Here is a 55,589-nt window from a genome sequence, read left to right as displayed (position 1 = left end):
AACGCCGTCGACTACGCCACCAAGAACCAAAAGGCCTGATCGGCCAAGCTGAGTCTCCGTTTCTTCGGCCCCGCAGTTTCCATGCTCGCGCGTGCCATGCAGCGGTCTCAGTGCTCCCAGAAAGGTTTGCCGGCATGACCAAACGCCGCGTCGTCGTGACCGGGCTCGGTTGCCTCGCTCCTGTCGGAAACACCGTCACCGAATCCTGGGCCAATCTCTTGGCCGGGAAGTCGGGCATCGAGACCATTACCAAGTTCGATGTGAGCGCTTTTTCCTGCAGGTTTGCAGGCGAAGTGAAGGGTTTCGACATCAAGCAGTACATCCCGGAGAAGGAAGCGCGCCACATGGACCGCTTCATCCATTTGGGGCTCGCCGCAGCAATGCAGGCAGTGCAGGATAGCGGCTTGCCAACCGGTGATGCATTGCCGGAAGAGCAGGCGGTGCGCATCGGATGCAACATCGGCTCCGGCATCGGCGGGCTCCCGTTGATTGAAGACACCCACGCCGAACTGGTGAACCGCGGCCCACGCCGTGTGTCTCCATTCTTCGTGCCGGCGTCCATCATCAACATGATCTCCGGCCACGTCTCCATTCAATATGGATTCAAGGGTCCCAACATCGCTGTCGTTACTGCCTGCACGACGGGCTTGCATGCAATCGGAACGTCCGCTCGCATGATCGAGTACGGCGACGCCGATGTGATGATTGCCGGCGGCTCCGAATCTACGGTTTCCCCCTTGGGATTGGGGGGATTTGCAGCGGCAAGAGCCCTGTCCACCCGGAATGACGATCCGTCCACCGCGTCTCGGCCGTGGGACAAGGACCGCGATGGCTTTGTACTCGGCGAAGGTGCTGGCGTTCTCGTGCTCGAAGAGTATGAGCGCGCAAAGGCACGAGGCGCCAAGATCTACGCTGAAGTCTCAGGTTTCGGAATGAGCGGAGACGCCTTTCACATGACTGCGCCGAACGTCGACGGTCCGCGGCGGTCCATGGAAATGGCGCTGGCCAATGCTGGCGTAAACCCTGATCAGGTGCAGTACATCAACGCCCATGGAACGTCGACCCCGTTGGGCGACTTGAACGAAACCAACGCCATCAAGAATGCGTTTGGTGATCACGCCAAAAAGCTCGTCGTCAATTCGACCAAGTCGATGACCGGCCACTTGCTAGGCGGTGCCGGCGGCATCGAATCGGTGTTCACGGTTCTTGCGCTACATCATCAAAAGAGCCCGCCGACGATCAACATCTTCAATCAAGACCCGGAGTGCGATCTCGACTACTGCGCGAATGTAGCGCGTGATCTCAAGATCGATGTCGCGGTCAAGAACAATTTCGGATTTGGCGGCACCAACGGCACGCTGGTGTTCAAGCGCGTTTGATTCTGTTCGACTCATGCACAGCGCCCCCTCGGTGAGCTATCCGGTGGGGCGCTCGCGCAATGCGGAGCGCATTCTGCTGATCTCGTGGGGACTTGGCGTCTGCGCTGTCTCGATTGCCTGCGTGCGGACGCCGAGCACCGGGTGGCGAGAGGGCCTTCTGCTGTTGACCGCCATTGGCGCGGGAATGATGGCATGGGTTGGCGCCATCCGTCACTCGGCATCGGCTGATCTGATCTTTGACGGGCAGCATTGGACAGCGTCAGGAGAAGCTCCGATTCAAACGGCTCGGGCAAGCGTGGCGTTGGATCTCCAGTTCCTGCTGCTGGTCTGCTTGTCTCAATCTGGTCGTAGGCGGCGCTGGATCTGGCTCGACCGCAATGCCATGCCTGCTCGATGGACAGATCTGCGCCGTGCGCTATATTCGCGCGCTGCTCCGACCGATCCATCAAGTCGCGCGCCGAGTTCGACTGGGCCGAACGCCCTCAAATCCTCATCATGACAGCTTCGCCACCCCCAGTGCCACCCGGCGCCGGTCTTGCCGATGGGCCGGCCGAAGCTGCCAAACCTGGGGAGGTCGATTTTCAGCTCGTTCAGCGAACAGTCGCCGGAGACCAGAAGGCGTTCGAGCTGCTCGTCATCAAGTACCAGCGGCGGATCGAGCGCTTGATTGGACGGATGGTTCGGGACGTCAATCTGGTCGAAGACATCGCCCAGGAGACTTTTATCCGAGCCTATCGCGCGCTCCATCAGTTTCGCGGCGAAGCTCAGTTCTACACCTGGCTCTATCGGATCGCAGTCAACACGGCAAAAAAGGCGCTGGTAGACATGAAGCGCGACCCGACGGTATCGGAGAGTGCCTTGCGTTCGTCTTCCGAAGACGACGATGAAACTTACCGACCCGGAAACGAACCAATCAGCGACGAGACCCCCGAATCCGTTTTGGCTGCCAATGAAATTGCGGCGGCCGTTGAAGCGGCGATGGAAGCACTGCCCGCCGAGCTCCGGCAGGCAGTGACGCTGCGCGAGATCGAGGGGATGAGCTATGAAGAGATTGCCGAAGTCATGAGCTGTCCGATCGGCACGGTGCGGTCGCGCATCTTTCGGGCACGTGAAGCGATTTCGGCCAGGGTCAAACCCTTGCTGGACAACCAGTCCGGCAAGCGCTGGTGAGCAGGTGAATAAGATGAACACAAACTTGGTTCGTGAGCAGGTGTCCGCGCTTGCCGATGGCCATCTGCGCGATGATGAATTCGCACAGATCATCGGCCGAATTTGCGTGGACGAAGAATTGCGTTCTGTATGGCAAACCTACCATCTGGTTGGTGATGTGCTTCGGTCGGGCGCGCATGCGGCATGCAGCGATAGTTCGACGTTCCTGTCCCGGCTGCAGGGCCGATTGGCGTCCGAGCCCGCAGCCCCGCCTCTCATTGCTGCACCGGTGGATGCAAGTCCGGTACAGAGTGTGCATGGCGAAGCCGCCAACGAACCTGCGTTTCGCTGGAAGCTGGTCGCGGGCGCCGCGTCTCTGGCAGCGGCGGCGGCGATAGGCTGGAACTGGGTGGGCGTGGGTGGTGGGCGTTCCGCGGATGCGCAACTGGCGCAGCAACAAGCTCCTTCAGCGGTCGTCGCAACGGCGAACACCCCCAGGCCGCCGCAGACATTGGTTCCTGCGCGCGTGCTCGTCGGGTCCGGAGATCCTCAGGTCATGATTCGTGACCCGAGGCTGGACCAATTGCTCGAGGCCCATCAGCAGGTTGGCGGCGCGTCCCAGTTGCCGTCGGGCTTCCTGCGCAATGCCACCTTCGAAAGACCTTCGCGCTAATTGCGTGCCTGCTCCTCATGCAATGACTGTCTCGATGCAAATACCCGCGCGCAGGTCCGCGATCCTCATGGCCGCACTGTGCATGGCGCAGTTTGCTGTCGGGCAGACGCGGATGCCCTCACCGCCAGCGAAAGGCGCCAGTAGTGCGGGCGACGCTCCGGCTCTGGGTGTCGTGGAGTGGCTCCAGCGCATGCATGCCGCTTCTCGGCAGCGTAGCTATGCGGGCACGTTCGTTGTTTCCGCCGAAGCCGGTAATCTCTCGAGCGCCCGGATCTGGCACGTGTGCGAAGGCGATCTGCAGATGGAGCGGATCGAAGCCTTGTCGGGGCCGCCCCGGTCCACTTTCCGGCGCAACGACCATGTCGTGACCTTTCTGCCGGAATCAAAAATCGTCAAAAGCGAAAAGCGGGAAAACCTTGAACTGTTCCCGAGTTTGTCGGGTTCTCCGGATTCCTCGATCGCCAATTTCTATGATGTTCGCGTGATCGGCAAGGACCGTGTGGCTGGCTTCGATACCGACGTGGTGCAACTCGAACCGCGGGATAGACTTCGGTTCGGCTATCGCGTGTGGAGCGAGCGGCGGTCAGGGCTGGTCTTGAAGCTGCAGACGGTAGACGGCGACAAAAAGGTGATCGAGCAGTCGGCTTTTTCCGAGCTTCAGCTCGATGCACCGATCAAGGTTCACGCGCTGACGCAGATGATGAGCAGCACCGCGGGTTACCGGGTCGAGAAGTCCGAGCTCGAGCGCACGACGGCGCAGCGCGAAGGGTGGACGCTGAAGAAAGACGTTGCCGGCTTCAGGCCGGTGAATTGCTATCGACGACCTACCGCCGGCGAAGGTCAGGGGCACACGATGCAATGGACTTTCTCGGATGGCCTTGCCTCTGTCTCGTTGTTCCTGGAGCCTTACGATGCCGAGCGCAAACCGCAGGAAGTGCTCCTTGCGCTCGGAGCCACTTTCACGCTCACGCGCCGCTTGGTCGACAAGGATGGCGAATGGTGGCTGACTGCCGTGGGTGAGGTGCCGCCGCAGGCGCTGGACGCTTTTGCACAAAACCTCGCGCGCTTGCATTGAGTGTTGGCGCGCATAGATGGTGTTTTCAGTCTAAGTCTCTCAAACGAAAGAAGCTGATGATGTTCAAAGTCGAGGGGAACACATTCCGCTCATGCTTGCTGGCCTGCGCTGTCGCTGTCGTATCGACAACTGCATTGCTGCCATCAACTCCGGCATCCGCCCAAACGCGCGTGCTTCCGGACTTCACCGATCTGGTCGATCAGGTCGGTCCCGCCGTGGTCAACATTCGTACGGTCGAAAAGGTGACGCAGGGCGGCAACCCCGAAATGGACGAGGAGATGCAGGAGTTCTTCCGGCGCTTCTTCGGCCAGCCCATGCCAGGGGTGCCGCGGCAGGGTCCCCGGCCGAATCGGCCTCAAGCGCCGCAGGAAGAGGAGCGGCCCCGCGGCGTGGGGTCGGGCTTCATCCTTTCGTCGGATGGCTTCGTCATGACCAATGCCCACGTCGTCGATGGCGCGTCCGAGGTGCTCGTGACCTTGCCGGACAAGCGTGAGTTCAAGGCCAAGATCATCGGCGCAGATAAGCGGACAGACGTGGCGGTCGTGAAGATCGATGCGACAGGTCTTCCTGCGGTCAAGGTCGGAGACATTTCGAAGCTGCGGGTCGGCGAATGGGTGATGGCGATCGGGTCTCCGTTCGGCCTCGAGAACACGGTCACCGCTGGCATCGTGAGCGCCAAGCAACGGGATACCGGCGACTACTTGCCCTTCATCCAGACTGACGTGGCGATCAATCCCGGAAATTCGGGCGGCCCGTTGATCAACATGCGCGGCGAAGTCGTTGGCATCAACAGCCAGATCTATTCACGGTCCGGCGGGTTCATGGGTATCTCCTTCTCCATCCCGATCGATGAAGCCATTCGCGTGAGCGATCAGTTGCGTGCGTTCGGCCGTGTTTCGCGTGGGCGAATCGGCGTGCAAATCGATCAGGTGACCAAGGATGTCGCCGAATCGATTGGCCTCGGCAAGGCACAAGGCGCGCTCGTGCGCGGAGTGGAGTCAGGGTCTCCGGGCGAGAAAGCCGGGATCGAGCCGGGCGACATCATCACCAAGTTCGACGGTAAAGCCATCGATAAGCCAAGCGATCTGCCGCGCCTGGTCGGAAACACGAAGCCCGGGACCAAGAGTTCGGTGACTGTGTTCCGCCGCGGCAATTTGCGGGACTTGAACGTGACAGTCGCTGAGATCGAACCTGACAAGCCAATCAAGCCAACCTCTGATCGGGAAGACTCGTCCAGCAAAACGCCAGCATCAGCCGCTGCCAAGTCGATGGGCCTGACGTTGAGCGATCTCACTGAAGCGCAGAAGAAAGAGCTGAAGCTGAAAGGTGGCGTGAAGGTCGATGCAGCCTCGGGTGCCGCGGCTCGGGCTGGATTGCGCGAGGGGGACGTGGTCCTCGCGATCAGCAACGTGGAAGTGGCCAATGTGAAGGACTTCGAGGCGGCCCTTGCGAAGTCGGACAAGAACAAGCCTGTGAGCCTGCTTTTCCGTCGAGGCGACTGGGCGCAATATGCGCTGCTCCGGCCCGCACGCTGAACTCTTCTCGTGCGTCAAGTGGCCCCACCGCGCGGTCGGGTTTGGGTTCGATTTTTTTCCGGGTTGTCGCGCGGAGACAGCGTCTCGATCAAAAAAAATCGACTCACCAAGCGTTGTTTCGTAGTTGGCACTCGCTAACTACAGGATCGGCTAACGACGAAAATCAGTAGAATATAGGAGCCGTGGCGGTTCAACTTTGCATAAGGAACCCGATCTTCTTCACGATGCGAGATGCCCAATAGCCGTCCACCGGTGGTCCACAGTTCGCCCACAAGTTGTTAAGCATTCGGTCCACCGATCCTGTTGATAAGCTGTTCATAAGAGCCATGTTGCTGGCCTGCAACGACCAATCCCGGACCTCGGTCCCGCTGTACGCGCACCCCTTTTTGCCTACAATGAAGTTCCAACTACTGCAGTTGCCATTGCTTGTTGGTTCAGGGCGCGTCTCTTGTAGACGCGCCCTTTTTTCTTGCCTGCTTCCGACTTCGCGCAAGCCAATTCAAGTACTTAAGCGTTCCCGTTGATGAATCACATCAGAAATTTTTCGATCATTGCGCACATTGATCATGGCAAGTCGACGCTTGCGGATCGATTGATCCAACGCTGCGGTGGACTCGCTGAGCGCGAGATGGAAGCGCAAGTCCTCGACTCGATGGATATCGAGAAAGAGCGTGGGATAACCATCAAGGCGCAGACAGCCGCGCTGCACTACAAGGCGCTCGATGGGCAGGTCTACAACCTCAATCTGATCGACACGCCGGGCCACGTCGACTTCTCTTATGAGGTGAGCCGCTCGCTCTCCGCATGCGAAGGTGCGCTGCTCGTCGTCGATGCAAGCCAAGGTGTTGAAGCACAGACAGTGGCCAACTGCTACACCGCATTGGACCTCGGCGTCGAGGTTGTGCCGGTGCTCAACAAGATGGATTTGCCTCAGGCCGATCCCGATAACGCGAAGGCTGAAATCGAAGACGTGATCGGCATCGACGCAACCGACGCGATTCCATGTTCGGCCAAGACGGGCATGGGCATCGATGAAATTCTCGAGGCGATCGTCGCGAAAGTGCCGTCGCCGCGTGGCAATCCAAACGGCGCACTGCGCGCGATGATCATCGACAGCTGGTTCGATGCCTACGTTGGTGTCGTGATGCTGGTGCGCGTTGTCGATGGCCGTCTCGCCAAAGGCGATCGAATCAAGATGATGGCCTCGGGCGCCACCTACAACGCCGACAACCTGGGTGTGTTTACTCCCGCAACTGAAGTGCGCCAGTCTCTTGAAGCCGGGGAGGTGGGTTTCATCATCGCCGGGATTAAGGAACTTCAGGCTGCCAAGGTGGGCGACACAGTCACGCTGATCAAGCCGGGCACGGGTGGTGCTGCCGCCACAGCGACCGAGGCATTGCCGGGTTTCAAGGAGATCCAGCCCCAGGTCTTCGCCGGGCTCTATCCCACCGAGGCGAGCGAGTACGACTCTCTTCGCGACGCCCTCGAGAAGCTCAAGCTCAACGATTCGTCGCTGCACTACGAGCCCGAGGTTTCGCAGGCACTGGGCTTCGGATTCAGATGCGGCTTTCTCGGCCTGCTGCACATGGAAATCGTGCAGGAGCGTCTGGAGCGTGAATTCGATCAGGACCTGATCACGACCGCGCCCAGCGTGGTCTACCAAGTCGTCAAGAACGATGGCGAAGTCATCATGGTCGAGAACCCCTCCAAGATGCCCGACGTCGGCCGGATGTCCGAGATTCGCGAGCCGATCGTCACGGTTCATCTCTATATGCCGCAGGAGTACGTCGGTTCGGTCATGACGCTTGCCAACCAGAAGCGCGGCGTCCAGATGAACATGGCGTACCACGGGCGGCAAGTGATGTTGACCTACGAAATGCCGTTGGGCGAGATCGTGCTCGATTTCTTCGACAAGCTCAAATCGGTGAGCCGGGGCTATGCATCCATGGACTACGAGTTCAAGGAATATCGCGCGTCGGACGTCGTCAAGGTCGACATCCTGCTCAACGGAGAAAAGGTCGACGCGCTGTCGATCATCGTGCACCGGAGCCAGAGCCAGTTCCGTGGCAGGGCCGTCGTTTCGAAGATGCGCGAAATCATTTCGCGGCAGATGTACGACGTTGCGATCCAGGCAGCTATCGGGGCCAACATCATTGCACGTGAGACAATCAAGGCTCTGCGCAAGAACGTGCTCGCCAAGTGCTATGGCGGCGACATTACCCGCAAGAAGAAGCTGCTTGAAAAGCAGAAGGCGGGCAAAAAAAGAATGAAGCAGATCGGCTCGGTCGAGGTCCCGCAAGAGGCCTTCCTCGCCATCCTTCAAGTCGAAGACTAAAGATGGCATTTCTCACTTCCCTGATTCTCGCGGCCTTCGTCGGCTATGTAGGCGCCTGGTATTTCGGCGCAGTCGAAGGCAACTTTGCGCTGCTGCTCTTCCTGGCAACAGTTGTCACCGGCGCCTATTGGCTCGCCGAGCGCTTCTATTTCCTGCCCAGACGCCGACGCGCGGCCGAAGCGCTCGACGCCTCGCTCGCGAGACGGCGTGAGGAGCTGAGTCGCCAAGGCATCACGCAGGTCGACACAGTCGACGCGAAGGCCAGCGAACGCCTGATCATGCAGCCATGGTGGCTGGATTGGACCGCCGGGCTGTTCCCGGTGATCCTCGTCGTGTTCCTGCTGCGGTCGTTCCTCTTCGAACCCTTCAAGATCCCGTCGGGTTCCATGATGCCGACGCTTCTCACGGGCGACCTGATCCTGGTCAACAAATTCGTCTATGGCCTGCGCCTGCCTGTGATCAACACCAAAATCACCGATGGTCGACCGCCAGCGCGGGGGGACGTTATGGTATTCCGCTACCCGCCCAAGCCGAGCATGGATTACATCAAACGCGTGGTGGGAGTCCCGGGGGACGAGGTGGCATACCTCAACAAGAAGCTCACGATCAACGGCCAGCCCGTGAGCAAGGACGCGGTGCCGGATTTCTTCGACGAAGAGACGATGCGCTACCTCAAGCAATACACCGAAAAGCTGGGGGACACGCAGCACAAGCTGCTCAACGACGATACGCGCCGAGCCGGGCTTTCCGAAGTTGAGATCATGCCGTTCCCTAATCAGGAAAATTGCCGCTACAGTGTTGAAGGTGTCGTGTGCAAGGTGCCGCCTGGCTATTACTTCATGATGGGCGACAACCGTGACAATTCGCTCGATTCGCGCTATTGGGGGTTTGTTCCAGACGCGAACATCGTCGGCAAGGCGTTTTTGATCTGGATGAATTTTGGTGACCTGAGGCGGATCGGCACATTCAAATAAGTATTCGGCAATTCATCGAGGGGAAAGAGGGCATGAGGACTCAGCAGGCAAAGCAGAAGCAGCGCGGCATCTCGTTCTTGGGACTTTTGTTCGTGGCCATTGTGGTCGCGTGCGTGGGCGTCGTGGTGGCCCAGGTCATTCCGACGCTGATTGAATATCAGGCGATCACCAAGGCCGCCAACAAGGCCAAGGAAGGCACGACCGTGCCTGAAGTCCGCGCCATCTTCGATCGCGCGCAGGCCATCGACGACTTCAAGTCCGTCAGCGGACGGGATCTCGACGTGAAGAAGGACGGCGACAAGGTGGTGGTGTCCTTTGCCTACGATCGTGAAATTCACCTTTTTGGACCCGCCTTTTTGGTGCTCAAGTACCGAGGCCAATCGAGCTAGATGAAACGCACGTCCAGGTTTGCCGGTGGCCGGCCCGCAGCGCCGATCGTGTCGTGACCGGCAATGGCCTGGCTGCGCTTCAGGCGCGCCTTCAGCATTCGTTCGCGGACCTGCGACTCCTGCAGCAGGCATTGACGCATCGCAGTTTCTCCTCTGATCACAACGAGCGGCTCGAATTTCTCGGCGACTCCGTCCTGAATTTGGCCGTCTCGCATCTGCTTTTCACCCGCCTTTCGGAAATGCCGGAGGGCGACCTGTCCAGGGTTCGGGCCAATCTGGTCAAACAGGAAACCCTGCATCAACTCGCGGTCAAGCTGGCGTTGTCGCCGCTCTTGCGATTGGGGGAAGGCGAGGCACGTTCAGGAGGGCCCAACCGGCCATCGATCCTGGCTGACGCTTTAGAAGCCGTCATCGGCGCGGTCTACCTCGACGCCGGATTCGTCGCTGCTCAAGCGCTCGTGCAACGCCTGTACGAGCCTGTCGAGATCAATCCGCGCATGGAAGCTGTGGCCAAGGACCCAAAGACTGAATTGCAGGAATGGCTTCAGGGCCACAAAATGAAGTTGCCGGTTTATCGCGTAGTCGGAACCCTCGGCGCGGCGCACAAGCAGACTTTCGAGGTTGAGTGCGAAGCGCCTGATCTGGGTCTGCGTGAGCACGGCATTGGCGGCTCGCGCCGTGCCGGCGAGCAGGCTGCCGCGGCGGCGATGTTGATCCGGCTCAAGGCGCGCGGCGCGAAAGCATCCCCATGAACGACCCCAAAGACTCCGCTCCCCAATTGCCAGAAGGTGGTGCGGAAGCCGCGCACACGGCCACAGCAGCCAATCCCGTTTCCCAGCGATGCGGCCTCGTCGCCATCGTCGGAAAGCCCAATGTCGGCAAGTCGACGTTGCTCAACGCTCTCGTCGGCCAGAAGATCAGCATCACTTCGCGCAAGGCACAAACTACGCGCCACCGCATCACGGGCATGCGCACGCTCAGAGCCACGCAGTTCGTGTTCGTCGACACGCCCGGCTTTCAGACACTCCACGCCAACGCGTTGAACCGATCTCTTAACAAGACGGTGGTCGGGGCGGTTTCGGACGTCGATCTGATCCTGTTTGTGGTCGAAGCCGGTAGTTTCACGCCGGCAGACGAGCGCGTGCTCAAGCTTCTCGGCACAGGTATTCCCACGGTATTGATCGCCAACAAGTTGGACAACGTGCATCGCCGCGCCGACGTCGCACCGTGGCTGCAGACGATGCAGCAGAAGCATGCCTTTGCGGAGTTCGTGCCCATGTCGGCAAAGAATTCGAAAGACATCGAGCGCCTCTTCGGCATCTGCGAAAAATACCTGCCCGAACAGGCTTGGTGGTACGCCGAAGACGAACTCACTGATCGCAGCGAGCAGTTCCTGGCGAGCGAGATGGTGCGCGAGAAGCTGTTTCGCCTCACGGGCGACGAGCTCCCTTACACATCCACCGTCATCATCGACAAGTTCGAGGAAGAGCCGCCTGCGCGCAAGGGCCAGAAGCGCCTGCTCAAGATCGCCGCGACGATCGTGGTGGAGCGGGACGGCCACAAGGCGATGGTCATCGGCGACAAGGGCGAGCGCATCAAGCGCATCGGTACCGAGACGCGCCAGGAGCTCGAAAAGTTGATGGACGCCAAGGTGTTCATCGAGCTTTGGGTCAAGGTGCGCTCCGGCTGGGCCGACGATGAAGCCCGTGTGCGATCTTTCGGCTATGAATGAGCAAAAAGGGTGACGGCCACCCGAGATGAGCAAGTCTGCGGGTATGCGAGCCACTCATGAGCCGGCCTATGTGCTGCATCGCTACGACTGGAGCGAATCGAGCCTGATCCTCGAGACCTTCACGCGGCACCACGGCCGCATTGCGCTGGTTGCAAAGGGGGCGAAGCGTCCGAGCTCGAATTTCCGGCCCGTCTTGCTGCCGCTGCAGCCGCTGCAGTTGAACTTCAGCGGCGATGCTGAAATCCGCACCCTCAAGGGCGCCGAGTGGATGGGTGGGCACGTGATGCCTACCGGCGAGGCGCTGCTGTCGGGCTACTACGTCAACGAACTCTTGCTGCGCCTGCTAGCTCGCGACGACCCGCACGAGGCGCTTTTCGATGCCTATGCGGCGGTTGTCCAGGTTTTGGCAGGTGACCACGCGGCCGCTCAGGCCGCGACGCAAGCCGCTGCACTGCGCGCGTTCGAACTGCTTCTGTTGCGCGAAGTCGGCTTGCTTCCAGCACTCGATGCGCAGACGCTGACCTTGGCGCCGCTGGCGCCCGCCGCGCGCTATGCGCTCGTGCCGGAGGCGGGCTTGCGGGAAGCATTCGACGACGAGGCTGCGCTCCAGGGCGCCGATTGGTTGCTATTGCAGACAGCGCTCGATGATCGCGCGCCATTTGCCTCGACTCTGCGAGTGTGTGCTGGTGTGAACGGCGCGCTTCGTACCCAATTGCGCACCTTGCTCAACTACCATTGCGGCGTTGCAACGCTGCGTACGCGACAGATGATGCGGGACCTGCAAGCCCTATGAGCACTTCCAACTCCACCGCCCTTTCGGTCAATCTCAACAAGGTCGCCCTGGTGCGCAATACGCGCCAGCTCGGCATCCCCAGCGTCGTGTTCGCGGCCGCCCTGTGCCTCGACGCCGGGGCGCATGGGATCACGGTGCATCCGCGCCCGGACGAGCGGCACATTCGCCCGCAGGATGTGCATGATCTGTCCGCGCTGCTGCACAAGGACTGGCCCGACGCGGAGTTCAACATCGAGGGCAATCCTTTTCACAACCTGATGGAGTTCGTCCGCGAACTGCGTCCGCACCAGGCGACCTTCGTTCCAGACAGCGAGTCACAGTCGACCAGCGACCATGGGTGGAGCTTTCCCGAAGATGCCGAACGCCTCAGGCCGGTGATTGCCGAAGCGCGCGCGCTAGGTGTGCGCGTGAGCCTGTTCATGGATCCGGATCCCGAAATGATGGCGGCTGCCAAAGCCGTCGGGGCCGATCGCGTCGAGCTTTACACGGAAGGCTATGCGGCCTCCCGTGATACCTCGAAGGCAGATGCCGTTTTGCAGCTTTACGTCGAAGCCGCACGGGCGGCGCAGGCGGCCGGTCTCGAGGTCAATGCCGGCCACGATCTGAGCCGCGAGAACCTCACGGAGTTTTTGCGCGCCGTGCCCGATGTCCGCGAGGTCTCCATCGGCCATGCCTTTGTCTCCGACGCGCTCGAACTCGGATACGCCGCCGCGACGCGCGAGTATCTGCGCCGAATCGACGAGGCCCAGTGATCTACGGCATCGGTACCGACATCTGCGACGTCCGGCGCATCGCCGCCACGTTGCAGCGACAGGGCGACCGGTTCGCCCGAAAAGTCTTGACTGACGCCGAGTACGCGACTTGGCAGGCCCGCAGCGCTCGCTGGCCCCACCGCGGCCTGCGCTATCTAGCAACTCGGTTTTCGGCCAAGGAGGCCTTCAGCAAGGCAGTCGGAATGGGCATGCGGATGCCGATGACCTGGCGGAACTGCGAGATCGCGAACCTGAAGAGCGGCAAGCCCGTGATCGTGCTGCACGGCGCCCTGAAGGAATGGTTCGAAGGAGAGGGCCTGATTGCCCACGTGACTGTGACTGACGAAACCGACTATGCGGCGAGCTTCGTGGTCGTCGAGCGAAAGCAATGACCGACGAAGCACCACACGCCCCGCTGATCATCGACGTCGCTGGGACCGAACTCAACGCTGCTGACCGCCGTCGGCTCGCTGATCCATGGGTCGGGGGAGTGATTCACTTCGCCCGCAACTGGCGAGATCGTGCGCAGATGTGTGCCCTGAATGCCGAGATCAGGGCACTGCGCCCGGACGTTCTCATCTGCGTCGATCACGAGGGTGGTCGCGTCCAGCGTTTTCGCACCGATGGGTTTACGCGTTTGCCGTCCATGCGCAAGCTTGGCGAGATGTGGATGAACGACCCGCTCCGGGCAGCGCAGGTCGCCGTGGCCTGCGGCTACGTCATGGCGGCCGAACTCCGGGCGTGCGGGGTGGACTTCACTTTCGCACCGGTGCTGGACCTGGACTACGGCGAAAGCAGCGTCATCGGGGACCGCAGCTTTCATCGCGACCCGCGCGTTGTCGCGATGCTGGCCAGGAGCCTCATGCATGGATTGCTTCAAGCGGGCATGGTCAATTGCGGCAAGCATTTTCCCGGGCACGGCTTCGTCAAGGCCGATTCGCACGTCGCGATGCCGGTCGATCGGCGCAGCCTCAAGGCAATCCTCGCGGGTGACGCTCGCCCCTACGACTGGCTTGTCGGCTCGCTCGCAGCGGTCATGCCGGCACACGTGATTTACCCCAAGGTCGATGGGCGACCGGCAGGGTTTTCCTCGAAGTGGCTGAAGGAGATCCTGCGCGGCAAGTTGCGCTTCGAAGGCGCGGTATTCAGCGACGACCTCAGCATGGAAGCTGCGCGCCGGGTACAGGGCAGACTGCTGAGCTATACGGACGCCGCCATGGCTGCTCTCCACGCCGGCTGCGACTTGGCGCTGCTCTGCAACCAGAGCCTGGGCGGCGGCGCTGTGCTCGACGAATTGCTGGATGGCTTCGCCGCGGCCGTCCGGGATGGCGGATGGGCGCCGAACCCCGCGAGCGAGACACGCCGCCTGAGCCTGCTTCCCAAGGTGCCGTCAGTGGAGTGGACGACACTCATGCAATCGACCGCCTATCGCCAAGCCATCGAGATGATGCAGCGGCTTGATTGAACGATGACCTACGCGGCGGTCACCGACCAGAGCCGTTCGCCGCCCAGGTCGAGATGCGTCAAATACAGACGCAGGTCGAACTCGAACTGGTGATATTGCGGCTCCATGTGCGTGCACAGTTGGTAGAACGCCTTGTCGTGCTCGCGCTCCTTCGTGTGGGCCAGTTCGTGCACCACGATCATCCGCAACCACTCTTCCGGCACTTCCTTGAACAGGCTCGCCACCCGGATCTCGCGCTTTGCCTTCAGGCGGCTTCCTTGCACGCGCGAAACCGTTGTATGCGTGCCGAGGGCGTTCCGGATCACATGGAGCTTGTTGTCGAACATGACCTTGGACACCGGGTCTGCATTGCGCAGGAACTGGCTCTTGATGTCGCCCACATAGTCGTACAGCGCGCGGTCGGTGCGGATGTCGTGCGTGCTGCCGTAGCGCTTTTGCAGCCACTCGCCAAGGCCGTTGCGCTCGATGAGTTGCTCGATCTGGGTGCGAAGCGCCGCAGGATATGCGGCCAGATACTTCATGCGGTTTCCGCGACGCGTTTCGAGGCCGCCGCATAAGCTAGCCCAGCAGCCACACCGCCGAAAAGATCGCCTTCGATCATCTCGACGTCGGGAAATGCCTTGCGCAGTCCGCTCTGGAATGGGCGCAGCGCCGACGAGCCGCCTGTCAGGTAGATCGCATCAAGCTTGTTGCCGCCCAACATCGCTCCCTGAACGCATTCCCGCGCGCACCTGATCACGTTCTCGAGCGCCGTGGCCAGGTGTAGTGCCATGGCGTCGGGCGCGAACTGCGCCGACAAGCCGGCCTCCGCACAAGACAGGTCGATGGCCACGCTGTCTTCGGCCATGGACGCTCGAATTTTGGCCGCTTCAACTTCGCTCGCGATGCGGTGGCCTTCGCGATTCACAAGCACGTTCATCAGGCGGTCGTGCAAACGCAGTTCGACGTAGTTGGTGCGCAGATCCTGAACCTGCCGGATCGCCTTCGGCGCGTAGAGCCAGTTGATCAGATGCCACGACGAGAGGTCGAAAAAGGTGCGGCTCGGCACCTCGCGGCCTTGTGGCCCGATATGGCGAAAGCCGAGCTGCGGCATCGCGCATTCAAGGCTCAGTCGCTGGTCGAAGTCGGTGCCGCCGATGTGGACACCCGTGGTGGACAACACGTCCACAGCGCGATCGCTGGCGGCCATGCGATCAGGCCCGAGGCGCACCACCGTGAAGTCGGAAGTGCCGCCACCGATGTCGACGACCAGGACCAGCGCTTCGCGCTTGATGCGCCGCTCGTAATCGAATGCCGCCGCGATCGGCTCATATTGAAAAGACACTTCGCCCAGTCCGGCGTTCTTCACCGCCCGCCGAAGGGTCTCCTCCGCGAGTTTGTCGCGGTCGATGTCGTCATCGACGAAACGAACCGGGCGACCCACCACCACGCGGCTCGGCTTCTTGCCGAGTTGCTTTCCGGCACGGTTTCCGAGCTCCGAAAGGAAGAGGGTGATGATGTCCTCGAAGCGCACCGGCTCGTTGAAGATCTCTGTCTGCTCCTGCACCAGAGAGCTGCCCAGCAGGCTCTTGAGCGATCGCATCAGCCGGCCTTCGGTGCCCGCCAGGTAGAGCGCGATTGCTTCGCGGCCGAAGTGCGTGGTGCGCTCCTCGGCGTTGAAGAAGACGGCGGTCGGGATCGTCGTCGCGGCGCCTTCGAGGGCCAGCGGACGCGCCTTCCCGTCCTCCGCGACGAAGGCGACGGCGGAATTCGACGTGCCGAAGTCGATTCCGATCGCCGATCCGCGGGTGTTCAAGATTCCCGACGCAAGGCAGGAAACAGGATCACGTCACGAATGCTCGGCGAATCTGTCAGCAGCATCATCAAGCGATCGATGCCGATGCCGCAGCCGCCTGTGGGTGGCATGCCGTATTCGAGTGCGCGCACGAAATCGTGGTCAAAGTACATCGCCTCATCGTCGCCGCTGTCCTTGGCTGCGACCTGCGCATTCAATCGCGCCGCCTGGTCTTCGGCGTCGTTGAGCTCGCTGAAACCATTGCCGAACTCGCGGCCCGTGATGTAGAGCTCAAAGCGCTCCGTTACTTCGGGACGATCGTCGTTGGCGCGCGCCAACGGCGAAATTTCAGTCGGATGTTCCATGATGAAGGTCGGCTGCCAGAGCTTCTCTTCCACTGTCTCCTCGAAGTACATCACCTGCAGGCTGGCGAGACTGCGTTGCGAGAGCTTGTCCTTCTCTTCGGTCAGGCCGAGCTTGCGCAGGGCGTTGACCAGCCAACTCGCGTCGTCGACGTTCGTTCCTGCATCGGTGTACTTGAGGATCGCCTCGCGGATCGTCAGCCGCTCGAAAGGCTTCGCGAGGTCCACTTCCTTGCCCTGGTAGCTCAGTTGTTGGCTGCCGACCGTCTTGTCGGCGATCGTGCGGATCAGCGTTTCGGTGAAGTCCATCAGGTCGCGGTAATTCCAGTAGGCCGCGTAGAACTCCATCATCGTGAATTCGGGGTTGTGCCGCACCGAAATGCCTTCGTTGCGATAGCTCCGGTTGATTTCGAACACGCGCTCGAAGCCGCCCACGATCAGCCGCTTCAGATAGAGCTCCGGCGCGATGCGCAGGAACATCTCCTGGTCGAGCGCGTTGTGGTGCGTCACGAAAGGCTTGGCGTTGGCGCCGCCCGGAATGGGGTGCAGCATCGGCGTCTCGACTTCGAGGAAGTCGTTTGCCACCATGAATTCGCGCAGGGCGCTCACGGCGCGGCTGCGTGCGGTGAAGCGTTCGCGCGCGGCCGCATCGGTGATGAGGTCGACGTAGCGTTGGCGGTACTTCTGTTCCTGGTCAGCCATCCCGTGGAACTTGTCGGGCAGTGGCCGCAGGCTCTTTGTCAGGAGGCGCAGCTTGGTGACCTTGACCGACAGCTCGCCGGTCTTGGTCTTGAAGGCGGTGCCTTCGGCGCCGACGATGTCACCCAGGTCCCAGCGCTTGAACTCGGCGTAGGCTTCTTCGCCGACGGCATCGCGCGTAACGTAGAGCTGGATGCGTTCGGTGGAATCCTGCACCGTCGCGAAACTCGCCTTGCCCATCACGCGCTTGAGCATCATCCGGCCGGCGACGCTGACCGGCACGGGCTTCGCGTCCAGCACTTCAGGCGGCGTCTCGCCGTGGGTGGCGATCAGCGCGGCTGCGCGGTCGGCTGGCTTGAAGTCATTCGGAAAAGCGACCCCTTTGCCTTCTGACTGTGCTTGACGCAGCGCCTTCAGTTTTTCGCGCCGTTCGGCAATCAGTTGGTTGTCGTCGATGGGCGCGGCCGGCGTTGCGGCAGGAGCGGGAACAGAGGGGATCAGGTGGTCGGACATGAGGCAGGATGGTGGCGCACGCGACAGGCGCGCGCAACCGGCCATTTTATCTCTGGCGGGCATGCCGCAGGCCGATGTCGACGGGGCGCCGACATTGGCGCCATCGCTATGGAACTTGTAGCAGGCTACCCGATGATCCCGGTGCGCGTCAGGACGTCGCTGACCAGTTCGAGCCGCATCAACGGACTGTCCAATTCCATCAGGCGCTGCTTGAGTTCGGTTTGCGCCGGCAGCAGTTCGCACCAGCGATTGGCAACCCATCCGCAGTCTTCGAACTTGTAGGGTTCCGGAATCGGCAATCGAACTGTGGCGTCACCTTCGTTGCGCCTGCGCTCTTCCAGCGTGTCGATCAGCCGGCGCAACGCGTCGGCAGCTGGCCGCAAGTCGCCAGGGACTTCGAGAGGCAGATCGTCGGCAATGGATTCGACATTGGCCGTCCACAACCCGTGCTTTTGCATTTCGCTCGAACGGATGCGAAAGCGCTGCGTGCCGAGGCATTCGATCTGCATGAGGCCGGCCTGCGGTGACGCGAATTCGCAGATCGCCGCGAAGGTGCCGACAGCGGCAAAGCTCTCGGCTTCGGCCCCGGCCCTGCGAACCTCCGAGCCTTGCGTGAGGCTGACCACGCCGAAGGGCGACCCATTCTTGTGGCATCTGCCGATCATGTCCAGGTAACGCACCTCGAAGATTCGCAAGGGCAGCAGTCCGCCGGGAAACAGCACGATGCCTAGCGGAAACAGGGGGAGGGAATGCAGAACGAGAGGTGTCGTCATCGGTGAACCTTGGCGTGGCTATCATCGCATTCCGCTCACGACTTCGCGCCATGCTCTATCAGATTCCATCGTTCCTGCTCGACGTGATCGTCGGCCTTCTGGGCGGCGCTTGCCTGCTGCGTCTGTACATGCAATATCACCGGGTGCCTTTCGGCAATCCGCTGGGGCGCTTCGTGTTCGCGATCACCGATTGGATCGTGCTGCCGCTGCGCCGCATCGTGCCGCCGATCAAGCGCTGGGACTTGGCCAGCCTGATCGCCGCCTGGCTGCTGGTCATGGCGAAGTTCGTTCTTCTCTGGTTGCTGATGGGCGGCCTGGGGCGCTGGGCGATCCTGCCGCTGGTGTCGCTCGTCGGGCTGCTGCAACTCGCAGTCTCGGGACTCACTGCGCTACTGATCGTCTATGCGGTGCTGTCCTGGGTGCCCAACGCGTCTTCCATGCTTCAGGACTTGATCGCGCGCCTCGCCAATCCGCTGGTGCGGCCGCTGCGTCGGTTCGTTCCGCTCATCGGCGGCGTCGACTTGTCGCCCATGGTCGCGATCGTGCTGTTGCAGGTCGGCGCCATCGTGCTGGGCAGCGTGATGGCGTCGGTCTTCACCCTCGGAGGGTGAGCCCGGTCTTTCCGGCGTCTGTCAAATGACCGCGTCTGCAGGCTGACGCAGCAGCATCGCCAAGGTGCTGGCGACGGTCTTGCGCAGTTCGCGCCGGTCGCAGATCAAATCGATCGCGCCCTTGGTCTGCAGGAATTCGGCCCGCTGAAAGCCTTCCGGCAAGGTCACGCGCACGGTGGATTCGATCACGCGCGGGCCGGCAAAGCCGATCAGCGCCTTTGGCTCCGCAATCACCACGTCACCCACGAACGCAAAACCTGCACTCACGCCGCCCATGGTCGGATCGGTCAGCACGCTGATATAGGGCAGGCCCTTCTTCGCCAGGTGGGTCAGCGCCGCGTTGGTCTTTGCCATCTGCATCAGCGAGAGCAGGCCTTCCTGCATGCGCGCGCCGCCGGTCGCGGTGAAGCAGATGAAGGGCACCTTCTGCTCGATTGCCGTCTGGACGCCGCGTACGAAACGCTCGCCCACGACGCTGCCCATGCTGCCGCCCATGAAGTCGAACTCGAAGCAGGCAACCACTACGTTGATGCTGTGCACCGAGCCGCCCATGACGACGAGCGCGTCGGTTTCGCCGGTGTTTTCCAGCGCTTCCTTGAGACGCTCGGGGTACTTGCGGCTGTCCTTGAACTTGAGGGCGTCGACCGGCAGGACTTCCTGCCCCACTTCGTAACGGCCTTCGGAGTCGAGGAAGGCGTCGAGACGCGCGCGCGCGCCGATGCGGTGATGATGGCCGCAGCTCGGGCAGACGTTCTGGTTGTGTTCCAGGTCGGTCTTGTACAGCACGGTTTCGCAACTCGGGCACTTGATCCAGAGCCCTTCGGGCATCTGGCGACGCTCGCTCGGGTCCGACGGCGCGATTTTTGGCGGTAGCAGTTTTTCAAGCCAGCTCATGGGGGCTCCTTGTGTTGGCGGCGATTATCGGCCAGCCGCGTTCTTGGGGATTGCAGCGGGCAGGGCGTCGAGTGCTTGCCGGATTCCGGTCAGGAATTCCCGCACCAGGGGCACGACAGCGTCGCGCGGCTGGCCGTCGATCAATTGAATGATCCGGCTTCCGATGACGACAGCGTCTGCCGCCGAGCCGACGGCTTGCGCGGTGCGTGCGTCGCGGATGCCGAAGCCCACGCCAACTGGCACTTTGACGTGCTGGCGGATGCGGGGAATCATCTGGCCGACGGCTTCGGTGTCGAGGTTGCCGGCGCCAGTCACCCCTTTGAGCGACACGTAGTAGACGTAGCCAGAGGCGATGCGTCCGACTTGCGCCATGCGTTCATCCGTGCTTGTGGGCGCGAGGAGGAAGATCAGGTCGATGTTGTGCGCCTTGAGGTCGGCGGCGAATTGCTCGCACTCCTCGGGCGGATAGTCGACAACCAGAAGGCCGTCCACGCCGGCCGCGGCGGCATCGCTGATGAAACTGCCCTTGCCATGCACGCCGTCATAGCGCTCGACCGGATTGGCATACCCCATCAGCACCACCGGCGTAGCGCCATCCATTTGGCGGAAGGCGGCGACCATGGCGAGGACCTGCTTCATGCCGATGCCCAAGGCAAGGGCGGCCTCGCCGGCCTGCTGGATCACGGGACCGTCGGCCATCGGGTCGGAAAACGGGACGCCGAGTTCGATTACATCGGCGCCCGCCTCGACCATGCCATGCATGAGTTCGGGCGTGACGTCGGCGTACGGGAAGCCTGCCGTCACATACGGAATCAGCGCCCTGCGACCGAGGGTCCGCAGGGCTTCGAAGGTGGCTGCAATGCGGCTCATGCCTTGCCTCCCTTCACATGGAGGCCGCGCATCGAAGGGCGGTCATAGAAGTCGACACCTGATAGGTCGGCGACGGTGCCGATGTCCTTGTCGCCCCGGCCGGAGAGATTGACCAGGATCGATTGGTCCGGGCGCATTGTCTTTGCCAGCTTCATGGCATAGGCCACTGCATGGCTCGATTCCAGCGCGGGGATGATGCCTTCGGTGCGGCACAGATAGTGAAACGCCTCCAAAGCCTCGGTATCCGTGATGCCGACGTACTCGGCGCGGCCGATGTCCGCAAGATAGGCGTGCTCAGGTCCTACGCCGGGATAGTCCAGACCGGCGCTGATGCTGTGGGTTTCCGTCACCTGGCCGTCTTCGTTTTGCAGGAGATAGGTGCGATTGCCGTGCAGCACGCCGGGGCTGCCGCGCAGGATCGAAGCCGAATGCTTGCCGCTGTCCAGGCCTTCGCCGGCCGCTTCGACACCGATCAGCCGCGTGCCTTCGAACGGTATGTAGGGATGAAAGATGCCCATCGCGTTGCTGCCGCCGCCGACGCACGCGACCACCACATCGGGCTGCCTGCCTTCAACTGCGTGGCCGGTGCCCTGCGCTGCGAGCATCGCTGGCATCTGCTCGATGCATTCGTTGCCGATCACGCTCTGGAAGTCGCGCACCATGGTGGGGTAGGGGTGCGGACCGGCGACCGTGCCGATGATGTAGAACGTGTTCTCCACGTTTGTGACCCAGTCGCGCATGGCCTCGTTGAGGGCGTCCTTCAAGGTCTTGCTGCCGGACTCCACCGGCACGACGGTCGCGCCCAGCAGGTTCATCCGGTAGACATTGGGGCTCTGGCGCTTGACATCCTGGCTGCCCATGTAGACCACGCATTCGAGCCCGTAGCGCGCGCAAATGGTGGCGGTTGCCACCCCGTGCTGGCCCGCCCCGGTTTCGGCGATCACCCTGGGCTTGCCCATTCGCTTGGCCAGCATGGCCTGGCCTATGGTGTTGTTCACCTTGTGGGCGCCGGTGTGGTTGAGGTCTTCGCGCTTCAGGTAGATCTGTGCGCCGCCCATTTCTCGGCTGGTGCGCGCTGCGTGGTAGATCGGCGAGGGCCGGCCGACGAAGTGCGCGAGCTCGTATCGAAACTCGGCAAGGAACTCCGGATCGTCCTTGTACTTCGCGTAGGCATCGCGCAATTCGTTGATGGCGTGGGTCAGCGTTTCGCTGGCGAAGGTGCCGCCGTAGATGCCGAAGTGGCCGCTGGCGTCGGGTTGCTGGTAGGTTTTCATGGTCTCGATCAGTGGGCCGGCACCCGACGGTCGAGACGGGCTGCCGACTGCAAACTAGGAGGAGGCGTCGGCCGCACGAACTGCGGCGACGAATTCGCGAATCCTTGCGGCGTCCTTGATGCCCTTGGAGGCTTCGACACCGGAACTCACATCAACGGACAGCGACTTGCAGCGAGTCCGTAGCTGGCGAATGCCATCGCCCACGTTTGCAGGTGTGAGCCCACCACTCAAGACGAGGTGAGCGTCGACGGCGGGTGGAAGAAGTGACCAATCGAATGCCTTGCCGCCGCCGCCATAGGCTTCGACATGGGCGTCGAGCAGGATGGCTTGGGCGTGGGAGTAATCGGACGCGTATTTTACGAGGTCGAAGGCTGCGCCGGCAGCCCCCAGGGGAATGCGGGCTGCCCGCATGTAACGGTGCGTGCCCTGGCCGCAACCTTGCCAACATTGCTCAGGTGATTCGTCACCGTGAAACTGGGCCGTGGCGCCGGCTACGGAGGAGAGGGCATGCATGCTTCTGGCGGGCGCCTCGTTCACGAAAAGCAGGACGGGCGTCACGAAGGGCGGAAGGCGTGCGGCCAATTCGGCAGCTCGCTCCGTCGTCACCGCGCGCGGGCTGGCCGCATAGAGGACAAAGCCGACCGCGTCCGCGCCGGCTTCCACTGCGGCCTCAACATCCTGTTCGCGCGTCAGCCCGCAGATCTTGACTCGGGTGCGAGCGAGTGGGGCGGCGACATTCATGGCGGGCCATCATACGCAGCGCCACCACGGTCGATCGTGGCCTCCGCAGGTAGACCCCATTCCGCGGCGTACAACGGTCCAAGGAAGTAGAGGCCGTTGGGCGAGAAGGTCGGCGCCGCAACCACGCGGCTGCGGGCTTCGAGCACTTCGAGCATCCATTCGGGCCGCTCGTCGCCCCGGCCGATGCGCACCAGACAGCCCATGATGTTGCGGATCATGTGATGAAGGAATGCGTCGGCCTCGAACTCAAAGTGCCAACGGCAACGGTCGGTGTCCCCATGCCGGGTGACGACTATTCGGCGCAGGTCCTTGACCGGCGAACGAGCCTGGCAGGCGGAAGCGCGAAACGAACTGAAATCGTGCTGGCCCACGAGCATCCCGGCAGCGGCACGCATTGCGTCTCCGTCCAGTGGATGCATCGACCAGCCTACGCGTCCAGCATCAAGGCTGGGGCGAACGGGCGATTGGGAAAGGATGTAGACGTAGCGGCGAGTCAACGCGCTCGCGCGACAGTGAAACTGAGCAGGGACGGGCTGTGCCCATTGCACGGCAATGTCGTCGGGCAGATAGCGGTTGGTGCCGCGCATCCACGAGAAGGGCGCTCGTTCAACAGAGGTGTCGAAATGCACCACCTGCATCAGCGCGTGGACGCCTGTGTCAGTGCGGCCTGCGCAGAGCGTGGAGATCGGCTGCGCTGCGAATTTGGCCAGCGCCGCTTCGAGCTTGTCCTGGACGGTACGGCCCGAAAGCTGGCTTTGCCAGCCTTCGTAGGCCTGGCCGTTGTAGCGGATGCCCAGAGCCAGTCTCACGACGGGAGCGGCGGCCGCACGGCCGCTCAGCGCAGCTGACCGAGCAACTGCTTGGCCTCGGCCTTGACGTCGCCGGAGCTTTCGGCGGCAACTTCCTCCACCAGCGAGCGAGCGCCTTCGACGTCGCCGAGGGCCTTGAGCTCGCGCGCCAGGGAGAGCTTGATCGCGTGCGGACCTTCGCCGTTTTCCTCCACGGTTTCGAGGCGACCGCGTTCGGTGTCGCCGGTCGTCCGGCTGGAAAGGCCCGCCAGCGAACTCATGTCGAATTCGATGAAACCGGAGTCGGCGGGTAAACCGGCGCGCAGCGGCGCCGGCAGCGTGCGCTCGTCATCGGACGATGAAGGTGCGCGCGTGATCGGCTCCAGTGCACCGGGAGCGGTATCGAAGTCGTTCTCGAGATCGAGCTTCGGTGCCTGCGTTGGAGCGGCATGCCCGTTCATGCCGCCGTTGGTCGGGACCGCACGAGGGATCTCGCGGATGGGCTGGGGCGGCACGGGCGGAAGCGTGGCGCTGATGGGCGCCGGCGCCGTTGCGGCGGGTGCCGGCGGCTTGCTCAAGTCGAGGTCGAAGTCCAGCGGTGCGACGGAGGGAACGAAGGCAGGTGGGGGCGCTGCCGCCGGTTCTGCGGTGCTTGCGGCCAAGGGGGCCGGCGCCGTCGAGGCCGCTGCAAGCGTTCCAGCGAAGGCTGCCGCTTCCGCTGCGGAGACGCCGCGGCTGCCCGACTCGTACAACGGGTTGCCAGGATCCAGCTCTTTGCCGAGTTCGACCACGCGGTTCCATTCGGTGCCGGCTCCGCCGGTCAACTTGTGGACGTCTGCGGCGAGCGCTTCGTAGGCGCGCAGGTCACGGCGCTTGGCGTGGATCTCGAGCAACTTGAGGTGAATCGCGGTGCGCTCGGGATTGGCACGCAGTGCCTCGCGCAGGATTTCCTCGGCTTGCAGATCGCGACCGTAGGCCAGGTAGACATCGGCTTCCGCGACAGGATCGACATCGCCGGCATCGAGTTGGCTCGGCGAGTAAGACAGCGACGAAACGACCGAATTCCCACGATTCTTCGTGTCGACCGATTCGCCTCCGCTGGCGCCGAAGAAGGAGTCCTTGGGAATCCGGCTTTCGATGAACACGCTGTCGCCAGCGTCGCGGCGCTTGCGGCCAAGCACTCGGTAGAGCAGGAATCCGATCAGCAAGGCGATCAGCGCCGCCGCTCCAACCATGAGAGGGTTGTCGAGCAACTCCGTCATGAAACTTGGCTCGGCAGGTGGGGGCGCAGCCGGCTTTGCCGCCTTCGGCGCCGGTATGGCCGCGGCGGCCGGTGCAGGTGCCGGTGCGGGAGCATCTGCGCCCGGCGTTGCGCCTGCCGCAGGCGCAGGAGCGGTTGCTGCGGAAGTGCTGGCTACGGCGGCCGCGGGAGAGGTCGGTGCGACGAGTGGTGGAACTGCGGGAGATGCGGGCGTGGCTGTAGCGCTTGGCGCCGCAGTGGCGGCGGGAGCAGAGGCAGGAGCAGGAGCAGGAGCAGGAGCAGGAGCAGGAGCAGGAGCAGGAGCAGTGGCCGCGGCTGGAACGCCAGACGCAGAACTCGCGGCAGCGGCAGGCGAAGCATTGGTGCCGGCAGCTTGCAGCTTGTTCAGATCGCTGATGTTCTTCGACAACTCGGCAACGCGGGCGTTGCTTTCCTGTGCCTGTCGGGCTTGGGCAATCTGCTCGTCGCTGGCGTGGCCCGCCGCGATGCCCTGCGAAATCTTCAGCTTGTCGCTGGAGGCGTTCGCTGCATTGCGATCTTCGACATTGGCTTGCAGCTTGCCGGTCGCCTGGCGGCTGGCATCGGCCACCTGGGACGCCGGTGCGTTTTCCGCAAGACGTCGGCGGTAATCGCCGAAATCACGGCTCTGTGCGACGACAGTGCGCTTGGCGTCACCCGGCGGAATCGCTTCGGCTTGTGAAGCACCTGGCACTTCCAGCACCGCGCCCGCCTTGATCCGATTGACGTTCCCACCGATGAAGGCATTGGGATTGGCGCGTAGAAGCGCCACCAGCATCTGGTCGAGCGATACGTCGGCGGGCTTGTACGCGCCGGCAATCTTGCTCGCGGTGTCGCCTGCTTTCACGGTGACCTGCTGGTCTCCCGATCCGGATCCCGAGCCTGTTCCCGTGCGAACCGCATCGGGCGCCGGAGGTGCTACCGGCGCCGCAGCGGGCCGCTGCGAGCGAACCGGCGGTGCCTGAACCGCGACGGGTGCCGCGGATTGCGGTCGCGCGCTGATCTGTGGCGCCGTTGGCGCAACGGGCGCGGCTGCCTGGCGGCTGGTAGGAGGATCGAGCAGTACCGTGTAGTCGCGGACGATTCGTCCGGAACTCCAGTTGGCTTCCAGCAGCAGATCGATGAATGGTTCGCTGACCAGCCGGTTGCTGGTGAGTCGCACCACGTAGCGCCCATCAGTCCGCCGCTGGACGCCGACACGGACGTCGGAAAGCGCTGAGTTATAGGGCACTCCCGCTGCCTTGAAGGCTTCCGACGAAGCGATGCTGACTTTGAGGCCGTCCGCTTCGGCTGGAGTGATGTCCGCAACTTCGACTTCAGCGCGAAGTGGTTCGCCGAGGGCTGATTGGATGTTGAGGCGCCCCAGCGTGACGGCGCTCGTGTCGGCGCTGAACGCCCCCAAGGCCACCGCGACAGCTGCACTTAGTACTGAAAGCTGCCCACGACCGATGGTCGTCGGAGCGGGACGTGTGGCCGAGAGGCGGGCCGCGGTCAACGGTTGTCGTGTCATGCTGTAAGGGGCAGCTCGGCCCAAAGTGTAAGGGGACGTTAACATCAACACCCCCCAGTGACAAGGCAACAGGCCTTATCTACCCAGTGCGTGCAAACTTCGTCATGCATCGCCCGTTGCGGCGCAGCAACGGCGCGCGTCCCGGAGGACGCGCTGGCGCCGGCTCAGGCTTCCAGAAGGATGCGCAGCATGCGGCGCAGCGGTTCGGCCGCGCCCCAAAGCAGTTGATCTCCGATGGTGAATGCGCCGAGATATTCGGGGCCCATCGCCAGCTTGCGAAGGCGCCCAACCGGGATCGACATCGTTCCGGTGACTGCAACCGGCGTCAGGTCCTTGACCGTGGCTTCGCGATTGTTCGGAACGACCTTGACCCACGGGTTGTCGGCAGCAATCAATGCCTCGACGTCGGCCACGGACACGTTCTTCTTGAGCTTGAAGGTGAGCGCCTGGCTGTGGCAGCGCATCGCACCGATCCGAACGCAAAAGCCGTCTACGGGGGTCTCGGCCGTTCCGAAGCCCGCGCCTTGGCCCAGGATCTTGTTGGTCTCTGCGCCGCCCTTCCATTCTTCCTTGCTCATGCCGTCGCCCAGATCCTTGTCGATCCAAGGGATGAGGCTGCCGCCGAGAGGCGCACCGAAGTTCGCCGTTTCAGCCGCGGAGAGGGATTGTTGCTTGGCGAGTACCTTGCGGTCGATTTCGAGGATGGCAGACTTCGGATCGTCGAGGAGCGCGCGGACTTCGGCGTTGATCGTGCCGAACTGGGTGAGCAACTCGCGCATGTGCTGCGCGCCACCGCCGGAAGCTGCCTGGTAGGTCATGCTGGTCATCCACTCGACCAAGCCTGCCTTGTAGAGCGCACCGACGCCCATGAGCATGCAACTGACGGTGCAATTGCCGCCGATCCAGTTCTTGCCGCCCTTGGCCAGAGCGTTTTCGATGACGGGCAGATTGACCGGATCGAGCACGATGATTGCGTCATCGTTCATGCGCAGCGTGGACGCCGCATCGATCCAATGCCCCTTCCATCCAGCCGCGCGCAGCTTCGGGAAAACTTCGGTGGTGTAGTCGCCGCCCTGGGCCGTGATGACGATGTCGCACTTCTTGAGTGCATCGATGTCATGGGCATCCTTCAGCGTAGTCTCGTTCTTCGCCATTGCCGGGGCCTTGCCGCCTGCATTGGAAGTCGAGAAGAAAACCGGCTCGATCAGTCCGAAGTCGCCTTCGGCCTGCATGCGATCCATCAGGACCGAGCCGACCATGCCGCGCCAGCCTACGAGGCCGACAAGAGGTTGATTTGCGTTCGCCATTTCAGTTTGCCCTTGTGAAAAAAGAAAGTTGTCTTCTCTTTGCGCCCGGCTCGTCAGAGCCGGGGAGGGGCGTGACGAATCGGGCTGCGGTTAGCCGGTAATCGTCTTTTTGGTGATGGCAGCCACCACAGCATCGCCCATTTCGCGGGTTCCGACCTTGGTGGTACCAGCGGACCATATGTCTGCCGTACGCAAACCCTGAGCCAGCACGTACTTGACCGCCGACTCGATTCGGTCGGCAGCTTCGGGTTGGTTCAGGGAAAAGCGGAGCATCATGGCAGCGGACAAGATTGTAGCCAAAGGGTTGGCAACCCCTTTGCCCGCGATGTCTGGCGCACTTCCGTGGCTGGGCTCGTAAAGGCCCTGATTGCTCGAGTTGAGCGACGCCGAGGGCAGCATGCCGATCGAGCCGGTGAGCATCGCGGCTTCGTCGGAAAGAATGTCGCCGAACATGTTGCCGGTGACCACCACGTCGAACTTCTTGGGCGCCTTGACCAATTGCATGGCCGCGTTGTCGACGTACATGTGGTCGAGCTCGACGTCCGGATATTCTTTGCCGACCTCGGTCACGATGTCCTTCCAGAACTGGAAAGTCTCCAGCACATTGGCCTTGTCCACGCTGGTCACGCGCTTGCTGCGCTTGCGCGCCGCCTGGAATGCCACGTGGGCGATCCGCTCGACTTCCGGGCGCGAGTAGCGCATGGTGTCGAAGGCTTCTTCGGTGCCGGGGAAGTGGCCGTCGGTTGCGGTGCGGCGGCCGCGCGGCTGGCCGAAATAGATGTCGCCAGTGAGTTCCCGGATGATGAGGATGTCGAGCCCCGCGATCAGTTCGGGCTTGAGGCTGGACGCATCCACTAGCTGCTCATAGCAAATCGCCGGTCGAAAATTCGCGAACAGGCCAAGGTTCTTGCGCAAGCCAAGAATGGCCTGCTCCGGCCGCAGGGAGCGCTCGAGTTTGTCGTATTTCCAATCGCCCACGGCCCCGAAGAGAACCGCGTCGGCTTCTTTGGCAAGCTTGAGCGTGGATTCGGGCAGCGGGTGTCCATGCGCCTCGTAGGCTGCGCCACCAACAAGCGCCGATTCGGTCTCAAATGAGAGGTCAAGCGCTTCGAGGACGCGGAGTGCCTCGGCCACGATCTCGGTGCCGATGCCGTCGCCGGGGAGTACTGCGATTTTCATGAAGGTCTGTCTTCCGGAGGTTGTGTTTTGGGGCGGTGAGGGGTCAGGCGATCAGCTGATGAGTCAGCCAAGGCTTCGTAGTCAGGCGTTCTGTTTCGAAAGCCTTGATCTTGTCCTTGTGGCGCAAGGTGAGGCCGATGTCGTCCAGACCATTGATCAGGCAGTACTTGCGGAAAGCCTGGACTTCGAACGGAATCTCGGCGCCGTCCGGCTTGACCACGACCTGGCGTTCAAGGTCGATCGTCAGGCTGTAGCCTGGAAACGCGAAGGTCTCGTCAAAGAGCTGCGCGACCTGCGATTCGCTCAGCACGATCGGCAGCAGGCCATTCTTGAAGCTGTTGTTGAAGAAGATGTCGGCATAGCTCGGCGCGATGATGGCGCGAAAGCCGTATTGATCGAGCGCCCACGGCGCGTGCTCGCGGGACGACCCACAGCCGAAGTTCTTGCGCGCAAGCAGCACCGAAGCGCCCGCGTAGCGCGGCTGGTTCAGCACGAAAGCCGGATTCGGCTTGCGGGACTTCGGGTCCTGGCCCGGCTCGCCCGGGTCCAGGTAGCGCCAGGCATCGAACAGGTTGGGGCCGAAGCCGGTCTTGCGGATCGACTTCAGGAATTGCTTGGGAATGATGGCGTCAGTGTCGACGTTCTCGCGGTCCATCGGCGCCACGAGGCCCTTGTGCACGGTGAATTTCTGCATGGTGTGTGCTCCTGGTTCAGGCGAATTGACGCACGTCGACAAAATGGCCGTGCACGGCAGCGGCCGCGGCCATGGCCGGGCTGACAAGATGGGTGCGACCACCCGCGCCTTGGCGTCCTTCGAAATTGCGGTTGCTGGTCGACGCGCAGCGCTCGCCCGGCTCCAGGCGGTCGGCATTCATCGCGAGGCACATCGAACAGCCCGGTTCGCGCCACTCGAAACCTGCGGCCTTGAAGATCTGGTCGAGGCCTTCTCGCTCGGCCTGCTCCTTCACGAGGCCGGACCCGGGAACCACCATCGCGAGCTTGACGTTCTTCGCGACCTTCTGCCCCAGCTTCTTGACCATGGCGGCGGCTTCGCGCATGTCCTCGATGCGGCTGTTGGTGCAGGAGCCGATGAACACCTTGTCGATAAGGATGTCGTTCATGGGCTTGTTCGGTTCCAACCCCATGTAGGTGAGGGCGCGTTCGATCGCGCCGCGCTTGTTCGCGTCCTTTTCCTTGTCCGGATCGGGCACGCGGCCGTCGACCGGCACAACCATCTCGGGCGAAGTACCCCACGTCACCTGCGGCTTGATCTGCGTTGCGTCGAGTTCGACCACGGTGTCGAAATGCGCGCCGGCATCGGAGTGCAGCGTGCTCCAGTAGGCCACGGCCTGGTCCCACTCGACGCCGTTGGGCGAGAGCGGACGTCCCTTGACGTAGTCGATCGTCTTTTGGTCCACGGCGACCAGCCCGGCGCGCGCGCCGGCTTCGATCGCCATGTTGCACACCGTCATGCGGCCTTCCATGCTCAGGTCGCGAATCGCGGACCCGGCAAATTCGATGGTGTAGCCCGTGCCGCCCGCGGTGCCGATCTTGCCGATGATCGCGAGCACGATGTCCTTGGCCGTGCAGCCCAGCGGCAGTTTGCCCTCGACCTTCACGAGCATGTTCTTCGCCTTCTTGGCGAGCAGCGTCTGAGTGGCCATGACGTGCTCGACTTCGCTCGTGCCAATGCCATGCGCGAGCGCGCCGAACGCGCCGTGCGTGGAGGTGTGCGAGTCGCCGCATACGACCGTCATGCCCGGCAGCGTGGCACCGGATTCGGGGCCGATCACGTGCACGATGCCCTGGCGCTTGCTCAGGAACGGAAAGAACGCGGCCGCGCCGAATTCCTTGATGTTGGTGTCGAGCGTGGTGATCTGCTCCTTGCTGATCGGATCGGCGATGCCGTCATAGCCGCGCTCCCAATGAGTGGTCGGCGTGTTGTGATCGGCCGTGGCCACGACAGAGCTGATGCGCCACAGCTTTCGCCCGGCTTCGCGCAGTCCTTCGAACGCCTGGGGGCTGGTCACTTCATGGACGAGGTGACGGTCGATGTAGAGGATCGCGGTGCCGTCTTCTTCCGTATGGACGACGTGTTCGTCCCAAAGCTTGTCGTAGAGCGTGCGTGCCATGGTGGTCTCTTTCGTGGGTGATGATTGTGTCGTGCGGAGGTGCCTACGCGGTGAGTTGGTCAGAGGCCCCGGAAGGCGCATGCAGATGTTTGACGAGCGTCCGGGCCGCTACGGGCAAGGTGGAGAAATCGCGCGCGATCAGGCGGATTTCGCGTGCAGCCCATCCGTCGTTGAGCGCGATGCTTTTCAAGCCACCGGCGATGCCGCCCTGCATGAGTTCGAAAGCGCGAAACGGCATGACCCCAATGCCCAACCCGTTGTCGATCATTCGGCACATGGCATCGAGTCCTGTGACGTGAATGCGCAGCTTGATGGTGCGATTTTCGGCAAGCGCGGCCTGGTGCATGGCAACGTAGATGGAACTGTTGGTGTGCAGCCCGACGTGGTCGAAATCCAGGGAGTCCGCGAAATCAACGGCTTGATTCACGCCAAGCGGATGCCCCGCCGGGACGACCAAGACCAGCGAGTCCTTGCGATAGAGCAGACTCTGCAGTTCGCCCGTGCCCTCTGGCAGATGGCAAACGCCCACGTCGGCGGCGCCTTCGTGCACGGCCCGGACCACCTCGCTGCTGAGATGCTCTTCAAGGTCGATCTTGATGGCGTCGTGCTCGCGCGCGAAGGCCCCGAGGTCTTCCGGCAAAAACTGGACGATTGCGGAAATATTGGCGTGAACCCGCACGTGGCCGCGCACGCCATCCGCGTATTCGCTCAGTTCGCCCTGCATCTTCTCAAGGCTGTAGAGGACCGATCTGGCGTGATGGAGCAGGCTTTCGCCCGCGGGAGTCAGGTCGACGCCGCGCGCATGCCGATAGAGGAGAGGAGTGCCGAGGGTGGCCTCGAGGTCCGACAGGCGCTTGCTGATGGCGGAGGCCGCGATGAACTCGCGCTCTGCCGCCCGTCCGATGCTGCCCAATTCGCAGACGGCCACGAACAATTGCAGCGACGTCAGGTCGATGCGGCGGGCGAAGCTGCGTTCGGAGGAGTTCATGGGGCTGTGGCATCTCGTTCAGAGATGGTGAGCCCTATTTTCTCTCTGTTTTCAATGCGTGGTCATCGTGATCTGCGATGACTTTATTGCCGCGGCGCGATGAGCGCCGCAGCATCTGTTTGCATTGCCTTCGCGTTTGCTTTTGCGCTATTGCTTCTTCTGCGCCGCGTCTTCCATCTTTTGCCCACCCTTCTGTATATCTTGGCCCGCGCCCTTCATGGTGTTGCAGCCGGCGAGCGGAAAGACGAAGGCGAAGGTGACGGCGACCAGTGCAGCGATCTTTTTCATGATGAACTCCTTAGGATTCGAATTGACGGATGAAGGAGTGACCCTCCGATCGCGAAGCTACCGATCCGGTGAATTCGATCCTGTAAGCCGAAACGCAAAAAAGCTGCCCGAAGGCAGCTTTCCTGGCTGAGGGCCAACCGGAATCAGCGTTGGGTGATCGGCTTGACGTCGCGCTTGGGCGAGCCTTCGAACAACTGGCGCGGACGGCCAATCTTGTAGTCCGGGTCACCGATCATTTCGTTCAGCTGGGCAATCCAACCGACCGTGCGTGCCAGCGCAAAGACGGCGGTGAAGAGCGGCACCGGAATGCCGATGGCGCGCTGCACGATGCCCGAGTAGAAGTCCACGTTCGGGTAGAGCTTGCGCGACACGAAGTATTCGTCTTCCAAAGCGATCTTTTCAAGCGCCATGGCCAGTTTGAACAATGGGTCGTTCTCAAGGCCCAACTCGCCGAGGACTTCCTTGCAGGTTTCCTGCATCAGCTTGGCGCGCGGATCGTAGTTCTTGTAGACACGATGCCCGAAGCCCATCAGCTTGACGTTGGAGTTCTTGTCCTTGACCTGCTTGATGAACTCGCCGATCTTTTCGACGCCGCCAGCCTTCTGGATGTCGTAGAGCATATTGAGTGCCGCTTCATTCGCGCCACCATGCGCCGGGCCCCAGAGGCAGGCGACGCCCGCTGCGATGGCCGCGAACGGGTTGGTGCCCGACGAGCCGCACAGGCGCACCGTCGAGGTCGAGGCGTTCTGCTCGTGGTCTGCATGCAGGATGAAGATGCGGTCGAGCGCGCGCTCGAGCACGGGGCTGACCTTGTACTCTTCGCAGGGGGTCGCGAACATCATGTGCAGGAAGTTGCCCGCGTAGCTGAGTTCGTTCTTCGGGTACATGTAGGGCTGGCCCACGGTGTACTTGTAAGCCATGGCGACCAGGGTCGGCATCTTGGCGATCAGGCGGATCGCGGCGATTTCGCGATGCTTCGGATTGTTGATGTCCGTGCTGTCGTGATAGAAGGCCGACAACGCGCCCACCAGGCCCGTCATGATCGCCATTGGGTGCGCATCACGGCGGAAGCCTCGCAGGAAGAACTGCATCTGCTCGTTGACCATCGTGTGGTTGGTCACGAGTTTCGTGAAGCCCACCTTTTGATCGGCGTTGGGCAGCTCACCGTACAGCAGCAGGTGGCAGGTTTCGAGGAAGTCGCAGTTGGTCGCGAGTTGCTCGATGGGATAGCCGCGATAGAGCAGTTCGCCCTTGTCGCCGTCGATGTAGGTGATGGCGGATTCGCACGAGGCCGTCGACATGAAGCCCGGGTCGTAGGTGAACATGCCCGTCTGCGCGTACAGCTTGCGGATGTCAATCACGTCGGGGCCCATCGTTCCCTTGTAGATGGGTAGATCGACGTTTTGGCCGCCGTTGCTGAATGACAGTGTGGCCTTGGTCTCGGATGCTTTCATTTCGGGTCTTTCAATGGATATGTTCAGGAAGATAGGAATTGCGCGCCATCAGTGCGCATCAACTGCAGCAGTTCGATCACTCCGGCCCCGGCCCGTTCGGGCTCAGGCTCCTTTCGGCGAAGCAAAAGGTCGAGCAGATCGTTGTCTGACAGGTCCATCAATGTCTCCAGTGCCTGCGCCTGCCCAACGGTCAGGCTTGCCTCGTGCCGCTCGAAAAAGCGGGCAATGAACAGGTCGTTTTCGAGCAAGCCGCGCCGACAACGCCATTTCAGCTTGCTCAGCGCTCGCTCGCTGATCGGCTGGTTGAGGTCGTCCGTGGCTTGCATGATGTCCAGGCTTGGCTTAGATGGCGCGGCGCACCATCAATTCCTTGATCTTGCCGATGGCCTTCGTGGGGTTCAGGCCCTTCGGGCACACGTCCACGCAATTCATGATCGTGTGGCAACGGAACAGGCGGTACGGGTCTTCGAGGTTGTCGAGGCGCTCGCCAGTGGCTTCGTCTCGGCTGTCCGCGATGAAGCGGTAGGCCTGAAGCAGTCCCGCCGGGCCGACGAATTTGTCTGGATTCCACCAGAAGCTGGGGCAACTGGTCGAGCAACTCGCGCAGAGGATGCACTCATAGAGCCCGTTGAGCTCGTCGCGCTCTTCCGGCGACTGGAGGCGTTCCTTTTCGGGCGGAACCGTGTCGTTCTGAAGATACGGTTTGATCGAGTTGTACTGCTTGAAGAACTGCGTCATGTCGACGATCAGATCGCGGATGACGGGCAGGCCGGGCAGAGGCTTCAGCACGATCGTGCCCTTGAGCGTCAGCATGTTGGTGAGACAGGCCAAGCCGTTCTTGCCATTGATGTTCATGGCGTCCGAGCCGCAAACGCCCTCGCGGCATGAGCGCCGGAATGACAGGCTCGGGTCCTGCGCCTTGAGCTTCATCAGCGCATCGAGCAGCATGCGTTCGTGACCGTCGAGTTCGATCTCGACGGTTTGCATGTAGGGCTTGGCGTCCTTGTCCGGGTCGTAGCGATAAATTTGAAATGTGCGCTTCATCGTGGGCCTTGTGATCTTGTGACGTGGAAAGGCTGATCGTCGAATATCAGAACGTGCGGACCTTGGGCGGCACGGAGTCGACAGTCAGTGGCTGCAGCTTGACGGGCTTGTACGAGAGGCGGTTGTCCTGGCTGTACCAAAGCGTGTGCTTCATCCAGTTGACGTCGTCCCGGCCGAGCGGCGCGACGGGATCGTCCGCCGGGCGCTCGTAGTCTTCGACCGTATGAGCGCCGCGGCATTCCTTGCGTGCGGCGGCCGAAACCATTGTTGCCTGCGCGACTTCGATCAGGTTGTCGACTTCCAGTGCCTCGATGCGTGCCGTGTTGAAAACCCGCGACTTGTCCTTGAGGGTGACGGCGGCAACGCGTTCGCGCACCGCGGCGATCTTCTGGACGCCTTCATCCATGGACGCCTGCTTGCGAAACACCGCAGCGTGCTGCTGCATGACCGCGCGGATCTCGTTGGCCACGTCCTGCGCGTATTCGCCGCTGGTGGATTGTTCGAGTTGGTTGAGGCGCTCCAAGGTGCGGTCGGCGGCGTCGGCCGGCAGCGGCTTGTGTTCCTTCAGCTTGTCGTTGAATTCGACAATGTGGTTGCCGGCCGCGCGGCCGAAAACCAGCAGGTCGAGCAGCGAATTCGTGCCCAGGCGGTTGGCACCGTGCACGCTCACGCATGAGCATTCGCCGACGGCATAGAGCCCATTGACCACGGCACTGTTGTCCTCGCCTTGCTGGACGACGACCTGGCCGTTGATGTTGGTGGGAATGCCGCCCATCTGATAGTGAATCGTCGGCACGACCGGGATCGGCTCCTTGGTGATGTCGACGTTGGCGAAATTGACGCCGATCTCATACACCGAGGGCAGGCGCTTGTGGATCGTTTCTGCGCCGAGGTGATCGAGCTTCAGCAGCACGTAGTCCTTGTTGGGACCGCAGCCTCGGCCTTCCTTGATCTCCTGGTCCATCGAACGCGAGACGAAGTCACGGGGTGCGAGGTCCTTCAGGGTTGGCGCGTAGCGCTCCATGAAGCGCTCACCGTTGCTGTTCAGCAGGATCGCGCCCTCGCCGCGGCAGCCTTCGGTCAGCAGCACGCCGGCGCCGGCCACACCGGTCGGGTGGAACTGCCAGAACTCCATGTCCTGCAAGGGAATGCCAGCGCGTGCGGCCATGCCCAGTCCGTCGCCGGTGTTGATGAATGCGTTGGTCGATGCCGCGAAGATGCGTCCCGCGCCGCCGGTGGCCAGCAGCACCGTCTTGGCCTGCAGGATGTGCAGGTCGCCGGTTTCCATTTCGAGGGCGGTGACGCCGACCACGTCGCCGTCGGCGTCACGGATCAGGTCCAGCGCCATCCATTCGACGAAGAACTGGGTGCGAGCTTCGACGTTCTTTTGATAGAGCGTATGCAGCATCGCATGGCCGGTGCGGTCAGCCGCCGCGCAGGCACGCTGCACAGGTTTCTCGCCGTAGTTGGCCGTGTGCCCGCCGAAGGGGCGCTGGTAGATCGTGCCGTCCGGATTGCGGTCGAACGGCATGCCGAAGTGTTCGAGTTCGTAGACGACCTTCGGAGCTTCACGGCACATGAATTCGATCGCGTCCTGGTCGCCGAGCCAGTCGGAACCCTTGATCGTGTCGTAGAAGTGATAGTGCCAGTTGTCTTCGCTCATGTTGCCGAGCGAGGCGCCGACCCCGCCCTGCGCGGCGACGGTGTGCGAGCGCGTCGGAAATACCTTGGACAGCACGGCCACGTTGAGGCCGGCACGCGCCAATTGCAGCGAGGCGCGCATGCCGGAACCGCCGGCGCCGATGATGACGACGTCGAACCTGCGCTTCGTGATTTGTTCTTTTGTATAGGTCATGGGGTCAGGACTCCTGCCGGGCCGTCCGAAGGGAGGCCTCGCCCTCTCGGGGGACAACGGTTACGTGAAACGAAAAGCTTGGAGGCATCACAGCCTCCAAAGCACTTGAATGGCCCAGCCCGCGCAGGCCAGAAGCCAGACCATCGTGAAGACTTGCAGCAAGAGGCGAATGCCGACAGGTCGGACGTAGTCCATCCAGACGTCGCGCATGCCGACCCACACGTGATAGAGCAGCGATGCAATCACGACGAAGGTAAGCACCTTCATCCATTGCGCGGCAAAGATGCCAGCCCAAAGGTCGTAGCCGATCGGGCCTCGCGAGAAGATCACCTGCGCCAGCAGGATGATGGTGAAGATCGCCATCAGCGCGCCCGTGATGCGCTGGCTGAGCCAATCGAACAAACCGTAATGCGCACCGACAACAGTGCGCTTGGAGCCGTAGTTCACAGACATCGAATGTTCCTTGTCAGTAGAGGCCGAACAGCTTGGCGCCGAGGACGATGGTCAGCAGAATGCTGATCGCCAGCGTGGCGACGGCAGAGCTCTTGCCGAAATCCTTGTTCACGGCCTTGTGGCTCACATCCATCCACAGATGGCGCAGGCCGGCGGTGAAGTGATGCAGGTAAGCCCAGATCATCGCGAGCACAACGAGCTTGATGAACCAGCCCGGCACGAAACCAAGGCCGCTGCTGAAGGCGGCTTTGAAGCGGGCGAACGAGATCTCGGAAGACACGGAGGTGTCGAACATCCAGATGATGAAAGGCATCAGCAGGAACAACAGCACGCCGCTCACGCGGTGAAGGATCGACACCACGCCGGCCGGAGGGAGCCGGTAGGTGGTCAAGTCGGTGATGGCGTTGATGTTGCGGAATTCACGTCGCGGTCGGGGTGGTGTGGCCAGCTCTGTCATGGGGACTTTCGGAATTTTTCGAGGGGCGGCTTGCTCTGTAGCAGAAATGCAAACAACTCAAAATTCTATTGCAATGCAACAAGCGTGTTGCTCGCGGCTTGCGAGAGGGTAGGACGGTACATCACCCGAGCTGGTTGCGGTAATGATGGGAGTCGGTCCTGTAGAGGCCGCGGCGCAATTCCATCGGGGTGTCGTGGTAAGTGTGGGCGACCCGTTCGACGCTGAGCAGCGGGGTCGCAGCCGGCACCGCGAGTAGCGCGGCCTGCGCGGCGTCGGGCAACACTGCGCGAATCTTTTCTTCGGCGCGGACCATGCGAACGCCGAACTCGGTCTCGAACAATGAATACATCGGTCCGTGCCATGCAGCGAGGCGCTCTGCCGTGAGTCCCTTGAAAGGCGCGCCGGGTAGCCAGAGGTCTTCGAGGATGGTGGGCGTACCGCGGTAGGCCAGCACGCGCCGCACTTGCAGCACGGCATCGCCGGTGCGAAGCGCCAGCAGGCGTGCAACGTCGGCGGTGGCGCGCTGACGCCGGCAGTCGACGATTTCGCGCTGGGCGGGGCCTTCGCTGTCGACGTCGCCGCTGTCGGGCACCAGCTTCAGGAAGCGGTATTGGACATGTTGTTCGGCATGGGTCGCGACGAAGGTGCCCTTGCCCTGGCGACGCACAACGAGGTTTTCGGCAGCCAACTCGTCGATCGCCTTGCGCACCGTGCCTTGGCTGACGCGGAAGCGCGCGGCAAGGTCGATTTCGCTCGGGATCGGCTCCCCCGGTTTCCACTCGCCGGCGTGCAGGCTCTGCAGGATCAAGGATTTGATCTGCTGATAGAGCGGGCTGAACGACGGTGCCGAGAGATCCGCGATGGCAGTGGGGGTGGTGGTCATGAGAGTCGATCGCAGGGCTGGGGCGCCGCGCGGTCGACATCTTATATAAGACATAAGACAGGCGCCATCGCTACTTCAAATCGGCATAAAATCGCAGACGGCCTGAAGCCAGGGCGCCATCGTCCGGGCCGACCTCGCGGCCGCACTCCGCGGCCATGCACCGTTTTCACCATTTCCTGGAGTTTTCCCATGAGCAAAAAGCCTGTTCGCGTTGCCGTCACCGGCGCCGCTGGCCAAATCGGTTACGCCCTGCTGTTCCGCATCGCCTCCGGCGAAATGCTCGGCAAGGACCAGCCGGTCATCCTGCAACTGCTCGAGATCCCCGACGAGAAGGCCCAGAAGGCGCTCAAGGGCGTCATCATGGAACTGGAAGATTGCGCGTTTCCGCTGCTCGCGGGCGTGGTCCCTACGGGTGACCCGCTGGTCGCCTTCAAGGACGCCGACTACGCGTTGCTGGTAGGCGCTCGCCCACGCGGACCCGGCATGGAGCGCGCCGACCTGCTGGCCGCCAACGCCCAGATCTTTACCGCCCAGGGCAAGGCGCTCGACCAGGTCGCGAGCCGCAACGTCAAGGTGCTCGTGGTCGGCAACCCTGCCAACACCAATGCGTACATCGCCATGAAGAGCGCACCGAGCCTGCCGCGCAAGAATTTCACCGCCATGCTGCGCCTCGACCACAACCGCGCAGCCAGCCAGATCGCCGCCAAGACCGGCACGGCCGTGGGCGACATCGAGAAGCTCACAGTCTGGGGCAACCACTCGCCCACGATGTACGCCGACTACCGCTTTGCCACCGTCGGCGGCAAGAGCGTCAAGGACCTGATCAACGACCAGGTCTGGAACGCCGACGTGTTCCTGCCGACCGTCGGCAAGCGCGGCGCCGCGATCATCGAAGCGCGCGGCCTGTCGTCGGCTGCGTCGGCGGCCAATGCCGCCATCGACCACATGCGCGACTGGGCTTTGGGCTCGAAGGGCAAGTGGGTCACGATGGGCATCCCGTCCGACGGCCAATACGGCATCCCCAAGGACGTGATCTTCGGTTTCCCGGTCACCACCGAGAACGGCGAATACAAGCTGGTCGAAGGACTCGAGATCGACGCTTTCAGCCAGGAGCGCATCAACAAGACGCTCAAGGAACTGCAAGACGAACAGGCTGGCGTCGCCCATCTGCTCTGAGTACGCACGCCAGCCATGCTCGACTGGAACCCCGCGCTCTATCGTCGATACGAGGATGAGCGCACGCGCCCCGCGCAGGAACTGCTTGCGCGGGTGCCTCTGACAGAGGCCGCTCGCATATACGACCTCGGCTGCGGCCCGGGCAATTCCACCGAGCTGCTGGTGCATCGGTTTCCGGCGGCGCAAGTCGTTGGGACCGACAACTCCGAAGCCATGCTGAAGAGTGCGCGCGAGCGTCTGCCGCAGGCGCGCTTCGAGCTCAGCGACATCTCCGCGTGGCAGCCGGAGTCGCCACCCGACCTCATCTACGCGAACGCGGCTCTTCAATGGGTGCCTGATCACGGGACGCTCATTCCGAGGCTCTTCGCTGCGTTGGCGCCAGGCGGCGTTCTGGCGATCCAGATGCCCGACAACCGGCAGGAGCCTACGCATCGCGTGATGCGCGAGGTCGCGGGCGAAGCGCCGTGGGCGCAGGCCATCGGCGATGCGGACAGGGTGCGCACGGAACTGCTGGGCATTGAGGGCTACTACGACCTCCTCGCCGCAGACGCGGAAAACGTGGATGTCTGGCGTACCGCCTATCAACATCCGATGGCTTCCGCGGCGTCCATCGTCGAATGGGTTCGCGGCACCGGCCTCAAGCCTTTCGTCGACCGCCTGACCCCGGAGCTGCAGGCCAGTTACCTGGCTGAATACGAGCGCCGGATTGCGACTTCATACCCACCGCGAGCCGACGGCCGCTTGCTGCTTGCATTCCCGCGCATGTTCATCGTCGCGCGGCGAAAGGCATGAGGTTGCACGAATGAGCGCGGATTCGTCAGTTGTTCATCCGCGCCAGGTTCTCCTCGGCGCCCAGGCCGGCGCGGTCGTGCTGCCCGTTTGCGATCACTACAGCGGAGTCGAGGCGCGCATGCGCAAGAGCCTTGCCTTGCAGGCGGAGATGGCCGCGGAGTTCGGCGCCTGCGTCTTCGACGTCACGCTGGATTGCGAGGACGGCGCTCCTGTTGGCGGCGAGGCGGAACATGCGGCGCTGGTCACTGAACTCGCGCTCGCTGCCGATCCGGCCATGCGAGTCGGGGTCCGTGTGCATCCGGTCAATCACCCGGCTTTTGCGGGTGACGTGATCACCATCGCGGGGCTCGCCGGCCACCGGCTCAGCCACCTGATGGTGCCGAAGGTCGAATCGATCGAAGACGTGCACGTGGCGGTTGAAGCACTCGATGCCGCCGGCGCCGAAGCACTGCCTTTGCACGTGTTGATCGAATCGCCGCTCGCCGTTCACCATTCATTCGAGATCGCAGCCCATTCGCGGGTGCAGTCGCTCAGCTTTGGCTTGATGGATTTCGTGTCCGCTCATGGCGGTGCGATTCCGGCCGATGGCATGGGGGCTGCCGGCCAGTTCACTCATCCACTGGTGGTGCGCGCCAAGCTTGAAATCGCTTCCGCCGCCCACGCGCACGGCAAAGTGCCCTCGCATTGCGTCGTCACCGAATTCAACGACATCGAAGCCATGCGTGGAGCAGCCAAAAAAGCAGCCAACGAGTACGGCTTCACTCGCATGTGGAGCATTCACCCCAGCCAGATCCGCCCGATCCTCGAAGCGTTTTCGCCCGATGATCGGCAGATTCAAATCGCTACAAAAATAATCGCGGCCGCAAGCGATGCCGCTTGGGCGCCGGTCAGCATCGATGGCACATTGCATGACCGCGCCAGTTACCGCCATTTCTGGCAGGTCTTGGAACGGGCGCACGCCACAGGCCGCACCTTGCCAAGCGAGGCGCGGGCATGGTTTGCCCCGTCGTCACCCTGAAACCCAACCCCCGAAAGAATCACACCATGAAGACAATCGCGCTGATTGCCGCTGCCGCCTTCGCAATGCCGCTGGCAGCTATGGCTCAGACCACCGCCCCGGCCAAACCCAAGTCGAAGATCACCCACAAGGTGCTGCCGAAGAAGATCGTCAAGAAGATGGAAGAAAAGCAGCCCATCAGCGAAGAAACCGACGTGACGTTGTCGCCCGAGGACCTGAAGGTCGCCGAACGCGTCTTCACGGGCGCCATCAAGTGCGAACTCGGCGCCAGCGTGAACATCCAGGCCGACGAGAAAAAGCCGGGCTTCTTCACGCTGACGCATGACGGCAAGCGCTATCGCCTCCACCCCGTCGAAAGCCGCACCGGTGCAATCCGCCTGGAGGATCCGCGTGCCGAAGCGATGTGGCTGCAGCTTGGCAACAAGTCGATGCTGATGAGCCAGAAGCTGGGCTTGCGCCTGGCTGACGAATGCCAGGCGGCCAAGCAGGTCGAGGTCGCTGAGGACATGAAGAAGAACCCGCCGAAGAGCCTCTTCGAAGGCGCTGATTCGGCGACTCCCGTGAAGAAGTAGCAGTCCCCAAGGCGCGGCTCTTGCTTCCCGAGCGGGAGCCGCCCACCCATTTGTGTATCCGGAGAAGAAAAGATGTTGCAAGCCTACGTTGACCATGTCGCCGAGCGCGCTGCGCTCGGCATCCCGCCGCTGCCGCTGACCGCCAAGCAGACCGCCGAACTCATCGAGCTCATGAAGGCACCGATCGTCGCCGAAGCCGAGTTCCTGCTCAATCTGCTGACGTATCGCGTACCTGCCGGCGTGGACGACGCGGCCAAAGTCAAGGCGAGCTATCTCGCTGCCGTTGCACATGGGACTGAGAAGAGCAAGCTGTTGTCGCGCGCTCGCGCCACGGAACTGCTGGGCACCATGCTCGGCGGCTACAACATCGGACCATTGGTCGACCTGCTGGACGATGCGGAAGTGGGTTCTGTCGCCGCTGAGGGGCTCAAGAAGACGCTCCTGATGTTCGATCAATTCCATGACGTCCAGGAAAAGGCCGACAAGGGCAACGCCAATGCCAAGGCCGTGCTCCAGAGCTGGGCCGATGCCGAATGGTTCACCAGCTGCCCCGAAGTCCCCCAGAGCCTTACCGTGACGGTCTTCAAGGTGAGCGGCGAAACGAACACCGACGATCTGTCGCCCGCCCCGGACGCCACGACCCGTCCCGACATCCCGATGCACGCATTGGCGATGCTCAAGAACGCGCGTCCCGGCATCCAGCCCGAGGAAGACGGCAAGCGCGGCCCCGTCAAATTCATCGAATCGCTGAAGGAAAAGGGCCATCTGGTCGCGTACGTCGGCGACGTCGTTGGTACGGGTTCGTCGCGCAAGAGCGCCACCAATTCGGTGCTGTGGTTTACGGGCGAGGACATTCCCTACATCCCGAACAAGCGCTTCGGCGGCGTGTGCCTGGGCACCAAGATTGCGCCGATCTTCTACAACACCATGGAAGACGCCGGCGCACTCCCGATCGAGCTGGACGTGAGCCAGATGGAAATGGGCGATGTGGTCGAGCTGCGTCCCTACGAAGGCAAGGCGCTGAAGAATGGCGTGGTCATCTCTGAATTCAAGGTCAAGAGCGATGTGCTCTTCGATGAAGTGCGTGCCGGTGGGCGCATCCCGCTGATCATCGGCCGCGGCCTCACGGCCAAGGCGCGCGAAGCGCTGGGTCTGCCTGTTTCCACGTTGTTCCGCCTGCCGGTCAGCCCGGTGGACACCAAGAAGGGCTTTTCGCTCGCGCAGAAGATGGTCGGGCGTGCATGCGGTCTGCCCGAGGGGCAGGGCGTGCGCCCGGGCACTTATTGCGAGCCGAAGATGACCTCGGTCGGCAGCCAGGACACCACGGGCCCAATGACCCGCGACGAGCTGAAGGACCTGGCGTGCCTGGGCTTCAGCGCCGACCTGGTGATGCAATCGTTCTGCCACACGGCTGCCTATCCCAAGAAGGTGGACGTGAAGATGCACCACGAACTGCCCGACTTCATCTCTACGCGCGGCGGTGTGTCTCTGCGTCCGGGCGACGGCGTGATCCACAGCTGGCTCAACCGCCTGCTGACGCCGGACACGGTGGGGACGGGCGGCGACAGCCACACGCGCTTTCCGATCGGCATCAGCTTTCCGGCCGGCTCGGGCCTCGTGGCCTTTGCCGCCGCCACGGGCGTGATGCCGCTCGACATGCCCGAATCGGTGCTGGTGCGCTTCAAGGGCAAGATGCAGCCGGGCGTGACGCTGCGCGACCTCGTCAATGCCATTCCGCTTTACGCCATCAAGTCAGGGCTGCTGACGGTCGAGAAGAAGGGCAAGAAGAACATCTTCTCGGGCCGCATTCTCGAGATCGAGGGCTTGCCGGATCTCAAGGTCGAGCAGGCGTTCGAGCTGAGTGACGCCTCGGCGGAGCGTTCGGCCGCCGGTTGCACGGTGCACCTGAACAAGGAACCGATCATCGAATACATCAACAGCAACATCACGCTGATGAAGTGGATGATCGCCGAAGGCTATGCCGACGCCCGCACGCTGGGCCGCCGAATTGCCGCGCAAGAGGCATGGCTCAAGGACCCGCAATTGCTCAAGGGTGATGCCGACGCCGACTACGCCGCCGTGATCGAGATCGATCTGGCCGACATCCACGAACCCATCGTGGCCTGCCCGAACGATCCGGACGATGTGAAGACGCTGTCCGACGTCGCCGGCGCAAAGATCGACGAAGTGTTCATCGGCTCGTGCATGACGAACATCGGCCACTTCCGCGCTGCGTCCAAGCTGCTCGAAGGCAAGCGCGACATCCCGGTCAAGCTGTGGATCGCGCCGCCCACCAAGATGGATGCGCACCAGCTCACCGAGGAAGGCCACTACGGCGTGTTCGGCAATGCCGGTGCTCGCACCGAAATGCCGGGCTGCTCGCTGTGCATGGGCAACCAGGCTCAGGTGCGCGAAGGCGCGACGGTGATGTCGACCAGCACGCGGAATTTCCCGAACCGCCTGGGCAAGAACACCAATGTCTATCTCGGCAGCGCAGAGCTCGCCGCGATCTGCTCGCGCCTGGGCCGTATCCCTACGCGTGAGGAATACATGACCGATGTCGGCGTGCTCGATGCTTCCAGCAAGCAGATCTATCAGTACCTGAACTTCGACAAGATCGACGACTACAAGGAAGTCGCCGCGACGGTCGCAGCCTGATCGACGGGCGGCCCGGGCCGATTCAGCCCGGCCGCTGCGCCGCGAGCGCAGCCAGGGCATTTGCAGTCTGCGCATCCGCTGGAAAGAACGATTCGACGGCAAGTTCCTGCAGCGTCACGTCGACCGGCGTGCCGAAGATGGTCGTGGTGCTGATAAAGCTCAGCAAGCCGTCAGGCGTCACCAGCTGAAAGGGCACCACCACGTTTGCCAGTTCGCCGCCGGTCGCCGGGGCATCGTGGCTGACCTCAGGTTGCGGAAAGCCGGCCAGCTCATCGTGAAGTGCCGATAGCGCGGTGTCGCCTGTGGCGGCAATCTGCTGCTGAAGGCGCTCCAGCAGATGCGCTCGCCACTGGCGCAGGTTGGCGATCCGGGGGGCGAGGCCGTCCGGGTGAAGGCTGAGTCGAAGGACATTGATGGGGGCCTGGAGCAGTTCCGGCGCAGCGCCTGCCATCAGGAAGGGCACCAGTGCGTTGTGCGCGACGAGATTCCAGTGCCGGTCGATTGCCAGCGCGGGAAACGGTTCGTGCCCTTTGAGGACCAGTTCGACGGCCCGCTTGGCTGAGGCCAGCGCCGGGTCGTCCAGCGAGCGCTGCCGGTACATCGGTGCGTAACCGGCGGCGACCAGCAGCGCGTTGCGTTCTCGCAGCGGCACTTCGAGCCGTTCGGCCAGGCGCAGGACCATTTCGCGGCTGGGCTCCGCACGGCCGGTTTCGACATAACTGAGGTGGCGGGTCGAAATCTGCGCCTCGTTCGCCAGATCGAGCTGGCTCAGGCGACGGTGCTGGCGCCAATGGCGCAAATGAGTGCCGAACGGGTCGGCCGCTGTCGGGGAGGCGTGGTGGATGCTCATGGCCACCATCCTAGTGAAGCTGCGCGCAACGGCCATGACCTCTCACGTCATCGCAAAGCCGCGCGATTGGCGCCCTGGGACTACTGCCGACGTCATGGAACCCTGCTATCTTTGGAGAGCTTCCACGAATTCACAGGAGTTTCCCTATGGCCAAAGAACTGGCTCACGCCTTTGCCCCCATGTTGAAAACCTTCAAGACCGCGTCGGGCAAGGCCGGGAAGTACTGGTCTCTCAAGGAACTGGCCAAGCAGTACCCGAATGTCGAAAAGCTGCCGGTCTCGATCCGCATCGTGCTCGAATCGGTCCTGCGCAACTGCGACGGCCAGAAAGTGACGGCGGAACACGTCAGTCAGCTCGCCAACTGGGCGCCCAACGCGGAGCGCACCGAGGAAATTCCCTTTGTCGTGACGCGGGTGGTTCTGCAGGATTTCACTGGCGTGCCGCTCCTGGCCGATCTTGCGGCCATGCGCAGCGTGGCAAAAACGCTGGGCAAGTCGCCCAAGACCATCGAGCCGCTGGTGCCGGTGGATCTCGTGGTCGACCACTCGGTCATGGTGGACTACTACGGTACGCCGAAGGCGCTCGACCTCAACATGAAGCTCGAGTTCCAGCGCAACAACGAGCGCTACCAGTTCATGAAGTGGGGGATGCAGGCCTTCGACACCTTCGGCGTGGTGCCGCCGGGCTTCGGCATCGTCCACCAGGTCAACCTCGAGTACTTTGCGCGCGGCGTCTACAAGAGTGCCAGCGACCACGGCGATCCCCCCGTGTACTACCCTGATTCCCTGGTCGGCACCGACAGCCACACGACGATGATCAACGGTATCGGCGTGGTCGGTTGGGGCGTGGGCGGCATCGAGGCCGAGGCTGCGATGCTCGGCCAGCCGGTCTACATGCTGACGCCGGACGTCGTCGGCTTTGAGCTCACCGGGAAGTTGCGCGAGGGCGTGACCGCTACCGATCTGGTGCTCTACGTCACTTCCATCCTGCGTGGCGAGAAGGTGGTGGGCAAGTTCGTCGAGTTCTTTGGCCCGGGTGCTGCATCGATAGGGGTGCCGGACCGCGCGACGATCGGCAACATGGCGCCAGAATACGGCGCGACCATGGGCTTCTTTCCCGTCGACGAGATGACGGTGGCCTATTTCAAGGGCACCGGCCGCACCGACGAAGAAGTCGAGCGCTTCGAGGCCTACTACAAGGCGCAAGGGCTTTTCGGAATGCCCGCGCCTGGCGCGCTCAACTACACCAAGGTGGTGAAGCTCGATCTCGGCACTGTGACGCCCAGCCTCGCCGGCCCGAAACGCCCGCAGGACCGCATCGATCTCGGGCACCTCGCCACCAAGTTCTCCGAGCTCTACAGCAAGCCCAACGAGGCCAACGGATTCAACCTGCCGGCCGATACGCTGAACGTGCGCTATCCCCTGACCACGAATGGCGAAGCAGGCGAACAGGACGTCGACCCCACGCCGGGCTCGCCTCGGCAGAATCTCGAAATGGTGGCAAACCGGACCACGCGGGAAGCTGCACACATTGGCGACTCGGCGCCGACGAACCCTGTGGGCAAGGTCACGATCGGCAACGGCGACGTCCTCATCGCTGCGATCACGTCTTGCACCAACACGTCCAATCCGAGCGTGCTGCTCGCTGCCGGACTGCTCGCCAAGAAGGCGGTGGAGGCCGGTCTTACCGTCGAGCCCCACGTCAAGACTTCGTTGGCACCCGGCTCGCGCATCGTCACCGAGTATCTGGAAAAAGCAGGGCTGCTGCAGTACCTCGAGAAACTGGGCTTCTATCTTGCGGGCTACGGATGCACGACCTGCATCGGCAATGCGGGTGACCTGGCGCCGGAGATCAACGAGGTCATCACCAAGAACAACCTTGTCGGCGCCGCGGTGCTGTCCGGAAATCGCAATTTCGAGGCACGCATCCATCCCAACATCAAGGCCAACTTCCTGGCGTCGCCGCCATTGGTGGTGGCCTATGCGATTGCAGGCAACGTGATGGTCGACCTCATGACGCAGCCGGTCGGCAAGGGCCACAAGGGGAAGGACGTCTATCTGGGCGACATCTGGCCGAGTGCGAGGGAGATCGACGAGAACCTGGCCTACGCGATGAACGCCAAGGCCTTCCGCAAGAACTACGAGCAGATCAAGGAGAACCCCGGCAAGCTGTGGAGCAGCATCAAGGGCACGACCGGGCAGGTCTACGACTGGCCAGAATCCACCTACATCGCGGAGCCGCCGTTCTTCGAGGGTTTCAAGATGGAGCCGCACGCGACCGACGCCGGCTTTACGGGCGCGCGCATCATGGCGCTCTTCGGTGACTCGATCACTACCGACCATATTTCGCCGGCGGGTTCCATCAAGGAAAGCTCGCCGGCCGGGATCTGGCTCAAGGCGCACGGCGTGTCGAAGGCGGACTTCAACAGCTACGGTTCACGCCGGGGCAATCATGACGTGATGATGCGCGGCACCTTCGCGAACGTGCGCATCAAGAACCTCATGATCCCGGCCGGGCCCGACGGCTCGCGTGAAGAGGGCGGGGTGACGCTCTTCCAGCCGGGCGGCGAGAAGATGTTCATCTATGACGCCGCCATGAAGTACATCGCGCAAGGCGTGCCGACGATCATCTTTGGTGGCGAGGAATACGGCACCGGCTCTTCGCGTGATTGGGCGGCCAAGGGCACGCAACTGCTCGGCATCAAGGCGGTGGTGGCTCGCAGTTTCGAGCGCATCCACCGTGCCAACCTGGTCGGCATGGGCGTACTGCCGTTGCAGTTCCGCGGCGCTGATTCCTGGGAGAGCCTTGGACTCACTGGCGAAGAAAAGATCGACGTGGTGATTGGTGGCGAACTCAAGCCGCAGATGGACGTCAAGCTTGTCGTGCATCGCTCGGACGGCAGCCACCAGGAGGTGACCGTGCGCCTGCGCATCGACACGCCGATCGAGGTGGACTACTACAAGCACGGTGGCATCCTGCCATTCGTGCTCCGGCAACTGCTCGCGGCCTAGATCGCCAGAGCGGGGACGGGCGCTTTCGGCAGCAGACGTGCCGTGAAGTGTGGATCCTTGTAGTAGCGGATCTTCTCGCACATCACCGGATGAGGAATGCCTTCATAGAGGAAGACTTCCTTGTCCCGGCCCATCGCTTTCAGCTCCTGCGGAAGCATGAGTGCGCGCCGTTCCTCGGATTGACCGCGTGAAACATCGCCGCGGCTTCGCGTGAGGTTTTCCTTGCGCACAGTGGTGTAGCCGAGCATTTCCGAATAGTCGTTGGCGTCCTGTTGCTCGCGTGGCGCATACACGATCTGCAGGGCGTGGTTGGTGATCAAGGTGCGGGCGACTTCCTTGCCATAGGTGGCGTCGAGTTGAGCCACGCTCTGGATGATCGGCAAAAGGCGGATGTTGTAGCCCGCCATGTATGAGACGGCGTTGGCGATGATGTCCACCTTTCCGATCGAAGTGAACTCGTCCATCAGCAGCAGGCATTGGTGCTTCAGGCTCGGATTGTTCTGCGGCAACTCCCTCGTGTTGAGATTGATGAGCTGGCTGAAGAAGAGATTCACGATGAGCCGGCTTTCCGCCAGCTTGTTCGGTTGGATGCCGATGTAGATGGTCATCTTCTTGCGGCGCAAATCGGTCAGCAGAAAATCATTGGTGCTGGTCGCCGCATCCAATACCGGATTGATCCACGCGTTGAGTGGCTCCTTGAATGAGCCGAGGATCGAAGCGAAAGTCTCATCGGCTTGTGACAGCAGATTTGAAAACGCAGCCCTGGCGTTCTCGCTGAGAAAGGCTTCATTCGACAGCGACTCGTAGTACTTGCGCAGGTCGGTGCCGTCGCCCGAGGAAAGCCGGTACACGGAGCCTAGCGTCGCATTTGCTTGCTGCGGCAATCCATGCATCGCCTCGAGGGCCAGTTTCTCGACCAGGTACAAAGTGAAAGCCATGAAGGCATTGCGAGACTGGCTGACCCAGAACTTCTGGTCGTCGGAGCCGTCTGGATAGAGCATCGCTGCGATGCTCATCAGGTCCGACACACGGAAGGCTGGGTCATTCGAAACGTAGCTCAGCGGGTTCCACCGATGTGTGCGCCGATCTTCCGCAAACGGGTTGAACAGAAAAACTTCCTGGCCCTGACTGGCTCGCCAGCCGCTTGTGAGCTCGAAGTTTTCCTGCTTGATGTCCAGGACCACCACCGACTCCTGGTAGTCAAGAAGATTCGGAATCACGACCCCGACGCCCTTGCCCGACCGCGTCGGCGCGGCCAGGATCACGAACTGCTGCCCGCCGAGCCGGATCAGCCTTTCCTTGAACTTGCCGACAAGAATGCCGTTGCTCGACGGTTTGAACATGCCGGCTTTGTTCAGGTCGCCCGCTTCCGCGAAACGCGCATCGCCGTGAATGGACGGCGGCTTTTTCCTGGCGAGCAGAAGCAAAGCGCCAAGCCACGCAACAAGCGGAATTCCGAAGCCCGCGTAGCCGGCCCATCTGACGCGGTCGACATAGGGTCGCATCTCCGGAAGGTCGAGCGCGCGGACGTAGCTGAGGTAGGTGTTCCACTGGAGCGCGTCGGTGCCGAGTTGGAGCAACATCAGCACGATGAAGCCGGACAAGTAGCTGGCGGCCACGGCAACTGCCAAGGTCAGGCCGATGGCCCAGCACCATTTGGTTTTGCTCACGGCTTAGAGCGCGCGCGAAGCGCAATGCTCGCGAGCGGGCTGTTGCGCCACTTGGGACTGCGTGATCGCTGCGAGTTGCTGATGCTCTGTCGTCCGATCCAACGCTTGCGTGCTTTGAGCGACTGATGTGTTGAGTGCCTCGACCGTCGGCACGCTGGCGACGCGTTTGAGTGCCGAATCCAAAGCGCCCTGCACCACGAACACCTTAGAGGTGTCAGTGCTGAGCACCACGTGGTCGATACGGCTCATTCCGTGCTCGCGTGCGGTGACCACCAAGGCAGCCGCCAGGTTGTCGCTGCGCGAATCGGGCGCGCGGCCGACACTGGCGTCGAGCTTGTGGACGCCGCTGAGCGCCTGCTTGAACAGTCCGTGATCGGAATGCGTGGCGCTGTCGAGTTGAGCGACGGCAGGAGAGGGGGCCACGTGCGCTTGCCTTTTGTCCTGGAGCGATGCATCCAGCTCGGCGAACGTTTGAGGGCCGACAACGCCGTCTGCCCTCAGTCCATGATCGTGCTGAAAGGCCTTGACCGCGTGGCGAGTGTTTGCGCCAAAGTGGCCGTCGGGCTTGAGTGCATTTCCGTGCGCGTCGGTGTAGCCGAGCGAACTGAGTCGGCACTGGAGTTCGTGGACGGCTTCTCCGCGAGCGCCGAGTTGTACGGTGGCTTGTGAATGCGCGACGGTTGAGGCAGAAATGAGCACTTCACCGCCGGTGAGGCTTGCCATCAACTCGGGAGTGAGCTTGTTTTGCCACTCCGCAAAGCGCGCCTTGCGTTCCGCCAGTCCGGTTTCGCCGTTGTTGATCACATGCGTGGCGTTGGTGACGTCTTCTGGTGCGACGCGGTGCACGTACCGATTCCAATACCAGACGGCGATCTTCGAAGCGTTTTCCGGCTCGGCAGCCAGTTGGGGCTTCTCGACAAGGTCGAGATTCAGCGCCTGACCCGCTTCACGGTAATTGTCCTTGCCGGTCAGCTGTATGTACCCGCGGCCCCTGTACTTGAATCCATCCCCGGGATCGTTGTTGCCCATGCGACCGCTGTACATGAGCTCCGCCAGTTTTTCGGGACTGCCTTGCAAAGCCTCCTGGCGGGCGGTTTCCAGTGCTTCTGGTCCCTTTCGCAACGCGGAGAGAACGGTTATTTGCGCAATGTTCTTCGTGTAGCGAAAGCCTTCCTCAAGGCGCTTGAGGTCGCTGGATTCGAAGGTCACCTGAGCCATGAAGTTGGCCAATTCCTTGGGCACCTTGATGCCGGCAGCTACGGCATCGAGCATCAACTGGGTTTCTCGATTAGTCGTCATTCACTCCCTCTTTTCTTCTACTTCTATCGAGCTATGCGCGCGCCTCCTCGAAACCGAGGAGGGCAATTCATGGCAGCGTCACCTGCGGCAGAGTCGACGAATCGAAGTCGGCGAAGCGCACGATCCCCAATTTCTCGTCTGTCAGAGTGAGTTCAATGGCGCTGCCATCGATCGAGTCCTTGACGCCGCGTTGGACTTCCTCGATCAACCAATTGCCTTGCGCTGCGGTGTACTTGAATGTGTATCTGTTCCACCAGTGGCCGCGCGATCCGCCTTCCGTGACCAACGTAAATCCGCCCTTGTCGATGCGCGCATAGCCGAAGGGATCGCCCGCAAGGCCGCCGCATCGGTGGCAAAGAACAATCTTGTCGTTGCGAGCTGCAACTTGCAGGTGGCCTTGGGCATTGCGGATCGCCAGCAGCACCGTTCTTGACGGCCCTTGCCCAGCCATTTCGTCGGTACTTGGTGGATCAAGGACGATCAGGGCGTCGAGCCGACCATCGCCGTTCAGGTCGCCCACCTGCGAATCCAGAATGCGCATCCCGTCCACTTCGAAGACCTGCAACTCGTCCTTTGTGGACTGCTTGGCCGGCGCAATGGCCGAAGAGATCGCCTTTTCGGCGTCGGATGTGCCAGGGTGAGGTGTAGCGGCGTTGGAGCTGCTGCCGCTGCAGCCCGCGAGCGCCATACAGAATGCAAGCGTCGTGACGTGAGTGATTTTCTTCATGCTGAAATTTGTTGACTGATCAATGTTGGAAAGGAGTGGATTGAGAATCGCCGCTGCCCTGCCACTCGCCGCTGGAGATCGCTTGCGGGCATACACGGATGTATTGCTGAAGGGCCTGGTAGTCCCGTGCCGTCCAGGGGCGTCCGTATGTGTTCGGCGGGTCGCACATCCCAGTTGGAAGCGAGGTACCCGTCGCTGGGGAAAGGGGTATCCAGCACGCGTTCGCAATGATCGGTTCGTACCCGTGCTGACAAAACACAAACGGATCATTCGCGCGAAATTGAAGTGGCTCATAGAACTCGCCGAAGGCGGGAAAGGCGGGGAAGGCGGAAAAGGTCAGGCTCAGCGCCAGCAAGCCGATTTGATGTTTCGTCCTTCGCTTCGGCCTCATGCCGCCGATGAGTCCTCGAGAGGTGTCGTTCGTTTCTCTCCTCATGCAATGCCCTACATCGCGAGCGCAGCGCCGGAACGTTGCTGGTCTTGCGAGCGCGCTTCGATGAGACGGTCTTGCTGGCGCAGGGCGCTTCCCAGTGACGCGGTGCTCTGTGCAATGGGCATGTCGAGTGCTTCGATCGTCGGCACATTCGAGATCTTCTTGAGCGGCGAATCCAATGCGCCCTGCACAGCGAACACTTTCGAGCCGTCGGTGCTCAGCACCACGTGATCGATTCGCTTCAAGCCATCGTTGCGCGCGGCCGCCGCGAGCGAGGCAGCCAGATTGTCGCTGCGCCCGTCTGGCGTTCGGCCGACTTTTGCGTCCATCTGATGCACTCCGGCTTGTGCTTGCTTGAACAACGAATGATCGGGGTGAGCTTGCTGATCCAGTCGAGCGCTCGGTGCTCCGGTCATCGCGTCATACAAGCCGGAAGCGCCATCGCTCACCAGCTGTACGGTTTGCTGCCCTACTCGTTGGGCGACACGCACATGCTGTGTCAGCCCGTCAACCACGAGCTGCCCTGTCACTGCCAGTCCGGCATCGATGGCCTGCGCCCTGAGCTTGACCGCAGGGTCGAAGGGATTCAGCGCGTGTAACGGGGAGTGGGCCCGATTGGACACCATGGCCACGTCGACGCGGCTCTGCCCCACGTCCTTGTGAAAGTGCCCGATCGCACCTTGATGGGCACGGGCCCGCGCTTCGTTCACTGGATTGATGATGGAACTGCCCGTGACGTCGTTCCCGGGCAGAAAGTTGCTCATCTTGTGCGCTGACAAATCAGTGGCGAGGAATGGATTGGTCGGCAGATGCAACCCGGTTTCAAGGTAGCGCCCCCGTTTCAGGCTCTCGACGTCTTGCGGCGTGGCATAGATGCGGACCTCGCCGAAATGTGGACTGCCCGCCCCGACGACGTCGGTGGCGCGCACGTGGTTCACGATGCCGGGATACTGGCCGTTCACGTCAACGCCGTGGTCGTGGAGATTCGTTAGGCTCGCGGGACCATAAGCATTGAACGTCTCGGCTCGCAGGCCGTGCTTGGCGGCGGTGATCTGGGCCAAGGTGCCGCCTAGCGAGTGACCCGTGACGGTAATTGCGAAATGGTCAAGACTGGCGGCTTGCGTCCTCTTGGCGGTGTCGATCGCATGCTGGGTAAACGCCATTGCATCGTCAAGCTGATTGTTGTGCCCCAGAACGGCCATGCCAGCGTCGGTAACCCCATCCTTGATCGATTCGGAGCCACGATGCGCGATCACCACGACGCCAGTGTCCACGCGCTGATAAGCCGTGCCTTGGTAGCCGGAGGGGCGATCAGCGGCAGCGATGATCTCGTAGGAGACATCATCTATCGAAACTGTTTCACTTAGGAGGGCGGAACGATCTTGGTAGGCGTCATTCGCCAGCGCTGCATGCTCATGAGTGCCGGTGGTCATTCAAGGATCTCCTTTGCACTCAACATGGCGGTGAAGAACTTGCTTGCGTCATCGGTGATCCAGCGAGACCGCGGTGTGCCGCCCATGGGGATATCTCCATCTCTCCCATAAATGTCTTTGGGAAAATATGTGAGCTCCGATGCTTGCGCAGATATCTTTTCCCCGGAAATGCCAGCGCTGAATGTCACTCCGCCGGCTCTCATTCCGATGCTCGCGTACTTCATCGTCCAGTGACACATTCCAAGCCCGAAGTAGTCTTCGCTCAGCAGCAGATCCAGATACAGCGTGCCTGTGTAAGTGTTGTCGCCAACGCGGGATAGAGAGAACGGGACAGGAGCCAAGGGTGGGTGCCTGGAGCCGGAGATGGGGTGCTCCGGTGCGCACCGCTCATTTGCAACTTCGTACTGCATGAGCCCTGTCACGGATTCGAACGGCCCGGGCGCGTCGTCAATGATCAGCGTGATCTCGTAACCCATCTTCGGATTCGGGTTGTGCTTGATATCGGGTTTCTTCATGGATGAATTGCAGGCCGAGGTGAAGAGCGCGAGGAGTACGAAGGCTCCAGCAAGACGTGATTTCATTTTTCTTGGATCTATTGCAGGCGCACTGCGAGGCTGCAAGCGCTGTAGAGGACTTTGCAGGAGGCTTCTCCGCATTTGGCAATGGCGTTGGCTTCTGCTGTTTGCAAGGCCGGCGCGCGTGCATAGCCAGCTCGCTCTGTGCTCGTTGCGGCGGCAACGCATTGATCGCGGTAGGACATGACGATCTTGCAGTCCTGGGAACCATCCCTCGCGCATTCCATTAACGCCATTTGCTCCGCTTTGGATTCGGACTCCTCATCAACGGAAGCGGCTCCCGATCTCGTCACTGCGTCTGTGGCGATCGCGCCGTAGCGGGACGCCCACGCGACACGCGGCTGCGGTTGGGAATCGCCGTAGCCGGGAATGGCTTGGCAAATGGGGAAGACGGCGCCAGGGACGCTCTGTTGCCCCACCATCCGCTGGCCTGGGGGGCACGGGCCCTCCGCCCAGGCCATGGGGATGCAAGTTGCGCCCAAGAGGGCTAGCAGGGTGAAATTCCTTAGTAGTTTTTTCATATGAGTTCTCTTGCGTTTCCAAGCCGGCTGGCCCCTTGCTTGATGGCATCGGGTTGAGGGGAGACTGGGGCCATCGGTCGTGTTGGCGACACCTTGGAAGGGGGCGAACGATCGCCGTCGTCTGTTACGCTTTGAGCAGGCAGCGCACCGCCCTGCGGAAGTCGCCCTTGCGCCATGGCCTGCGCGCCGCGAGCAGCCCCGCCAGCACCCACGCTGCCGAAGGCCGAATACGACATGAAGCTCCCCAGCGTCCCCTGAAAAAACGCCGCTGCCATCGGAGGGGCACTCACGATCAAGGTGGTGAGAATCAAGCCCAGTCCCCCTTGCTGCAGTGCCATCGAGGTGATCCCCTCGCTCGCGGCCGACGCCCCTCCGAAGCCGCCGATGTCCGCCAGCATTGCCGCCTGCTTCGTGAGGAACGCCAGCGCGACGGACTGGACCACGTTGTTCGCCAGCCCCACCATGAAGCTGAGCA

Annotated in this window: 54 protein-coding genes (2 of these 54 only partly in view); 22 read left to right on the top strand and 32 right to left on the bottom strand. The window is 62.2% G+C overall.

Going from position 1 to position 55,589, the window contains the following annotated elements; genetic code table 11:
* The 9 genes from acpP to AC1DSF_RS16620 form a co-directional block, all read left to right on the top strand.
* Positions 1–39, top strand: partial view of an acyl carrier protein gene (gene acpP, locus AC1DSF_RS16660; protein WP_007830471.1) — the 3' end only. 201 nt of this gene lie to the left of the window's left edge; only the last 39 of its 240 coding nucleotides appear in the window; its start codon lies off the left edge, out of view; its stop codon occupies positions 37–39.
* A gap of 95 nt (positions 40–134) precedes the next feature.
* On the top strand, positions 135–1,379 hold the full coding sequence (fabF, locus tag AC1DSF_RS16655; protein ID WP_478127311.1) for a beta-ketoacyl-ACP synthase II: 1,245 nt from the start codon (positions 135–137) through the stop codon (positions 1,377–1,379).
* A 495-nt stretch (positions 1,380–1,874) separates the two neighbouring features.
* Positions 1,875–2,549: an RNA polymerase sigma factor RpoE gene (rpoE, locus tag AC1DSF_RS16650; RefSeq protein ID WP_478127310.1), complete on the top strand. Its 675-nt coding sequence runs from the start codon at positions 1,875–1,877 to the stop codon at positions 2,547–2,549.
* A 13-nt stretch (positions 2,550–2,562) separates the two neighbouring features.
* Positions 2,563–3,201, top strand: a complete 639-nt coding sequence (locus AC1DSF_RS16645) for a sigma-E factor negative regulatory protein (RefSeq protein ID WP_478127309.1) — start codon at positions 2,563–2,565, stop codon at positions 3,199–3,201.
* 22 nt (positions 3,202–3,223) lie between these two features.
* On the top strand, positions 3,224–4,276 hold the full coding sequence (locus tag AC1DSF_RS16640; protein ID WP_478127308.1) for a MucB/RseB C-terminal domain-containing protein: 1,053 nt from the start codon (positions 3,224–3,226) through the stop codon (positions 4,274–4,276).
* A 56-nt stretch (positions 4,277–4,332) separates the two neighbouring features.
* Positions 4,333–5,811 carry a DegQ family serine endoprotease gene (locus AC1DSF_RS16635; protein ID WP_478127307.1) on the top strand — a complete coding sequence of 493 codons (1,479 nt, stop codon included), beginning with the start codon at positions 4,333–4,335 and terminating at the stop codon, positions 5,809–5,811.
* Positions 5,812–6,334: 523 nt separating this feature from the next.
* Entirely contained in the window at positions 6,335–8,146 is a 1,812-nt protein-coding gene (gene lepA / locus AC1DSF_RS16630; RefSeq protein ID WP_478127306.1) for a translation elongation factor 4, read from the top strand.
* Between the two features lie 2 nt (positions 8,147–8,148).
* A complete protein-coding gene (gene lepB, locus AC1DSF_RS16625) occupies positions 8,149–9,120 on the top strand; it encodes a signal peptidase I (RefSeq protein ID WP_478127305.1) in 972 nt (323 codons plus the stop codon).
* 32 nt (positions 9,121–9,152) lie between these two features.
* Positions 9,153–9,509 carry a DUF4845 domain-containing protein gene (locus AC1DSF_RS16620; RefSeq protein WP_478127304.1) on the top strand — a complete coding sequence of 119 codons (357 nt, stop codon included), beginning with the start codon at positions 9,153–9,155 and terminating at the stop codon, positions 9,507–9,509.
* Here AC1DSF_RS16620 and AC1DSF_RS16615 read toward each other — a convergent pair.
* A complete protein-coding gene (locus tag AC1DSF_RS16615; protein WP_478127377.1) occupies positions 9,506–9,649 on the bottom strand; it encodes a hypothetical protein in 144 nt (47 codons plus the stop codon). The genes AC1DSF_RS16620 and AC1DSF_RS16615 overlap by 4 nt on opposite strands.
* Between AC1DSF_RS16615 and rnc the strand changes: the two genes are divergently transcribed.
* From rnc to nagZ, 6 genes are read left to right on the top strand one after another with little or no spacing between them, the layout of a single operon-like run.
* Positions 9,620–10,261: a ribonuclease III gene (rnc, locus tag AC1DSF_RS16610; RefSeq protein WP_478127370.1), complete on the top strand. Its 642-nt coding sequence runs from the start codon at positions 9,620–9,622 to the stop codon at positions 10,259–10,261. The two genes, AC1DSF_RS16615 and rnc, sit on opposite strands and share 30 nt — an antisense overlap.
* Positions 10,258–11,241 (top strand): GTPase Era, encoded by a 984-nt coding sequence (gene era, locus AC1DSF_RS16605; RefSeq protein ID WP_478127303.1) that lies wholly within the window; start codon positions 10,258–10,260, stop codon positions 11,239–11,241. Before rnc ends, era begins: the two co-directional genes overlap by 4 nt.
* A gap of 43 nt (positions 11,242–11,284) precedes the next feature.
* Positions 11,285–12,034: a DNA repair protein RecO gene (recO, locus tag AC1DSF_RS16600; RefSeq protein WP_478127302.1), complete on the top strand. Its 750-nt coding sequence runs from the start codon at positions 11,285–11,287 to the stop codon at positions 12,032–12,034.
* Positions 12,031–12,786 (top strand): pyridoxine 5'-phosphate synthase, encoded by a 756-nt coding sequence (locus AC1DSF_RS16595; protein WP_478127301.1) that lies wholly within the window; start codon positions 12,031–12,033, stop codon positions 12,784–12,786. Before recO ends, AC1DSF_RS16595 begins: the two co-directional genes overlap by 4 nt.
* The gene (acpS, locus tag AC1DSF_RS16590) at positions 12,783–13,178 is read left to right on the top strand and encodes a holo-ACP synthase (protein ID WP_478127300.1); all 396 of its coding nucleotides are present in this window, start codon (positions 12,783–12,785) and stop codon (positions 13,176–13,178) included. The genes AC1DSF_RS16595 and acpS overlap by 4 nt, the downstream gene beginning before the upstream one ends.
* Positions 13,175–14,251 carry a beta-N-acetylhexosaminidase gene (gene nagZ / locus AC1DSF_RS16585; protein ID WP_478127299.1) on the top strand — a complete coding sequence of 359 codons (1,077 nt, stop codon included), beginning with the start codon at positions 13,175–13,177 and terminating at the stop codon, positions 14,249–14,251. Before acpS ends, nagZ begins: the two co-directional genes overlap by 4 nt.
* Before the next feature lie 8 nt (positions 14,252–14,259).
* Here nagZ and AC1DSF_RS16580 read toward each other — a convergent pair whose 3' ends face one another.
* The 4 genes from AC1DSF_RS16580 to AC1DSF_RS16565 form a co-directional block, all read right to left on the bottom strand.
* Positions 14,260–14,772, bottom strand: coding sequence for a YgjP-like metallopeptidase domain-containing protein (locus AC1DSF_RS16580; RefSeq protein ID WP_478127298.1), 513 nt, complete (start codon positions 14,770–14,772; stop codon positions 14,260–14,262).
* The gene (locus tag AC1DSF_RS16575) at positions 14,769–16,046 is read right to left on the bottom strand and encodes an Hsp70 family protein (RefSeq protein WP_478127297.1); all 1,278 of its coding nucleotides are present in this window, start codon (positions 16,044–16,046) and stop codon (positions 14,769–14,771) included. Before AC1DSF_RS16575 ends, AC1DSF_RS16580 begins: the two co-directional genes overlap by 4 nt.
* On the bottom strand, positions 16,043–17,599 hold the full coding sequence (gene lysS, locus AC1DSF_RS16570) for a lysine--tRNA ligase (protein ID WP_478127296.1): 1,557 nt from the start codon (positions 17,597–17,599) through the stop codon (positions 16,043–16,045). The genes AC1DSF_RS16575 and lysS overlap by 4 nt, the downstream gene beginning before the upstream one ends.
* A 125-nt stretch (positions 17,600–17,724) precedes the next feature.
* Positions 17,725–18,372 carry an LON peptidase substrate-binding domain-containing protein gene (locus tag AC1DSF_RS16565; protein ID WP_478127295.1) on the bottom strand — a complete coding sequence of 216 codons (648 nt, stop codon included), beginning with the start codon at positions 18,370–18,372 and terminating at the stop codon, positions 17,725–17,727.
* A gap of 50 nt (positions 18,373–18,422) precedes the next feature.
* Here AC1DSF_RS16565 and AC1DSF_RS16560 point away from each other — a divergent pair, with 50 nt between their 5' ends.
* Complete coding sequence (locus AC1DSF_RS16560) at positions 18,423–18,983, top strand: YggT family protein (RefSeq protein ID WP_478127294.1); 561 nt, start codon at positions 18,423–18,425, stop codon at positions 18,981–18,983.
* 21 nt (positions 18,984–19,004) lie between these two features.
* Here AC1DSF_RS16560 and accD read toward each other — a convergent pair whose 3' ends face one another.
* From accD to AC1DSF_RS16465, 19 genes are all read right to left on the bottom strand, one after another.
* On the bottom strand, positions 19,005–19,877 hold the full coding sequence (accD, locus tag AC1DSF_RS16555; protein ID WP_478127293.1) for an acetyl-CoA carboxylase, carboxyltransferase subunit beta: 873 nt from the start codon (positions 19,875–19,877) through the stop codon (positions 19,005–19,007).
* 24 nt (positions 19,878–19,901) lie between these two features.
* Entirely contained in the window at positions 19,902–20,747 is an 846-nt protein-coding gene (trpA, locus tag AC1DSF_RS16550; protein ID WP_478127292.1) for a tryptophan synthase subunit alpha, read from the bottom strand.
* Positions 20,744–22,021, bottom strand: a complete 1,278-nt coding sequence (gene trpB, locus AC1DSF_RS16545; RefSeq protein ID WP_478127291.1) for a tryptophan synthase subunit beta — start codon at positions 22,019–22,021, stop codon at positions 20,744–20,746. Before trpB ends, trpA begins: the two co-directional genes overlap by 4 nt.
* A gap of 54 nt (positions 22,022–22,075) precedes the next feature.
* On the bottom strand, positions 22,076–22,762 hold the full coding sequence (locus AC1DSF_RS16540; protein WP_478127290.1) for a phosphoribosylanthranilate isomerase: 687 nt from the start codon (positions 22,760–22,762) through the stop codon (positions 22,076–22,078).
* Positions 22,759–23,571: a tRNA pseudouridine(38-40) synthase TruA gene (gene truA, locus AC1DSF_RS16535; RefSeq protein WP_478127289.1), complete on the bottom strand. Its 813-nt coding sequence runs from the start codon at positions 23,569–23,571 to the stop codon at positions 22,759–22,761. Before truA ends, AC1DSF_RS16540 begins: the two co-directional genes overlap by 4 nt.
* 26 nt (positions 23,572–23,597) lie before the next feature.
* Complete coding sequence (locus AC1DSF_RS16530) at positions 23,598–26,339, bottom strand: motility hub landmark protein FimV (protein ID WP_478183138.1); 2,742 nt, start codon at positions 26,337–26,339, stop codon at positions 23,598–23,600.
* 164 nt (positions 26,340–26,503) lie between these two features.
* On the bottom strand, positions 26,504–27,646 hold the full coding sequence (asd, locus tag AC1DSF_RS16525; RefSeq protein WP_478127287.1) for an aspartate-semialdehyde dehydrogenase: 1,143 nt from the start codon (positions 27,644–27,646) through the stop codon (positions 26,504–26,506).
* 90 nt (positions 27,647–27,736) lie between these two features.
* Positions 27,737–28,825, bottom strand: a complete 1,089-nt coding sequence (gene leuB, locus AC1DSF_RS16520) for a 3-isopropylmalate dehydrogenase (protein ID WP_478127286.1) — start codon at positions 28,823–28,825, stop codon at positions 27,737–27,739.
* Positions 28,826–28,868: 43 nt separating this feature from the next.
* Entirely contained in the window at positions 28,869–29,519 is a 651-nt protein-coding gene (leuD, locus tag AC1DSF_RS16515; protein WP_478127285.1) for a 3-isopropylmalate dehydratase small subunit, read from the bottom strand.
* A 16-nt stretch (positions 29,520–29,535) separates the two neighbouring features.
* Positions 29,536–30,957 carry a 3-isopropylmalate dehydratase large subunit gene (gene leuC / locus AC1DSF_RS16510; RefSeq protein WP_478127284.1) on the bottom strand — a complete coding sequence of 474 codons (1,422 nt, stop codon included), beginning with the start codon at positions 30,955–30,957 and terminating at the stop codon, positions 29,536–29,538.
* Positions 30,958–31,000: 43 nt separating this feature from the next.
* Complete coding sequence (locus tag AC1DSF_RS16505; protein WP_478127283.1) at positions 31,001–31,945, bottom strand: LysR substrate-binding domain-containing protein; 945 nt, start codon at positions 31,943–31,945, stop codon at positions 31,001–31,003.
* A 147-nt stretch (positions 31,946–32,092) separates the two neighbouring features.
* A complete protein-coding gene (locus AC1DSF_RS16500) occupies positions 32,093–32,233 on the bottom strand; it encodes an entericidin A/B family lipoprotein (protein WP_478127282.1) in 141 nt (46 codons plus the stop codon).
* Between the two features lie 143 nt (positions 32,234–32,376).
* Positions 32,377–33,687, bottom strand: a complete 1,311-nt coding sequence (gene gltA, locus AC1DSF_RS16495) for a citrate synthase (protein ID WP_478127281.1) — start codon at positions 33,685–33,687, stop codon at positions 32,377–32,379.
* Between the two features lie 23 nt (positions 33,688–33,710).
* The gene (locus AC1DSF_RS16490; RefSeq protein ID WP_478127280.1) at positions 33,711–34,013 is read right to left on the bottom strand and encodes an FAD assembly factor SdhE; all 303 of its coding nucleotides are present in this window, start codon (positions 34,011–34,013) and stop codon (positions 33,711–33,713) included.
* Positions 34,014–34,029: 16 nt separating this feature from the next.
* Positions 34,030–34,731: a succinate dehydrogenase iron-sulfur subunit gene (locus tag AC1DSF_RS16485; protein WP_478127279.1), complete on the bottom strand. Its 702-nt coding sequence runs from the start codon at positions 34,729–34,731 to the stop codon at positions 34,030–34,032.
* 46 nt (positions 34,732–34,777) lie between these two features.
* The gene (gene sdhA, locus AC1DSF_RS16480) at positions 34,778–36,586 is read right to left on the bottom strand and encodes a succinate dehydrogenase flavoprotein subunit (protein WP_478127278.1); all 1,809 of its coding nucleotides are present in this window, start codon (positions 36,584–36,586) and stop codon (positions 34,778–34,780) included.
* A gap of 87 nt (positions 36,587–36,673) precedes the next feature.
* Entirely contained in the window at positions 36,674–37,039 is a 366-nt protein-coding gene (gene sdhD / locus AC1DSF_RS16475) for a succinate dehydrogenase, hydrophobic membrane anchor protein (RefSeq protein WP_478127277.1), read from the bottom strand.
* A 13-nt stretch (positions 37,040–37,052) separates the two neighbouring features.
* Positions 37,053–37,496 (bottom strand): succinate dehydrogenase, cytochrome b556 subunit, encoded by a 444-nt coding sequence (gene sdhC / locus AC1DSF_RS16470; RefSeq protein WP_478127276.1) that lies wholly within the window; start codon positions 37,494–37,496, stop codon positions 37,053–37,055.
* A 121-nt stretch (positions 37,497–37,617) separates the two neighbouring features.
* Positions 37,618–38,379: a GntR family transcriptional regulator gene (locus AC1DSF_RS16465; protein WP_478127275.1), complete on the bottom strand. Its 762-nt coding sequence runs from the start codon at positions 38,377–38,379 to the stop codon at positions 37,618–37,620.
* Between the two features lie 189 nt (positions 38,380–38,568).
* Here AC1DSF_RS16465 and AC1DSF_RS16460 point away from each other — a divergent pair, with 189 nt between their 5' ends.
* The 5 genes from AC1DSF_RS16460 to AC1DSF_RS16440 all read left to right on the top strand — a co-directional run bounded on the left by AC1DSF_RS16460 (position 38,569) and on the right by AC1DSF_RS16440 (position 44,595).
* Positions 38,569–39,555 carry a malate dehydrogenase gene (locus tag AC1DSF_RS16460; RefSeq protein WP_478127274.1) on the top strand — a complete coding sequence of 329 codons (987 nt, stop codon included), beginning with the start codon at positions 38,569–38,571 and terminating at the stop codon, positions 39,553–39,555.
* Positions 39,556–39,570: 15 nt separating this feature from the next.
* Complete coding sequence (gene tam / locus AC1DSF_RS16455) at positions 39,571–40,347, top strand: trans-aconitate 2-methyltransferase (RefSeq protein WP_478127273.1); 777 nt, start codon at positions 39,571–39,573, stop codon at positions 40,345–40,347.
* Positions 40,348–40,357: 10 nt separating this feature from the next.
* Entirely contained in the window at positions 40,358–41,365 is a 1,008-nt protein-coding gene (locus AC1DSF_RS16450; protein WP_478127272.1) for an HpcH/HpaI aldolase/citrate lyase family protein, read from the top strand.
* A 26-nt stretch (positions 41,366–41,391) separates the two neighbouring features.
* Positions 41,392–41,937: a hypothetical protein gene (locus AC1DSF_RS16445; RefSeq protein ID WP_478127271.1), complete on the top strand. Its 546-nt coding sequence runs from the start codon at positions 41,392–41,394 to the stop codon at positions 41,935–41,937.
* A 72-nt stretch (positions 41,938–42,009) separates the two neighbouring features.
* Positions 42,010–44,595, top strand: coding sequence for a bifunctional aconitate hydratase 2/2-methylisocitrate dehydratase (locus tag AC1DSF_RS16440; protein ID WP_478183137.1), 2,586 nt, complete (start codon positions 42,010–42,012; stop codon positions 44,593–44,595).
* Between the two features lie 22 nt (positions 44,596–44,617).
* On the opposite strand, the gene AC1DSF_RS16435 is transcribed toward AC1DSF_RS16440, so the two are convergent.
* Positions 44,618–45,445 (bottom strand): helix-turn-helix domain-containing protein, encoded by an 828-nt coding sequence (locus AC1DSF_RS16435; protein WP_478127269.1) that lies wholly within the window; start codon positions 45,443–45,445, stop codon positions 44,618–44,620.
* A gap of 146 nt (positions 45,446–45,591) precedes the next feature.
* Between AC1DSF_RS16435 and AC1DSF_RS16430 the strand changes: the two genes are divergently transcribed.
* Positions 45,592–48,456 carry an aconitate hydratase gene (locus tag AC1DSF_RS16430; RefSeq protein ID WP_478127268.1) on the top strand — a complete coding sequence of 955 codons (2,865 nt, stop codon included), beginning with the start codon at positions 45,592–45,594 and terminating at the stop codon, positions 48,454–48,456.
* Here AC1DSF_RS16430 and AC1DSF_RS16425 read toward each other — a convergent pair.
* From AC1DSF_RS16425 to AC1DSF_RS16395, 7 genes are all read right to left on the bottom strand, one after another.
* Positions 48,453–50,126, bottom strand: a complete 1,674-nt coding sequence (locus AC1DSF_RS16425) for a type IV secretory system conjugative DNA transfer family protein (protein ID WP_478127267.1) — start codon at positions 50,124–50,126, stop codon at positions 48,453–48,455. The two genes, AC1DSF_RS16430 and AC1DSF_RS16425, sit on opposite strands and share 4 nt — an antisense overlap.
* 3 nt (positions 50,127–50,129) lie before the next feature.
* The gene (locus AC1DSF_RS16420; protein ID WP_478127266.1) at positions 50,130–51,425 is read right to left on the bottom strand and encodes an XVIPCD domain-containing protein; all 1,296 of its coding nucleotides are present in this window, start codon (positions 51,423–51,425) and stop codon (positions 50,130–50,132) included.
* A 67-nt stretch (positions 51,426–51,492) separates the two neighbouring features.
* Complete coding sequence (locus AC1DSF_RS16415; protein ID WP_478127265.1) at positions 51,493–52,152, bottom strand: hypothetical protein; 660 nt, start codon at positions 52,150–52,152, stop codon at positions 51,493–51,495.
* Between the two features lie 444 nt (positions 52,153–52,596).
* The gene (locus AC1DSF_RS16410; protein ID WP_478127264.1) at positions 52,597–54,018 is read right to left on the bottom strand and encodes an XVIPCD domain-containing protein; all 1,422 of its coding nucleotides are present in this window, start codon (positions 54,016–54,018) and stop codon (positions 52,597–52,599) included.
* Entirely contained in the window at positions 54,015–54,599 is a 585-nt protein-coding gene (locus AC1DSF_RS16405; RefSeq protein ID WP_478127263.1) for a hypothetical protein, read from the bottom strand. The genes AC1DSF_RS16410 and AC1DSF_RS16405 overlap by 4 nt, the downstream gene beginning before the upstream one ends.
* 11 nt (positions 54,600–54,610) lie before the next feature.
* Positions 54,611–55,015: a DUF4189 domain-containing protein gene (locus AC1DSF_RS16400; RefSeq protein ID WP_478127369.1), complete on the bottom strand. Its 405-nt coding sequence runs from the start codon at positions 55,013–55,015 to the stop codon at positions 54,611–54,613.
* A 95-nt stretch (positions 55,016–55,110) separates the two neighbouring features.
* Positions 55,111–55,589, bottom strand: the final stretch of a protein-coding gene (locus AC1DSF_RS16395) for a TrbL/VirB6 family protein (protein ID WP_478127262.1). 649 nt of this gene lie beyond the right edge of the window; only the last 479 of its 1,128 coding nucleotides appear in the window; its start codon lies beyond the right edge, outside the window; its stop codon occupies positions 55,111–55,113.

The sequence above is a fragment of the Variovorax sp. 01N429 genome, from assembly GCF_056399425.1.
The sequence above is the reverse complement of the archived record's forward strand: the minus strand, read 5'-3'. Positions and strand labels throughout refer to the sequence as shown.

What these genes read in the sequence shown, in the direction of transcription:
- AC1DSF_RS16640 (WP_478127308.1), top strand. Translation starts at nt 3,224, where the DNA reads ATGACTGTCTCGATGCAAATACCCGCGCGCAGGTCCGCGATCCTCATG.
- AC1DSF_RS16615 (WP_478127377.1), bottom strand. Translation starts at nt 9,649, where the DNA reads ATGCGTCAATGCCTGCTGCAGGAGTCGCAGGTCCGCGAACGAATGCTG.
- AC1DSF_RS16445 (WP_478127271.1), top strand. Translation starts at nt 41,392, where the DNA reads ATGAAGACAATCGCGCTGATTGCCGCTGCCGCCTTCGCAATGCCGCTG.
- AC1DSF_RS16460 (WP_478127274.1), top strand. Translation starts at nt 38,569, where the DNA reads ATGAGCAAAAAGCCTGTTCGCGTTGCCGTCACCGGCGCCGCTGGCCAA.
- AC1DSF_RS16465 (WP_478127275.1), bottom strand. Translation starts at nt 38,379, where the DNA reads ATGACCACCACCCCCACTGCCATCGCGGATCTCTCGGCACCGTCGTTC.
- AC1DSF_RS16410 (WP_478127264.1), bottom strand. Translation starts at nt 54,018, where the DNA reads ATGACCACCGGCACTCATGAGCATGCAGCGCTGGCGAATGACGCCTAC.
- era (WP_478127303.1), top strand. Translation starts at nt 10,258, where the DNA reads ATGAACGACCCCAAAGACTCCGCTCCCCAATTGCCAGAAGGTGGTGCG.
- AC1DSF_RS16560 (WP_478127294.1), top strand. Translation starts at nt 18,423, where the DNA reads ATGCTCTATCAGATTCCATCGTTCCTGCTCGACGTGATCGTCGGCCTT.
- leuD (WP_478127285.1), bottom strand. Translation starts at nt 29,519, where the DNA reads ATGCAGAAATTCACCGTGCACAAGGGCCTCGTGGCGCCGATGGACCGC.
- AC1DSF_RS16430 (WP_478127268.1), top strand. Translation starts at nt 45,592, where the DNA reads ATGGCCAAAGAACTGGCTCACGCCTTTGCCCCCATGTTGAAAACCTTC.
- AC1DSF_RS16420 (WP_478127266.1), bottom strand. Translation starts at nt 51,425, where the DNA reads ATGACGACTAATCGAGAAACCCAGTTGATGCTCGATGCCGTAGCTGCC.
- trpB (WP_478127291.1), bottom strand. Translation starts at nt 22,021, where the DNA reads ATGAAAACCTACCAGCAACCCGACGCCAGCGGCCACTTCGGCATCTAC.
- AC1DSF_RS16435 (WP_478127269.1), bottom strand. Translation starts at nt 45,445, where the DNA reads ATGAGCATCCACCACGCCTCCCCGACAGCGGCCGACCCGTTCGGCACT.
- fabF (WP_478127311.1), top strand. Translation starts at nt 135, where the DNA reads ATGACCAAACGCCGCGTCGTCGTGACCGGGCTCGGTTGCCTCGCTCCT.
- AC1DSF_RS16400 (WP_478127369.1), bottom strand. Translation starts at nt 55,015, where the DNA reads ATGGTGGGGCAACAGAGCGTCCCTGGCGCCGTCTTCCCCATTTGCCAA.
- asd (WP_478127287.1), bottom strand. Translation starts at nt 27,646, where the DNA reads ATGGCGAACGCAAATCAACCTCTTGTCGGCCTCGTAGGCTGGCGCGGC.
- AC1DSF_RS16405 (WP_478127263.1), bottom strand. Translation starts at nt 54,599, where the DNA reads ATGAAATCACGTCTTGCTGGAGCCTTCGTACTCCTCGCGCTCTTCACC.
- AC1DSF_RS16530 (WP_478183138.1), bottom strand. Translation starts at nt 26,339, where the DNA reads ATGACACGACAACCGTTGACCGCGGCCCGCCTCTCGGCCACACGTCCC.
- AC1DSF_RS16505 (WP_478127283.1), bottom strand. Translation starts at nt 31,945, where the DNA reads ATGAACTCCTCCGAACGCAGCTTCGCCCGCCGCATCGACCTGACGTCG.
- leuC (WP_478127284.1), bottom strand. Translation starts at nt 30,957, where the DNA reads ATGGCACGCACGCTCTACGACAAGCTTTGGGACGAACACGTCGTCCAT.
- AC1DSF_RS16620 (WP_478127304.1), top strand. Translation starts at nt 9,153, where the DNA reads ATGAGGACTCAGCAGGCAAAGCAGAAGCAGCGCGGCATCTCGTTCTTG.
- AC1DSF_RS16450 (WP_478127272.1), top strand. Translation starts at nt 40,358, where the DNA reads ATGAGCGCGGATTCGTCAGTTGTTCATCCGCGCCAGGTTCTCCTCGGC.
- AC1DSF_RS16500 (WP_478127282.1), bottom strand. Translation starts at nt 32,233, where the DNA reads ATGAAAAAGATCGCTGCACTGGTCGCCGTCACCTTCGCCTTCGTCTTT.
- AC1DSF_RS16580 (WP_478127298.1), bottom strand. Translation starts at nt 14,772, where the DNA reads ATGAAGTATCTGGCCGCATATCCTGCGGCGCTTCGCACCCAGATCGAG.
- trpA (WP_478127292.1), bottom strand. Translation starts at nt 20,747, where the DNA reads ATGAGCCGCATTGCAGCCACCTTCGAAGCCCTGCGGACCCTCGGTCGC.
- AC1DSF_RS16540 (WP_478127290.1), bottom strand. Translation starts at nt 22,762, where the DNA reads ATGAATGTCGCCGCCCCACTCGCTCGCACCCGAGTCAAGATCTGCGGG.
- gltA (WP_478127281.1), bottom strand. Translation starts at nt 33,687, where the DNA reads ATGAAAGCATCCGAGACCAAGGCCACACTGTCATTCAGCAACGGCGGC.
- sdhA (WP_478127278.1), bottom strand. Translation starts at nt 36,586, where the DNA reads ATGACCTATACAAAAGAACAAATCACGAAGCGCAGGTTCGACGTCGTC.
- AC1DSF_RS16635 (WP_478127307.1), top strand. Translation starts at nt 4,333, where the DNA reads ATGATGTTCAAAGTCGAGGGGAACACATTCCGCTCATGCTTGCTGGCC.
- recO (WP_478127302.1), top strand. Translation starts at nt 11,285, where the DNA reads ATGCGAGCCACTCATGAGCCGGCCTATGTGCTGCATCGCTACGACTGG.
- AC1DSF_RS16415 (WP_478127265.1), bottom strand. Translation starts at nt 52,152, where the DNA reads ATGAAGAAAATCACTCACGTCACGACGCTTGCATTCTGTATGGCGCTC.
- AC1DSF_RS16565 (WP_478127295.1), bottom strand. Translation starts at nt 18,372, where the DNA reads ATGACGACACCTCTCGTTCTGCATTCCCTCCCCCTGTTTCCGCTAGGC.
- AC1DSF_RS16440 (WP_478183137.1), top strand. Translation starts at nt 42,010, where the DNA reads ATGTTGCAAGCCTACGTTGACCATGTCGCCGAGCGCGCTGCGCTCGGC.
- rpoE (WP_478127310.1), top strand. Translation starts at nt 1,875, where the DNA reads ATGACAGCTTCGCCACCCCCAGTGCCACCCGGCGCCGGTCTTGCCGAT.
- lepB (WP_478127305.1), top strand. Translation starts at nt 8,149, where the DNA reads ATGGCATTTCTCACTTCCCTGATTCTCGCGGCCTTCGTCGGCTATGTA.
- lepA (WP_478127306.1), top strand. Translation starts at nt 6,335, where the DNA reads ATGAATCACATCAGAAATTTTTCGATCATTGCGCACATTGATCATGGC.
- AC1DSF_RS16490 (WP_478127280.1), bottom strand. Translation starts at nt 34,013, where the DNA reads ATGCAAGCCACGGACGACCTCAACCAGCCGATCAGCGAGCGAGCGCTG.
- sdhD (WP_478127277.1), bottom strand. Translation starts at nt 37,039, where the DNA reads ATGTCTGTGAACTACGGCTCCAAGCGCACTGTTGTCGGTGCGCATTAC.
- AC1DSF_RS16485 (WP_478127279.1), bottom strand. Translation starts at nt 34,731, where the DNA reads ATGAAGCGCACATTTCAAATTTATCGCTACGACCCGGACAAGGACGCC.
- tam (WP_478127273.1), top strand. Translation starts at nt 39,571, where the DNA reads ATGCTCGACTGGAACCCCGCGCTCTATCGTCGATACGAGGATGAGCGC.
- AC1DSF_RS16645 (WP_478127309.1), top strand. Translation starts at nt 2,563, where the DNA reads ATGAACACAAACTTGGTTCGTGAGCAGGTGTCCGCGCTTGCCGATGGC.
- accD (WP_478127293.1), bottom strand. Translation starts at nt 19,877, where the DNA reads ATGAGCTGGCTTGAAAAACTGCTACCGCCAAAAATCGCGCCGTCGGAC.
- lysS (WP_478127296.1), bottom strand. Translation starts at nt 17,599, where the DNA reads ATGTCCGACCACCTGATCCCCTCTGTTCCCGCTCCTGCCGCAACGCCG.
- leuB (WP_478127286.1), bottom strand. Translation starts at nt 28,825, where the DNA reads ATGAAAATCGCAGTACTCCCCGGCGACGGCATCGGCACCGAGATCGTG.
- AC1DSF_RS16595 (WP_478127301.1), top strand. Translation starts at nt 12,031, where the DNA reads ATGAGCACTTCCAACTCCACCGCCCTTTCGGTCAATCTCAACAAGGTC.
- nagZ (WP_478127299.1), top strand. Translation starts at nt 13,175, where the DNA reads ATGACCGACGAAGCACCACACGCCCCGCTGATCATCGACGTCGCTGGG.
- sdhC (WP_478127276.1), bottom strand. Translation starts at nt 37,496, where the DNA reads ATGACAGAGCTGGCCACACCACCCCGACCGCGACGTGAATTCCGCAAC.